The organism is Blautia sp. AM47-4 (assembly GCF_003479865.1).
GTDB classification, from domain to species: Bacteria; Bacillota; Clostridia; order Lachnospirales; family Lachnospiraceae; genus Fusicatenibacter; species Fusicatenibacter saccharivorans.
Genome location: NZ_QUHY01000014.1, coordinates 57672 through 102411, shown reverse-complemented (window position 1 = coordinate 102411; position 44740 = coordinate 57672). Strand labels below are relative to the sequence as shown.

General features: G+C 48.8%; 42 protein-coding genes, 1 tRNA gene and 1 pseudogene (1 of these 44 running past the window's edge). 32 read left to right on the top strand and 12 right to left on the bottom strand.

What is annotated here, in order from left to right:
* Nucleotides 1-99: 99 nt before the first annotated feature.
* The 12 genes from DW965_RS10920 (at nucleotide 100) to atpC (ending at nucleotide 11282) form a co-directional block, all read left to right on the top strand.
* The gene (locus tag DW965_RS10920) at nucleotides 100-585 is read left to right on the top strand and encodes a nitroreductase family protein (RefSeq protein ID WP_243036615.1); all 486 of its coding nucleotides are present in this window, start codon (nucleotides 100-102) and stop codon (nucleotides 583-585) included.
* A 412-nt stretch (nucleotides 586-997) separates the two neighbouring features.
* The gene (locus DW965_RS10915) at nucleotides 998-3595 is read left to right on the top strand and encodes an alpha-L-rhamnosidase (protein ID WP_117760916.1); all 2598 of its coding nucleotides are present in this window, start codon (nucleotides 998-1000) and stop codon (nucleotides 3593-3595) included.
* A 267-nt stretch (nucleotides 3596-3862) separates the two neighbouring features.
* Nucleotides 3863-4147, top strand: a complete 285-nt coding sequence (locus tag DW965_RS10910) for an AtpZ/AtpI family protein (protein ID WP_055220696.1) — start codon at nucleotides 3863-3865, stop codon at nucleotides 4145-4147.
* A gap of 104 nt (nucleotides 4148-4251) precedes the next feature.
* The gene (locus tag DW965_RS10905; RefSeq protein WP_055227959.1) at nucleotides 4252-4674 is read left to right on the top strand and encodes a hypothetical protein; all 423 of its coding nucleotides are present in this window, start codon (nucleotides 4252-4254) and stop codon (nucleotides 4672-4674) included.
* Between the two features lie 166 nt (nucleotides 4675-4840).
* Entirely contained in the window at nucleotides 4841-5602 is a 762-nt protein-coding gene (locus DW965_RS10900; RefSeq protein WP_022462450.1) for a F0F1 ATP synthase subunit A, read from the top strand.
* A gap of 50 nt (nucleotides 5603-5652) precedes the next feature.
* On the top strand, nucleotides 5653-5931 hold the full coding sequence (atpE, locus tag DW965_RS10895) for an ATP synthase F0 subunit C (RefSeq protein ID WP_022462449.1): 279 nt from the start codon (nucleotides 5653-5655) through the stop codon (nucleotides 5929-5931).
* A 37-nt stretch (nucleotides 5932-5968) separates the two neighbouring features.
* Entirely contained in the window at nucleotides 5969-6292 is a 324-nt protein-coding gene (locus DW965_RS20010) for an ATP synthase F0 subunit B (protein ID WP_243036614.1), read from the top strand.
* Between the two features lie 258 nt (nucleotides 6293-6550).
* On the top strand, nucleotides 6551-7006 hold the full coding sequence (gene atpH, locus DW965_RS10885) for an ATP synthase F1 subunit delta (RefSeq protein ID WP_330421126.1): 456 nt from the start codon (nucleotides 6551-6553) through the stop codon (nucleotides 7004-7006).
* Between the two features lie 9 nt (nucleotides 7007-7015).
* Nucleotides 7016-8545 (top strand): F0F1 ATP synthase subunit alpha, encoded by a 1530-nt coding sequence (gene atpA, locus DW965_RS10880; protein WP_055220549.1) that lies wholly within the window; start codon nucleotides 7016-7018, stop codon nucleotides 8543-8545.
* Nucleotides 8546-8563: 18 nt separating this feature from the next.
* Complete coding sequence (gene atpG / locus DW965_RS10875; RefSeq protein WP_055220552.1) at nucleotides 8564-9430, top strand: ATP synthase F1 subunit gamma; 867 nt, start codon at nucleotides 8564-8566, stop codon at nucleotides 9428-9430.
* Nucleotides 9431-9465: 35 nt separating this feature from the next.
* The gene (gene atpD, locus DW965_RS10870) at nucleotides 9466-10866 is read left to right on the top strand and encodes a F0F1 ATP synthase subunit beta (RefSeq protein WP_022462236.1); all 1401 of its coding nucleotides are present in this window, start codon (nucleotides 9466-9468) and stop codon (nucleotides 10864-10866) included.
* 14 nt (nucleotides 10867-10880) lie between these two features.
* Nucleotides 10881-11282 (top strand): ATP synthase F1 subunit epsilon, encoded by a 402-nt coding sequence (gene atpC / locus DW965_RS10865; protein ID WP_022462237.1) that lies wholly within the window; start codon nucleotides 10881-10883, stop codon nucleotides 11280-11282.
* A gap of 74 nt (nucleotides 11283-11356) precedes the next feature.
* On the opposite strand, the gene DW965_RS10860 is transcribed toward atpC, so the two are convergent.
* The 8 genes from DW965_RS10860 to DW965_RS10825 form a co-directional block, all read right to left on the bottom strand.
* On the bottom strand, nucleotides 11357-12754 hold the full coding sequence (locus DW965_RS10860) for a Na+/H+ antiporter NhaC family protein (protein ID WP_118659315.1): 1398 nt from the start codon (nucleotides 12752-12754) through the stop codon (nucleotides 11357-11359).
* Nucleotides 12755-12832: 78 nt separating this feature from the next.
* Nucleotides 12833-13711, bottom strand: coding sequence for an N-carbamoylputrescine amidase (gene aguB, locus DW965_RS10855; RefSeq protein WP_118659316.1), 879 nt, complete (start codon nucleotides 13709-13711; stop codon nucleotides 12833-12835).
* Nucleotides 13708-14838 (bottom strand): agmatine deiminase, encoded by a 1131-nt coding sequence (aguA, locus tag DW965_RS10850; RefSeq protein ID WP_118659317.1) that lies wholly within the window; start codon nucleotides 14836-14838, stop codon nucleotides 13708-13710. Before aguA ends, aguB begins: the two co-directional genes overlap by 4 nt.
* Nucleotides 14810-15943 (bottom strand): carboxynorspermidine decarboxylase, encoded by a 1134-nt coding sequence (gene nspC / locus DW965_RS10845; RefSeq protein WP_022462241.1) that lies wholly within the window; start codon nucleotides 15941-15943, stop codon nucleotides 14810-14812. Before nspC ends, aguA begins: the two co-directional genes overlap by 29 nt.
* 4 nt (nucleotides 15944-15947) lie before the next feature.
* A complete protein-coding gene (locus tag DW965_RS10840) occupies nucleotides 15948-17207 on the bottom strand; it encodes a saccharopine dehydrogenase family protein (RefSeq protein WP_022462242.1) in 1260 nt (419 codons plus the stop codon).
* A 469-nt stretch (nucleotides 17208-17676) separates the two neighbouring features.
* Nucleotides 17677-18078, bottom strand: a complete 402-nt coding sequence (locus tag DW965_RS10835) for a GNAT family N-acetyltransferase (RefSeq protein ID WP_119198386.1) — start codon at nucleotides 18076-18078, stop codon at nucleotides 17677-17679.
* 130 nt (nucleotides 18079-18208) lie between these two features.
* Nucleotides 18209-18727: a peptidylprolyl isomerase gene (locus DW965_RS10830; protein WP_055227969.1), complete on the bottom strand. Its 519-nt coding sequence runs from the start codon at nucleotides 18725-18727 to the stop codon at nucleotides 18209-18211.
* Nucleotides 18728-18874: 147 nt separating this feature from the next.
* Nucleotides 18875-20083, bottom strand: coding sequence for an aspartate kinase (locus DW965_RS10825; protein WP_022462245.1), 1209 nt, complete (start codon nucleotides 20081-20083; stop codon nucleotides 18875-18877).
* A 245-nt stretch (nucleotides 20084-20328) separates the two neighbouring features.
* Here DW965_RS10825 and tsaE point away from each other — a divergent pair, with 245 nt between their 5' ends.
* The 5 genes from tsaE to DW965_RS10800 all read left to right on the top strand — a co-directional run bounded on the left by tsaE (nucleotide 20329) and on the right by DW965_RS10800 (nucleotide 23609).
* Nucleotides 20329-20748: a tRNA (adenosine(37)-N6)-threonylcarbamoyltransferase complex ATPase subunit type 1 TsaE gene (tsaE, locus tag DW965_RS10820; protein ID WP_022462246.1), complete on the top strand. Its 420-nt coding sequence runs from the start codon at nucleotides 20329-20331 to the stop codon at nucleotides 20746-20748.
* Between the two features lie 119 nt (nucleotides 20749-20867).
* Nucleotides 20868-21620, top strand: a complete 753-nt coding sequence (tsaB, locus tag DW965_RS10815) for a tRNA (adenosine(37)-N6)-threonylcarbamoyltransferase complex dimerization subunit type 1 TsaB (RefSeq protein WP_118659319.1) — start codon at nucleotides 20868-20870, stop codon at nucleotides 21618-21620.
* Entirely contained in the window at nucleotides 21617-22072 is a 456-nt protein-coding gene (gene rimI, locus DW965_RS10810; protein WP_118659320.1) for a ribosomal protein S18-alanine N-acetyltransferase, read from the top strand. The genes tsaB and rimI overlap by 4 nt, the downstream gene beginning before the upstream one ends.
* Nucleotides 22073-22240: 168 nt before the next feature.
* Nucleotides 22241-22483: a hypothetical protein gene (locus tag DW965_RS10805; RefSeq protein WP_022462249.1), complete on the top strand. Its 243-nt coding sequence runs from the start codon at nucleotides 22241-22243 to the stop codon at nucleotides 22481-22483.
* A gap of 46 nt (nucleotides 22484-22529) precedes the next feature.
* Nucleotides 22530-23609, top strand: coding sequence for an alpha/beta fold hydrolase (locus DW965_RS10800; RefSeq protein ID WP_119198385.1), 1080 nt, complete (start codon nucleotides 22530-22532; stop codon nucleotides 23607-23609).
* Here DW965_RS10800 and DW965_RS10795 read toward each other — a convergent pair.
* A complete protein-coding gene (locus DW965_RS10795) occupies nucleotides 23602-24690 on the bottom strand; it encodes an MFS transporter (RefSeq protein WP_118659321.1) in 1089 nt (362 codons plus the stop codon). The genes DW965_RS10800 and DW965_RS10795 overlap by 8 nt on opposite strands.
* A gap of 354 nt (nucleotides 24691-25044) precedes the next feature.
* On the opposite strand from DW965_RS10795, the gene DW965_RS10790 reads away from it, so the two are divergent.
* The 11 genes and pseudogenes from DW965_RS10790 to DW965_RS10735 all read left to right on the top strand — a co-directional run bounded on the left by DW965_RS10790 (nucleotide 25045) and on the right by DW965_RS10735 (nucleotide 38707).
* The gene (locus DW965_RS10790) at nucleotides 25045-26181 is read left to right on the top strand and encodes an aldo/keto reductase (RefSeq protein WP_243036613.1); all 1137 of its coding nucleotides are present in this window, start codon (nucleotides 25045-25047) and stop codon (nucleotides 26179-26181) included.
* 388 nt (nucleotides 26182-26569) lie between these two features.
* Nucleotides 26570-27526: a substrate-binding domain-containing protein gene (locus DW965_RS10780; RefSeq protein WP_118595001.1), complete on the top strand. Its 957-nt coding sequence runs from the start codon at nucleotides 26570-26572 to the stop codon at nucleotides 27524-27526.
* Nucleotides 27527-27714: 188 nt separating this feature from the next.
* The gene (pstC, locus tag DW965_RS10775) at nucleotides 27715-28569 is read left to right on the top strand and encodes a phosphate ABC transporter permease subunit PstC (RefSeq protein WP_022462254.1); all 855 of its coding nucleotides are present in this window, start codon (nucleotides 27715-27717) and stop codon (nucleotides 28567-28569) included.
* Nucleotides 28559-29461 carry a phosphate ABC transporter permease PstA gene (pstA, locus tag DW965_RS10770; RefSeq protein WP_243036612.1) on the top strand — a complete coding sequence of 301 codons (903 nt, stop codon included), beginning with the start codon at nucleotides 28559-28561 and terminating at the stop codon, nucleotides 29459-29461. The genes pstC and pstA overlap by 11 nt, the downstream gene beginning before the upstream one ends.
* Nucleotides 29462-29481: 20 nt before the next feature.
* Nucleotides 29482-30234, top strand: coding sequence for a phosphate ABC transporter ATP-binding protein PstB (pstB, locus tag DW965_RS10765; protein ID WP_022462256.1), 753 nt, complete (start codon nucleotides 29482-29484; stop codon nucleotides 30232-30234).
* A 1-nt stretch (nucleotide 30235) separates the two neighbouring features.
* Nucleotides 30236-30880, top strand: a complete 645-nt coding sequence (gene phoU / locus DW965_RS10760; protein WP_022462257.1) for a phosphate signaling complex protein PhoU — start codon at nucleotides 30236-30238, stop codon at nucleotides 30878-30880.
* A gap of 3 nt (nucleotides 30881-30883) precedes the next feature.
* Nucleotides 30884-31555 carry a winged helix-turn-helix domain-containing protein gene (locus tag DW965_RS10755; protein ID WP_022462258.1) on the top strand — a complete coding sequence of 224 codons (672 nt, stop codon included), beginning with the start codon at nucleotides 30884-30886 and terminating at the stop codon, nucleotides 31553-31555.
* A 9-nt stretch (nucleotides 31556-31564) separates the two neighbouring features.
* Entirely contained in the window at nucleotides 31565-33223 is a 1659-nt protein-coding gene (locus tag DW965_RS10750) for a sensor histidine kinase (protein WP_118719240.1), read from the top strand.
* A gap of 437 nt (nucleotides 33224-33660) precedes the next feature.
* Complete coding sequence (malQ, locus tag DW965_RS10745; RefSeq protein ID WP_119198384.1) at nucleotides 33661-35142, top strand: 4-alpha-glucanotransferase; 1482 nt, start codon at nucleotides 33661-33663, stop codon at nucleotides 35140-35142.
* A gap of 98 nt (nucleotides 35143-35240) precedes the next feature.
* The gene (locus DW965_RS10740; protein WP_117802081.1) at nucleotides 35241-36275 is read left to right on the top strand and encodes a LacI family DNA-binding transcriptional regulator; all 1035 of its coding nucleotides are present in this window, start codon (nucleotides 35241-35243) and stop codon (nucleotides 36273-36275) included.
* 168 nt (nucleotides 36276-36443) lie between these two features.
* Nucleotides 36444-38707 (top strand): annotated as a pseudogene (locus DW965_RS10735) (glycogen/starch/alpha-glucan phosphorylase).
* A gap of 73 nt (nucleotides 38708-38780) precedes the next feature.
* Here the strand turns inward: DW965_RS10735 and DW965_RS10730 are convergent.
* From DW965_RS10730 to DW965_RS10720, 3 genes are read right to left on the bottom strand one after another with little or no spacing between them, the layout of a single operon-like run.
* Nucleotides 38781-39614, bottom strand: coding sequence for a hypothetical protein (locus tag DW965_RS10730; RefSeq protein ID WP_118741624.1), 834 nt, complete (start codon nucleotides 39612-39614; stop codon nucleotides 38781-38783).
* Nucleotides 39608-40306: an ATP-binding cassette domain-containing protein gene (locus tag DW965_RS10725; protein WP_055227982.1), complete on the bottom strand. Its 699-nt coding sequence runs from the start codon at nucleotides 40304-40306 to the stop codon at nucleotides 39608-39610. The genes DW965_RS10730 and DW965_RS10725 overlap by 7 nt, the downstream gene beginning before the upstream one ends.
* A complete protein-coding gene (locus DW965_RS10720; RefSeq protein ID WP_022462266.1) occupies nucleotides 40299-40676 on the bottom strand; it encodes a GntR family transcriptional regulator in 378 nt (125 codons plus the stop codon). Before DW965_RS10720 ends, DW965_RS10725 begins: the two co-directional genes overlap by 8 nt.
* A gap of 202 nt (nucleotides 40677-40878) precedes the next feature.
* Between DW965_RS10720 and pepF the strand changes: the two genes are divergently transcribed.
* From pepF to DW965_RS10700, 4 genes are all read left to right on the top strand, one after another.
* Nucleotides 40879-42687 carry an oligoendopeptidase F gene (gene pepF, locus DW965_RS10715; protein WP_226906295.1) on the top strand — a complete coding sequence of 603 codons (1809 nt, stop codon included), beginning with the start codon at nucleotides 40879-40881 and terminating at the stop codon, nucleotides 42685-42687.
* A gap of 339 nt (nucleotides 42688-43026) precedes the next feature.
* On the top strand, nucleotides 43027-43791 hold the full coding sequence (locus DW965_RS10710; RefSeq protein WP_022462268.1) for a nitroreductase family protein: 765 nt from the start codon (nucleotides 43027-43029) through the stop codon (nucleotides 43789-43791).
* A 580-nt stretch (nucleotides 43792-44371) separates the two neighbouring features.
* A tRNA-Gly gene (locus DW965_RS10705) sits at nucleotides 44372-44443 on the top strand.
* Nucleotides 44444-44627: 184 nt separating this feature from the next.
* Nucleotides 44628-44740 carry the start of a flavin reductase gene (locus DW965_RS10700; RefSeq protein ID WP_117509337.1) on the top strand. 415 nt of this gene lie beyond the right edge of the window, so 113 of the gene's 528 nt are visible here — the first part of the coding sequence; the start codon lies at nucleotides 44628-44630; the stop codon falls past the right edge of the window.

The window sequence follows — 44740 nt, the reverse complement described above, 5'->3', positions numbered from 1 at the left end:
GAAGAATGATGTTAAAGGATCTGGTATTAAAAAACAGGAGTTATCGTGGTTTGATGAGTCGGTGAGGATTTCGCGGGAGACGTTGGAAGGGTTTGTGGATTGCGCGCGGCTTTGTCCTCGAGTGTGAATAAGCAGCCGTTGAAGTATTTTCTGGCGTGGGAGCCGGACGAAGTGGAGAAGGTGCAGGGGCTGACGAAGTGGGCGCGGGCGCTGCCGGATATGGTACTGCCGCATCCGGGAAAACGGCCGACGGGTTTTGTTGTGATCTGCCAGGATAAGAGGATTGATGAGAATCTGAACCGGTATCAGAAGGATGTCGGGATTGTGGCGCAGACGATGCTGCTTGCGGCTGTGGAGCAGGGTCTTGGCGGCTGCATGATCGGGAATTTTCAGGCGGGCGAGGTGATGGAAGTGCTTGGACTGCCAGAGGAGATCCGGCCGCTTTTGATTGTGGCGTTTGGAAAACCGGCGGAGGAGATTCATCTGGTAGATGTGCCGGAGGATGGGAATACGAATTATTACCGGGATGAAAATGATGTGCACTATGTGCCGAAGAGAACGCTGGCGGATGAATTGCTGAACTGAAGATAGAAACTGAAGATAGAGCCGGAAAATTCCGGAAAAATGTCGGATGAACCGTCCTAAAAAGTTAGATCTAAAAAATCTGATTTCTTGGGGCGGTTCAAAGAATCCGGCATTTTTTTACTTTGCAGGAAACTTCGTTGAATTTTCCTGTAAAGTAAAAAGCCCTCCGGGCAGGATCGCACTGCGGCGGAGGGGAAAGGAAAGCACAGGCTCTTATTAGTTTCGGTGTAGCCCGAAAAAGGGAAAATGTCCCATACTTTCTGGCAATCCGGGGAGATGTCTGGTGGGCAGAAAATGGTGCAAATAAAGATGTTTTTTCCTGCAAAACAGAACCTTTTTTCTCGAAAGGGATCATGATAAAATGAGAAAAAATGGGGGAATTTTCAAAAATAAGATGGAGGAGGATATTGAAATGAAAATTTATCACGCACAGGTGAATCATCTGGAAAATCCAATGGGGTTCCGAATGGAGAGAACGGTCTTTTCCTGGAAAGTGAAAGACGCGGAAGGAAAAAAACAGAGCTATGCGAGAATCCGTGTAGCATCGGATGCAGCGATGGAGCATCTGCTGTTTGATTCCGGAGAGGATGATAAGGCGAGCAGTCTTTTCTATCCGGTGAAGCTGGATCTGGAGCCGAGAACGCGGTATTACTGGAACGTGGAAGCGGGCAGTGATGCCGGGGAGACGGCGGTGAGTGAAGTACAGTTTTTTGAGACCGGAAAACGGAATGAAGCATGGACAGGAAAATGGATTTCCTGTGACAGTAAGGAGAACCGTCATCCATATTTTGAAAAAGAAATTGTTCCGGCAAAAGAGGTAGCGAAGGCCAGGCTGTATGTCTGCGGACTTGGACTGTATGAGGTGTATGTGGATGAGAAGCGTGTCGGGGATGAGTACCTGACGCCGTACAGCAATGATTACAATGAATGGGTACAGTATCAGACGTATGATGTGACAGAGGAGGTTTCAAAACAGGGAATGCTCCGTGTGCTGCTTGGAAACGGCTGGTACAAGGCGCGGTTTGGATTCAGTGCGTTTGAGGACAAGGGATTTTACGGCAATGAGTGGAAGCTGATTGCGGAGCTGCATCTGACGTATGCGGACGGTTCGGAAGAGGTGATTGGCACGGATGAATCGTGGCAGGTGCGGCGCAGTAAAATTGCATTCTCGAATCTTTACGACGGTGAGCACCGGGACGACACGCTGTCGGAACTGCCATTGGAGAAGGCGGTTTTTTGTGAGGCACCAAAAGGAGAACTGACGGAACGCATGAGCCTTCCGGTGACGATTCATGAGACGTTTGAACCTAAAGAACTGCTTCATACTCCGGCCGGCGAGCTGGTCTTCGATATGGGGCAGGAGTTTACGGGAATTTTCAAGCTGCATGTCAACGTGCCGGCAGGAACCAAAATTCATGTTCAGACAGGTGAGATTTTGCAGCGCGGCAATTTCTACAATGACAATCTGCGGAGTGCAAAATCCGAATACATCTATATTTCCGATGGAACCGAAATGGATCTTGTGCCGCATTTTACGTTCTACGGCTACCGTTACGTGAAGATCGAAGGCATTCCGGATCTGAAAAAAGAGGATTTCACGGGTCTTTCTTATTACAGCAACATCACAGCGACAGGCTGGATGAAAACAGGAAGTGATTTGGTCAATCAGCTCATCAGCAATGTGCGCTGGGGCTTAAAGTGCAATTTTGTGGATGTTCCGACCGACTGCCCGCAGCGTGATGAGCGCATGGGATGGACGGGTGATGCGCAGGTGTTCTCGCCGACGGCGATGTATCTCGAAGATACGTATGCATTCTATGCAAAATACCTGTACGACATGGCAAAAGAGCAGAGCGTGCTCGGCGGAAAGGTGCCGCATGTGGTGCCATCGTGCGGCATCGAGGATGCAGCGTGTGTCTGGGGCGATGCGGCGTGTATCATTCCGTGGAATCTATATCTGTTTTATGGGGACAAGAGCATTCTGGAAGATCAGTTTGTGAGCATGAAATCGTGGGTGGACTACATCACGAAAGTGGATGGGGACAACCATGGCTGGAGATATGTATTCCACTTTGGCGACTGGCTGGCGCTTGACAATCCGGTGCAGGGCGCTGAGCAGGTCATGGGTGCAACGGACGAGGAGTTTATTGCAAACCTGTATTATGCGATCAGCGCAGGAATCGTGGCAAAAGCGGCCGGTGTGCTGGGATACCGCGAGGAGCAGGAGAAGTATCAGAAGCTGTCCGAGGAGCAGTTTGCTGTGGTACAGGAAGAATATTACAGCGCAACAGGCCGCTGCTGCATCAAAACACAGACGGCGCTGCTGCTGACGCTGAAATACCATTTGTCAAAGAACGAAGAGCTGACAAAACGGCAGCTTCTGAAGCTGTTTGAGCAGAGTAACCACAAACTGAAGACGGGATTTGTCGGAACACCATTGCTGAACAATGTGCTCACCGACAACGGCATGAATGATCTTGCCTACGAACTGTTGCTGAACGAGGAATTTCCGGGTTGGCTTTATGAGGTTAAGCTTGGTGCAACTACCGTCTGGGAACGCTGGAATTCCCTTCTTGCGGACGGTACGATTTCCGGCATCAGCATGAACAGTATGAACCATTATGCTTACGGCTCCATCCAGGAATGGATGTTCCGTCACGTTGCCGGCATCAACACGATGGAATCCCATCCGGGTGTCAGGACCGTACAGTTTGCACCGACGCTGAACTGGGATTTGAGGTATGCAGAGGCAAAATATGATTCTGCATCGGGAATGTACAGCATTCGCTGGGAGCTTTCCGACAAAGAGCACGTGACCATCACCATGGATGTTCCGTTCGACTGTACCGCAGAGGCCGTACTTCCAATGGTTGCCAAAAGTGAAAAAGAAGCGGTTGCAGAAGTGCTCGGATCAGAAGAAAACGGTAGATACCTGCTGGAGCCGGGACACTATGAGGTAAGCTATCAGCTTTCCGGTTGGAAAGAAAAAACGGCAGTATGTGTGGAATAAAACCGCAGTTTTTTTCAAAAAATAAGAAGCGAGGTGAACGCTGCAATTTTGCAATGGGACAAAATGAGAAAATTGTTCCAATTATTATGAAAAGAATATAAATAAAAACAAATAATTTGGAAAATATACAAATTCATTTGTCTTATGAAAACGTTTATGGTACAATCTGACTAAGCGGTTACAAAAATGAAAGTGTGTTTTGGAAAAAATGAAACAAGACACAGATCCGAGGGTCTGACAAAAAGAGGCGGCAGAAAGGGACAGGATATGAAGAAGTGGACGGGGATGATTACCAATCTCACAATGTTGACACAATTCGGACTGTCCCTTGTGACGCCTCTTTTTCTTTGTCTGGCACTTTGCTGGTGGCTTTGCGACCGCTTTTCGGTTGGAACATGGATTTATCTGATCGGCTTTTTCTTTGGGATCGGAGGCGGTGCCGTGACAGCCTGGAAATTCGGGCAGAGCGTTCTGCGGCATCAGAAACGCATCGAGACGGAGCCGGACGGAAAAAAGAAGAAAAAGCGGGTGTCTTTCAACCGACATATTTAGAACGTGTCTGAAAAAGTTTTCACAGTTGACGAAGATCAAGTGGCAGAGAAAAGATTTCAGACTGATTTTAAGGGGAAAATCCATTAGAAAGGAAACAAGGCGATATGAGCAATTTCGGAGACAAGGTCCAGCCGGCCGTAAAAAAGGAGACGAAAAATGTTGCCATCTATACTGTTGTCGGCGTGGTTGTGATGTGGGTCGGGTTTCTGATCCTGCACCTGATCTGGCCGGAAAAAATCCCATTTGACTATCGGGTGATCCTCGGGGGAATCGGAGGCGGTGCCGTTGCGGTGCTGAACTTTTTCCTGATGGGCATGGCAGTACAAAAAGCAGTGTCCGAGACAGACGAGGCGGGAGCAAAACGGCGGATGCAGGCAAGCTATTCGCAGAGAAACCTGATGCAGATGCTCTGGGCAATTCTGGCGATTGTGCTTCCATGCTTTCAGTTTGCCGCAGGAATCCTGCCGCTTTTAATTCCGGGAACGGCCATCAAGCTGAAGGGCATAAAAAACAGCATAAAGCGCTGAACCTGATCTTTGGCGAAAGCCGCAAAGACGGGACGGCGTTTTGAAACCGAAACAGCGAAGCAGCGATTCGGTTATGAGCAAGCAGCGAAGCGGATTGTGAAGATCCGCTTTGACAAAAGGTTCAAATTTTTTATTTTATCTCATACAGAGGAGGTGAGAAAAGAGAATGGAGGTTGATATCTCCGGTGCAAAAGTCTTTTTTACGATCCCGATCGATTTCCCGCTGTTCGGGAAAATTCAGATCAGCGAAACGCTGGTGGTAAGCTGGATTGTAATGGCACTCATTACCGGACTTTGCATCTGGCTCACAAGAGATTTGAAGATACGGAACATCTCCAAACGCCAGGCGGTGGCAGAAATGATTGTGGAGACCGCAAATAAATTCGTCATCGGCAACATGGGAGAAAAATTCCGGTATCTGATTCCTTTTGTGTCGGCGCTTTTCGCGACCAGCGTTGTCTCGAACCTGATCAGCCTGATCGGACTTCGAAGTCCGACAGCGGATCTTTCCACCGAGGCGGCCTGGGCTGTTGTGGTTTTCATCATGATCACCACACAGAAGATCAAAACCAACGGTTTTGGCGGATATCTGAAGGGCTTCACGACTCCGATTGCGGTTATGACACCGTTTAACGTTTTGTCGGAGCTCGCAACGCCGATCAGTATGGCGTGCCGTCACTTTGGAAACATTCTTTCCGGCGTTGTCATCAATGCCCTGATCTACGGATCGCTGGCACTGGCAAGCGGAAAGCTGCTGGGACTGCTTCCCGGCGTGCTCGGAAGAACCCTTTCACAGATCCCGATTCTGGACGTCGGTGTCCCGGCTGTTCTGTCGGTCTATTTTGACTGGTTCTCCGGCGTGATGCAGGCCTTTATTTTCTGTATGCTGACTGTCATGTACATTGCGAATGCAGCAGAGGAAGGCTAAAGAGATTAAAAAATGAGGTTTACAAAAAGAAAATACAGGAGGAAAACAAGATGGATTTTCAGATTTTAGCAAAAGGTATCGCTCTCGCAGGATGCGCAATCGGCGCAGGATGCTCCCTGATCGCAGGTATCGGACCTGGTATCGGTGAAGGTAACGCCGTAGCAAAGGCACTTGAGGCAATCGGACGTCAGCCGGAATGCAAAGGTGATGTAACAAGTACGATGCTTCTTGGCTGTGCGATCGCAGAGACCACAGGTATTTACGGTTTCGTAACCGGCCTGCTTCTGATCTTCGTAGCACCGGGAATGTTCATGAACTTCCTGAAATAGTTGCAAGGAGTAAATGATTGCTAGGAGGAAAGAAACTATGCAGGTTCAGGAACTGGTAGGAATTGTCCCCTGGACTTTTATCGCACAGATCTGCAACCTCTTCATCCAGATGTATCTGATCAAACGGTTCCTTTTCAAACCGATCAATGAGATGCTGGAAAAACGGCGTGCGGCAGCCGATGCGGAGATTACAGACGCAGAGGCGGCAAAAAAAGAAGCCAACGCCATCAAAGAGGAATATGAGCAGAATATGCAGGAGGCCAAGGCAAAGGCCAACGAGATTCTCGAAAGCGCCAGAAAGACAGCGACGCTGCAGAGCGAGAAAATCGTAAAAGAGGCTTCCGAACAGGCAGCTGCCTGAAAAACAAGGCAGAAAAAGAGATTGCCCAGGAGAAAAAGAAAGCGGTCAATGAAGTCAAAGGCGAGATCGGCGGCATTGCCATGGATATTGCCGGAAAGGTCATTGAACGTGAGATTAATGAAAAAGACCATGAGAAGCTGATAGATGAATTTATATCGAATGTAGGTGAAGCATCATGACAGAAACTGCCAGAGTATACGGTGGGAGCCTGTATGAGCTGGCCCAGGAGGAGCATCTCGAAGAGGAAATCCTTCTGAGATGAAGGAGATCCGAGCTCTGTTCCGGGAAAACCCGGAGTATCCGCGCCTTTTATCGGAGCCTTCGATTCCGCGAAAAGAGCGGATCGGGCTGATCGACGCGGCATTTGGCAGCCAGGCGGAACCGTATTTGGTCAATTTTATCAAACTGCTGTGTGAAAAAAATCTTCTCCGTGAATTCGGCGGATGCCAGGAAGCATTTCAGCGCAGATACTACGCAGCCCACAACATTGCCGAGGCAGTTGTGACGAGCGCAGCATCCCTGTCGAAGGAACAGGAAGAGCTTCTGAAGAAAAAACTGGAAACGATGAGTGGAAAAACGGTCGTGATGGAACTGAAAACCGATCCGTCCGTTCTGGCGGGTGTCCGCGTAGAACTCGACGGAAAGCTGTTTGACGGAACCGTAAAGGGACGTTTGGCCGAGCTTTCCAGAAGAATCAGCAATACAGTGGTGTAGGAGGAAAACATGCAACTGAAACCAGAAGAAATATCCAAGGTCATCCGCAGCCAGATCAAATATTATGAAAATGCGATCCGGCAGGATGAGACAGGCACCGTTCTGATGGTCGGAGACGGAATCGCAAGAGCCAGCGGTCTTTCGAACTGCATGGCAGGCGAGCTGCTGGAATTTGAGGATGGAAGCTATGGAATGGCACAGAACCTCGAGGAAAACAGCGTATCTGTCGTTTTATTCGGTTCCGGCGAGAACATCAGCGAGGGACAGCTTGTAAAAAGAACGGGAAAAGTTGTTTCGGTTCCGGTCGGAGAAGGCATGATCGGACGCGTTGTCAACGCGCTCGGCCAGCCAATCGACGGCGCAGGCCCGATTACGGCAGCAGAGTACCGTCCGATTGAAAGCCCGGCACCGGGCATCTGTGAGAGAAAAGGTGTTAATCAGCCGCTGCAGACCGGTATTAAAGCGATCGATTCCATGGTTCCGATCGGAAGAGGTCAGCGAGAGCTGATCATCGGAGACCGTCAGACCGGAAAGACAACGATCGCAACCGATACCATTCTGAACCAGAAAGGCAAGGATGTGATCTGTATCTACGTTGCCATCGGACAGAAACGTTCGACAGTAGCGTCCTTAGTAGAAAATCTTGAGAAGAACGGCGCAATGGCGTACACCATCGTCGTGGCAGCGACGGCATCCGAAGCGAGCCCGCTGCAGTATATCGTACCGTATTCCGGTTGTGCCATGGGCGAGTACTTTATGTATCAGGGAAAAGATGTGCTGATTATTTATGATGACTTAAGTAAGCACGCGGTTGCATACCGTGCACTCTCCCTGCTGATCCGCCGTCCACCGGGACGTGAGGCTTATCCGGGAGATGTTTTCTATCTCCATTCCAGACTTCTGGAGCGTGCCGCAAAGCTGGACGATGAACACGGCGGCGGATCCATGACGGCCCTGCCGATCATTGAGACCCAGGCAGGCGATATTTCCGCCTATATTCCGACGAACGTCATCTCCATCACAGACGGACAGATTTTCCTTGAGACAGAGCTGTTCCACTCGGGCGTTATGCCGGCGGTAAACCCTGGCGTATCCGTATCCCGTGTCGGTGGAAATGCGCAGATTAAGGCGATGAAGAAGGTAGCCGGAACTCTGAAACTGATCTATTCCCAGTACCGCGAGCTGGCAAGTTTTGCACAGTTCGGATCCGATCTGGATGCCGATACAAAGGCGCGTCTGGAGCAGGGTGTGCGTATCGTGGAAGTATTAAAACAGAACCAGAATGCACCGGTTCCGGTAGAAAAACAGGTGGCCATTCTTTATGCGGTAACGAAAGGAATTCTGTCAAAGGTTGCAGCTGAGGATGTCCGCGCCTATGAGGACGGACTGTATACCTGGCTTGATACCGACGCAGAGGGTGCTGCCGTGATGCAGGAGATTTCCGCAACCGGAAAACTCGAGGCAGATACCGAAGAGAAGCTGAAAAGTGCGCTCGAATCGTACACCGAAAACTTTATCAATACAAGACCTGCAAAATAAGGAAAGAAGGAGGAGCCTATGGCTGCAAACATGAAAGCCGTAAAGCTGCGGATCAAAAGTGTCGAAAGCACGATGCAGATTACCAAGGCGATGGAACTTGTAGCGTCCTCCAAGCTGCGAAAAGCGAAGGAGCGGGCTGATACCTGCCGTCCGTATTTTCAGGAGCTGTACCGCACTTTGCAGGATATTGCAAAAGGAAACACGGAATTTTATTCCATTTATGCAAAAGAGGCAAAAAACGAGAAATGCTGCTACGTGCTGGTTGCCGGAGACCGCGGCCTTGCGGGCGGATACAACGCGAATCTGTTCCGATGCTTTGAGGCAGATGCCAAAGGAAAAGAGATCTGTGTGGTTCCGGTCGGCAAAAAGGCAGTGGAGTATGCAAAATCCCGGAAGCTGGACATTCTGACGGACAGCTTTGCCGAGATCGCAAATCTTTCCGTGGCAGACAGCTTTGAGATCGCGCGCGCACTGTGCCGTGAGTTCCGGAAAGGGACCTTCGGACATGTGGAGCTTTGCTATACGAAATTCGTGTCGATGCTGTCGCAGATGCCGGTTTCCGTGCCGATCCTGCCTCTGATTGACATTGCAAAAGAGGACGGAGAGGATCCGGAAGCGAAAAAAATCCGGAATCTGATCCTGTATGAGCCAAACGGTGTCGAGGTATTCGAAGCGATTGTGCCGGAATACTTAGGCGGCCTGATCTACGGCGGTATCTGTGAGAGTGTGGCAAGTGAGCTTGCGGCACGCCGTACCGCAATGGAGGCGGCAACGGGAAATGCAGAGGAGATGATTGAACAGCTCAATCTGTATTACAACCGTGCCCGTCAGGCAAGCATTACGCAGGAGATCACGGAGATCGTCGGCGGTGCGGAAGGCGTGTAAGAGTGGAAACAAGAAAAGTGAGGAGAAGTCGTTAAATGAGTGAAAAACACATTGGCGAGGTTGTGCAGGTAACGGGTCCTGTTCTGGACATCCGTTTTCCGGAAGGAGAGCTGCCGGCACTTCTGAATGCCATCGAGATAGACAACCACGGCGAGAAGCTGGTTGTGGAAGTGGCGCAGCAGACGGGCGACAACATGGTTCGCTGCATTGCCATGAAGTCCACAGACGGACTTGTCCGCGGAACGAAAGCAGTCGACACGGGCGGCCCGATCGCCGTTCCGGTCGGAGAGGAGTGCTTAGGCCGCGTGTTCAACCTGCTCGGTGAGACCGTAGACAATAAGCCGGCACCGGAAACAGCAGAAAAATGGCCGATCCACCGCGATCCGCCGTCCTATGAGGAACAGGTTCCGGCAACGGAAATCCTCGAAACCGGAATCAAGGTCGTTGACCTGATCTGCCCGTATGCCAAGGGCGGAAAAATCGGTCTGTTCGGCGGTGCCGGCGTTGGAAAAACAGTCCTTATCATGGAGCTGATCCACAACGTGGCAACGGCGCACGGCGGACTTTCCGTTTTCACCGGTGTCGGAGAGCGTACCCGTGAAGGAAATGACCTTTACAACGAGATGAAAGAGAGCGGTGTTATCGATAAAACAGCACTGGTCTATGGACAGATGAACGAGCCGCCGGGAGCGCGTATGCGTGTCGGACTTTCCGGCCTTACCATGGCAGAATACTTCCGTGATGTGAAAAATCAGGATGTGCTGCTGTTCATCGATAATATTTTCCGATTTACGCAGGCAGGTTCCGAGGTTTCGGCTCTGCTTGGCCGTATGCCGTCCGCAGTAGGATACCAGCCGACGCTGGCAACCGAGATGGGCGCACTGCAGGAGCGTATTACGTCCACGAGAAAGGGTTCCATCACATCGGTACAGGCTGTTTATGTGCCGGCCGATGACCTGACCGACCCGGCTCCGGCAACGACATTTACCCATCTGGATGCCACGACGGTACTTTCCCGTGAAATTTCCAGCCAGGGTATTTATCCGGCCGTTGATCCGCTCGATTCTACCAGCCGTATTCTGACACCGGAAATCGTAGGCCATGAGCACTATGAGGTAGCGCGTGCCGTACAGCAGGTGCTGCAGAGATACAAAGAGCTGCAGGACATTATCGCCATCATGGGTATGGACGAGCTGTCCGAAGAGGATAAGCTGACGGTCAGCCGTGCCCGTAAGGTACAGCGTTTCCTGTCCCAGAGCTTCTCGGTAGCGGAACAGTTTACCGGTATGGAAGGAAAATACGTGCCGTTAAAAGAAACCCTGCGCGGATTCCGCATGATCCTCGATGGTGAGTGCGACGATCTTCCGGAGAGCTGCTTCCTGTTTGCAGGTACCATCGACGAGGTATTTGAAAAAGCAAAAGCACTGAATCAGTAAAGGAGGAATGACGTATGAGTACATTTCCTTTACGTGTCGGCACGCCGGACGGACTTCTCTATGAGGGTGACGTAGCGCGCGTTGTCTGCAGAACCATCAGCGGCGACCTGGCAATTCTGCCGGGGCACTGCAATTACTGCACTGCACTTGGTATGGGCGAGGCGCATATTGTGCTGGAGGACGGAACGAGAAGAAATGCCGCCTGCATCGGCGGAATGCTTTCCATGATGAACGGGGTCTGCCGTGTCCTGGCAACAACCTGGGAGTGGGAAGAGGATATTGATGCAGAGCGCGCCGAGGCTGCCAAACACAGGGCCGAGCAGGCGCTGGCAAACGGCGGTCTGACAGACAAAGAATACCGTATTGCCGAAGCCAAGCTGCAGCGTGCGCTGGTGCGGTTGAGTGTAAAAGAATAAAAAAACAAAAAAAGCCTTCGATGAATCTGGAAAAATCCGATCGTCGAAGACTTTTTTTATTTTAAGGGTGCTTTTTAAAGAGCAAAAATTCCGCAGATTAAGAATCCTGCTACGGCGAGAGCAGCACTGATCAGGACGTAAGGAAACTGCGACACGGCATGTGACATATTGTCAATCTCGCAGGTCGCGGAGGAAAGAACCGTTGCGTCGGAATAGAAGCATGCATGGCTTCCGAAAACACCGCCGGATACGACAGCGCCAAGCGCCAGAAGTACATTAGCATCAAGGGCGATGGCAAGCGGAACAACAATGGAAACGGCTACGGCCTCAATTCCCCAGAAAGAGCTGGTGACAAAGGTTAGAACTGCAATGACAACAAAAATAATAGCTGCCAGTGTTTTGGCATTCATATACGGAACACACAGGTTGATGACGTATTCCGAGAGTCCCATTTCGCCGCAGGCAGTCTTGATCATAAAGGATGCAAGAAGAATGGCGAGAACCGGAAGAATATCTGCAAAGCCGGCAAAGAACAGTTCCACGTACCGCGTAAAGGTCATTTTTTTCCGCGGAAGATAAAGAATCATACAGGAAGCAAGAGCAAGAATAATCGCCTGCATCATATCCTGTGTAGCTACTGTCACACCGATCAGAATACCGATGGGGATCAGAAAATCCAGTATATTTCCGGGATTGGTATTTTCGGGCGGGTAATCAACGCTCATTCCGGCCATGGCAATGTCAACGGAAGGGGCATTGTGCATTTTGGGATGCTCCGGTGTCTGCTCTTTCTTTTCCAGATCGGTATAGGCATCTTTCATTTTTCCGAGCTTTGGCATCAGTTTGCAGGCAAACAGAACCACAACCAGAAGTGCAGTCATCGGATAAAACATATAAGGAAGCACTTTTAAGTAAACACTCATACCGGTGGAAAAGCCCATATTGAGAATGTCCGGTTCCTGAATAAAAACACCGGAATAAAAAACTACCCAGGTGGAAAAGGGAATCAGTGCACAGACAGGTGCACCGGTTGAGTCAATGATATAGGCAAGGGCCTGGCGTGGGACTTTTCGTTTATCACAGACATCCTTCATACAGGTTCCAACGGTCATGATGTTAAGATAATCATCGACAAAAATAATGATTCCGAGAAATACCGACATCATCATGGTGATCCGTTCATTTTTACAGAAACGGCTTAACAGGTTGGAAAAACCAAGTGTTCCTTTTGCCTCGCGGAGCAGGAAGATGAAGCCTCCGAACAGTCCGCAGAGAAGAAGAATATACTGGTTATCTGCGTTGCTGATCTCCGAAAGCAGCAGATCGCACCAGGGTCCGATAAAAGCCGCTTTGTACATGATGAGATAGGCAACCAGGGTTCCGAAAATCAGAGCTTCGAAAGATTTTTTCGTTTTTAATGCAAAAATCAGCATCGCCGCAGGCGGCAGCAGACATAAAACTCCATATTGCATAGCGGTTCTCCTTTGTAGTTAGAATATGTGATGCAGCGCACCGCTGTAGGAAGAGTTACAACAGGAAGAGACAGAGCTTTACTGTTTCGTCATGATACGGTAAGTTTCCGGCCGCCGGTCACGGAAAAGCCCCCAGGAAAAACGTTCTTCGCGCAGGGCATCCAGATCGAAGAAGGCATACAGGATTTCCTCGGTATCTCTTCCGGCAGATGCCACAAGCTCACCGGTTGCATCGGCAATAAAGGAAGAACCGTAGAAAGTAAGAGAAGAGGACTGGCCGCCATTTTCTTCACAGGGCGTTACGGTTTCGGTACCAATCCGGTTTGCAGCAGCAACCGGAACAAGATTTGCGGCAGCATGTCCCTGCATGACGCGCCGCCAGTGCCCGCTGCTGTCTACATTCAGGATCGGCTCACTTCCGATCGCGGTAGGATAGAGCAGGATTTCAGCCCCCTGCACAGCCATACATCGTGCTGTTTCCGGAAACCACTGATCCCAGCAGATGCCGACGCCGACGGTTCCAAAACGTGTTTCAAAGACTTTGAATCCCGTATCTCCCGGAGTGAAATAGAATTTTTCCTGATAAAAATGATCGTCCGGGATATGGGTCTTGCGGTAAACGCCAAGAATGGATCCGTCTGCATCAATCATGGCAATGGAATTAAACAGGCGCTGAACATCCCTTTCATAAAAGCTGACCGGAATCACGACCCCAAGTTCTCCGGCAACGGCCTGAAAACGCCGGACAGCGGGATTTTCTGTCAAAGGCAGGGCATAATCATAATAATCGTATCGCTTTTCCTGACAAAAATACGGTCTTTCAAATAATTCAGGAAGAAGGATGAGATTGGCACCGTTGGAAGCGGCTTCACGGACCATGGTCTCTGCTTTGTCTATATTTTCCTGCACCTGGCTGCAGCATGAAAACTGCAGTGCGGCAATTTTTATATTTCTCATAATCTGTTTCCTCTTTTCTTTGCCGGAATCTGCTGGGTAATACAGTGAATGTTGCCTCCGCCGGTCAGAATGACGCGTGCATCGACAGGGAGGATCCGTCGATCCGGAAAGCATTTTCCGAGAATTTCTGCAGCCACGGTATCGTTTTCATCGCCGAAACGGGGAAGAAGGACACAGTGATTGGCAAGGTAAAAATTGATATAGCTGGCGGCAAGGCGTTCCCCGGCTTCCCGCTGATCTTCGCCATCCTCAAAATCATAGCCGAGAAGATCTTCTTCTGTAATACAGATGGGATGCTTTGGAATGGGCAGCTTGTGAATCACAAAGCTTCGGCCCTTCGCGTCAACGGTATGGGAGAGAAGATCAAAAGCGGCCCTGCTTCTGGCATACTGAGGATCGTTTTCGTCATCTGTCCAGGCAAGAAGAACTTCTCCGGGCTTTACAAAGCAGCACATATTATCGATATGGCCGTTGGTTTCATCGTTGTAAATACCAAAAGGCAGCCAGATGATTTTCTCGACCGAAAGATACTGACGCAGCTTTTCTTCAATTTCCGCTCTTGTAAGAGAAGGATTGCGCCCCGGACTCAGCAGACATTCTTCGGTCGTAAGCAGGGTTCCTTCCCCGTCAACATGGATGGAGCCGCCTTCCAGAACAAAGGGGCGGGCATTATAGAAGGAATCTCCGAGAAAATTGCAGATTCGTTCCGGAACCTCACGGTCATGTTCAAAGTGGGAGTACAGACCGTCATACTGACCGCCCCAGGCGTTGAATTCCCATTGAATGCCTCTTCGCCCGCCCTGATCGTTGACCACAAACGTAGCGCCGGTATCTCTTGCCCAGGCATCCTCTGTCGGGGCTTCGATCAGATGAATCCGGTCGGAGGAAAGCAGTTCCTGTGCCGATGCTTTATCCTGTGGCCGGACGAAAAGATAAACTTGCTCATAAGCGGCAATTGCTTCTGCAATTTCTGCAAATGCCGTTCTTGCCGCTTTTGCCCCGTAATTCCAGGAACCGGGACGCCACGGCCAGATCATCAGCGTGCCTTCGTGGGGCTCAAATTCGCCCGGCATGTAAAAGCCATCGGCTTTTGGGGTTCTAAGACAATCGGTTTTTGAAATCTTCATATCCAAACTCCTTTATCATTCGGCAGTTTCCAGCTTTGTCCATCACCGCGATGGAAGGGAGTGGGATTCCGTTAAAGGTATTGGTTTTTACCATCGAATAAATCGCCATATCTTCAAAATACAGTCTGTCACCGATCCGGATTTGGGAATCGAAGGAATATTCGCCGATTACGTCGCCCGCCAGGCAGGTATTGCAGGAAAGGCGGTAGGTATAAGGCTTTTCTCCGGGCAGTCCGCTGCCTTTGAGCGGAGGGCGGTACGGCATCTCAAGCACATCCGGCATATGGCAGGCAGCGGAAGTGTCAAGAATTAAAATTTTTCCGTTATTTTCAACAATATCGAGAACTTCCGTGACATTGTAGCCTGCGTTTAAGGCAACTGCTTCCCCGGGCTCCAGGTAAATCTGAAGACCATACGTTTCTTTCATATGGTTGATACAGGAAATCAGGCGTTCGATATCGTAATCCTCACGGGTGATATGATGTCCGCCTCCCATGTTAAGCCAGTTCATTTTAAAAAGCCACTTGCCGAATTTTTCTTCCACGGCGCGCAGTGTGGTTTCCAGATCATCCGAATTCTGTTCACAGAGGGTATGAAAATGAAGACCGTCCACAAGATCGGCCAGTTCGTCTGTAAAATCGCAGGCGCGGATGCCCATGCGGGAGCCGGGCGCACAGGGATCATAAATCGCATGGCCTTCCTGCGTGGAGCATTCCGGGTTGATGCGAAGTCCGGCTTTTGCGGTTCCGGAAGCCTTAAGTACAGGGAGGTACGTTCGGAGCTGCTTTTCTGAATTGAAAATAATGTGATCGCAGATCTGTGCGAGCTCTTCCATATCCTGCGGGCGGTAGGCCGGAGAATACACATGATTCTCCAGCCCCATTTCTTCCTTTCCAAGCCGCGCCTCATAGAGTCCGCTGGCAGTTGTTCCGCTGATATATTTTCCAATCAGCGGATATTCCGAAAAGCAGGAAAAGCATTTCTGAGCCAGCAGAATTTTTGCACCGGTGCGTTCTTCTACCTGGTGCAGGAGCTTTAAGTTTTCTTCCAGTTTGCCTTCATCAATGACAAAACAGGGAGTTGGCAGTTCGTTTATCTTATACATAGGCTTAATCTACTAAAACAGGATTTTCTACGACCTTCCACGGAAGACCCCACTTGTTGAGTGCTTCCATATACGGATCCGGATCGAATTCATCTGTGGTGTAGACACCCGGCTTGTTCCAGAGGCCGTTCACGACCATCATGGTTCCGATCATAGCCGGAACGCCGGTGGTGTAGGAGATTGCCTGAGACTCTACTTCCCGGTAGCATTCCTGGTGGTCACAGACATTGTAAATGTAAATGCTTCTTTCTTTTCCGTCCTTGATACCGGTAAAAATACAGCCGATGTTGGTTTTACCCACGGTGCGCGGACCAAGAGTGGAAGGATCCGGAAGAAGCTCTTTTAAAAACTGGATCGGTACAATCTGCTGTCCGTTGAAGGTAATCGGAGTGGTGGAGAGAAGTCCTACATTTTCCAGACATTTCATATGGGTCAGATAGCTCTGGCCGAAGGTCATGAAGAAGCGGATTCTTTTTACGCCCGGGATATTTTTTGCAAGAGCCTCAATTTCTTCATGGTGAAGAAGGTACATATCCTTCTCGCCTACCTCATCGAAGTTATATTCCCGTTTGATCGACATTGGCGGAATTTCTACCCAGTGGCCGTTTTCCCAGTAAGAGCCGGGAGCGGATACCTCGCGGAGGTTGATTTCCGGATTGAAGTTGGTTGCAAACGGATATCCGTGGTCGCCGCCGTTGCAGTCCAGAATATCAATCGTGTGAATTTCATCGAAATAGTGTTTCTGTGCATAGGCTGCAAAAACGCTGGTGACGCCCGGGTCAAAGCCGGTTCCGAGAAGACCGGTGATGCCGGCTTCCTTGAAACGGTCCATATAAGCCCACTGCCAGGAATAATCAAAGTAGGCGGAAAAGCCAAGCTCTTCGCATCTCTTTTCGTAGATTGCGCGCCATGCCGGATCATCTGTATTTTCTGCTTCGTAATTTGCAGTATCGATGTAAGGAACCTTACATGCGAGGCAGGCATCCATAATGGTAAGATCCTGATAAGGAAGAGCCAGATTTAATACGGCATCCGGCTGATACTGTTTGATTAAGGCGATTAATTCTTCTGTGCAGTCGGCATCCACCTTTGCTGTTGTGATAATGGTTTTTGTGGTCGGAGCCAGCTTTTCTTTTAAAGCATCGCACTTGGAAAGGGTGCGGCTTGCAATCATAATTTCAGAAAATACTTCACTGTTCTGGCAGCATTTGTGAATGGCTACGGATGCAACACCGCCGCATCCGATGATCATAACTTTTGACATTGTTTGGTTCTCCTTTTTCAGAAAATGGTGTTGGGTTCATCTTTGGCTATAAGCACGAAAAAGAACAGATGACGTGCATCATCTGTCTAAAAATCGAAATTTATACATGATCGTATTGTGCAAACTTCAGGGGATGGACAAAAATCCAGGCTTCTCCCTGTTTTCCTATGCAGAAATATATAGTCACGTACTCTTATTGACCGTTTCATAAGATGATGTGCTCGTCGTAGAGCATCGATTATAAAGTAATCAACTCATAAAATTTGCGCTTTTAACGCAATCAATAATGTGGCTCTTAACCACGCTCGGCAACTACCCCTGCCTGTCCGTCGGTTTTTTACCAGGGGCATATATTTTGCATAAGAACAGAATTGTTCGCTTGCAGTTCCAAATTATAAAGTGAAATGACATGGATGTCAAGAAAAATTTGTGAAACTATTCAGAGCTATGCGAAATGGAAGATTAAAAATCACAGGGTGAACCAGTAACGCTCCAGTGTTTTGTTTTCATCGGCACGATAAGCGGTGCCGTCGAACCGGCCGCCATTTTTCAGGATCGTTCTGCGGCTTCCCTCGTTGGTATCCAGGCAGCAGACCAGAATTTCGGAAAGGCCGAGGCTTTTGCAGTACGGCTGCACATTTTTCAGCATCCAGGAGGCATAGCCTTTTCTGCGTTCCGACGGGCGGACGGAGTAGCCGATATGGCCGCCAAAGGTGCGCAGAAAATCGTTCAGGTAGTGGCGCACCTGAATCATGCCGACAAGGCGGTTGTCTGATTTGCGGATGCACAGAAACTGTGTTGCGAGAACCATGCCCTCCGGCAGAGTCTCCTCTCTGGTATACCGCATGGTATCTTCAAGATACGCCTTCATATCATCAAACCGGCGAAGCGGTCCGCAGCGTCCATGGAATCGCTGTTTTCCAGAAAATCGTTCCGGTAGGCGGCGAGCTCGGCGAAGTATTCCTCCGACGGTTCAACTAACATCAGTTCATCGTTCATCCTTAGCATTTCTCCGGTTCCGGATACTCGACGCCGAAGGTCTCAACGGTAACGGTAGCCATTCTCTGCGGCTGCAGCGGTTTGTCGCTGTAGTCGGTGTTGACAGATGCGATTTTATCTACGACTTCCAGGCCTTCTGTTACTTTTCCGAAAGCAGCGTATGCGCCGTCCAGATGCGGAGCAGCTTTGTGCATGATGAAGAACTGGCTTCCTGCGCTGTCCGGGAACATGGTACGTGCCATGGAGAGAACGCCTGGGGTGTGTGCGAGGTTGTTCTCAAATCCGTTCTGGGAGAACTCACCCTTGATGCAGTAATCCGGGCCGCCGGCGCCTGTGCCTGCAGGATCTCCGCCCTGGATCATGAATCCCGGGATGACGCGGTGGAAGATCAGGCCGTCATAGAAGCCTTTTTTTACCAGACTGATGAAGTTGTTTACGGTGTTCGGGGCGATTTCCGGGTAAAGCTCTGCTTTCATCACATCGCCGTTTTCCATAGTAATTGTAACGATTGGGTTAGACATCATTGTTTTCCTCCTGATTTTTAAACGATTTCTTGATAAGACGTAAGCAGCCATTTTTCGAAGAAAAATGGGCGGATTACGAATGTTTTGATGATTGCTGGAGTGCAAAGCACGCAGCAATCTGGTATCAAAGGGGTCCCCCCTTTTTCAGACACGCTCCAGGAATGTCTCATGGATCGCACGCATTGCCTGATCTGCGTATGCTTCGTCGATCAGGGCAGTGATGCGGATTTCTGAGGTGGTAATCATCTCGGTATTGATTCCTGCATTGGCGAGCGCGCCGAACATTTTGGCAGCCACGCCCGAATGGGAGCGGACACCGGCTCCGATGACGGAAATCTTTGCCACGTTCTCATCATAATCCAGCTTTTTGATGCCGAGCGAATCCTTATTGTCGTTCAGCACATCGATCGTGCGCAGCATATCCGGCTTTGCAACGGTAAAGGAAACGGACTTTGTGCCGTCCTTTCCGAGTGACTGGATCATGACATCGATGTTCAGATTGTTCCGATCCAGTAAATTTAAGAGGCGGAACGTGCTCTCCGGATCGTTGCCAAGGCCTGCAACACGGATTTTTGCCACATTTTTGTCGGCAGCCACGCCGCTGATTAACATTTTTTCCATTTTGGTTTTCTCCCTTACCATCGTTCCGGAATTCCGGTTCAGACTGGAGCAGACCAGAAGTTCCACGCCGTATTTTTTTGCGATTTCCACGCATCTGCTGTGAAGGACTTTTGCGCCGAGCGAAGCCATCTCCAGCATTTCATCGTAAGTTACCTCTTCCATTTTGCGCGCATTCGGTACAATCCGCGGATCTGCGGTGTAGACGCCGTCTACATCCGTGTAGATTTCACAGACATCCGCGTGCAGCTCTGCAGCGAGGGCAACCGCAGTCGTATCGGAGCCGCCGCGTCCGAGCGTTGTGATATCATCGTATTTGTTGATCCCCTGAAAGCCGGTGACAATGACAATTTTGTTGTCATCCAGCTCTTTACGGATGCGCTCGGTGTCGATCCGTTTGAAGCGCGCGTTCTGATAATCGGAGGTCGTGTGCATCGGTACCTGCCAGGCATTTAAAGAAACAGCACTGACGCCCATCTGAATCATGGTTATGGCCATCAGGGAAACGGAAACCTGTTCACCGGTGGCAAGAAGCATATCCATCTCGCGGCGGGACGGTTTTTCCGTAATCTGTTTTGCGGTTGCAATCAGTCCGTCCGTCGTTTTTCCCATCGCGGAGAGAACGACAACGACCTGGCTTCCGGCCTGCTGTTTTTCGATGCAGCGCTGTGCTACATTGCGGATGTGCGCAAGATCTGCGACGGAGCTTCCGCCAAATTTCATTACAGTCAGCATAACAGTTTTGATCTCTTTCCTTTTTGATTTACGCGGACAAAAGCGCAGAGCGTGTTTTACCGCGTTTTCCGGGCCGAAAAAACAGGAGTGGGACGTTTTTGGGCCGCGAAACTCTGATACATAGTATAGCGAAAACAGATAGAAAAAGCAAGGAAAAGCACAAGGAAAAGCGGTTTCGTTCTGCGGTTGTATTACCTTTTTGTTTGTGTTAAAATGATAGGCAGAAAAAGAGGAGAAGAAAGCATATGATCATAGAAACAAATTCTGCGTCGGAGACGCTTGCCCTTGGCGAAAAGCTGGGAAAAGCGGCGAAGCCTGGCCAGATTTATACATTAAACGGAGACCTTGGTGTTGGAAAAACCGTTCTGACGCAGGGCTTTGCAAAAGGACTTGGCATCACAGAGGCAGTCAACAGTCCCACATTTACCATTATTCAGGAATATACGGAAGGACGTCTGCCATTTTATCATTTCGATGTTTACCGGATCGGTGATATAGAAGAAATGGAAGAAATCGGATACGATGATTATTTTTTCGGTGAGGGTGTCTGCCTGATCGAATGGGCAGAACTGATTGAAGAGCTGATCCCGGAGGGTGCGATTTCGATTACGATAGAAAAAGACCTCGAAAAAGGGTTTGATTACCGGAAAATTACGGTGGAATAAAAGAAAAAAAATCCTGAATGTGGTGGAAAAACAAAAGGAAATCGTAAAGATTCCTGTTTCCGGCAGACTGCCAAAATGAGTTGCACAGGAAGGAAATATCGGAAAGGAAATAAAAAACTATGAAAATACTTGCACTGGACAGCTCCGGCCTGGTGGCTTCGGTGGCTGTTGTTGAAAATGACACACTGCTTGCGGAATACACCGTAAATTATAAAAAAACACATTCCCAGACTCTGCTTCCGATGCTGGATGAAATCTCGAACATGACAGAGCTGGATCTTTCGACGATCGATGCGATTGCAGTTGCCGGAGGTCCGGGCTCGTTTACCGGTCTTCGCATCGGTTCTGCAACAGCCAAGGGACTTGGTCTGGCACTTGAAAAACCACTGATTTCCATTCCAACGACGGCGGCAATCGCGTACAATATCTGGGATACTGACAAATTTGTCTGCCCGATCATGGATGCGAGAAGAAACCAGGTCTATACCGGAGTTTACTGCTACACGGATCATCGTCTCGATACGGTCTGGGAACAGGATACGATGAGCATTGAGGCACTGGCTGAGGGCCTGAATTGTCTTGACCATGAGGTTATTTTCCTGGGGGACGGCGTTGCGGTTTACCGGGAAAAATTGCAGGAGCTTCTTACAATTCCGTTTTCGTTTGCACCGGCGCACGTGAACCGCCAGAGAGCGGCCGCAGTCGCAGCACTGGCTGAGGTTTATTATAAAGAAGGAAAGATTCAGACGGCCGAGGAGCATGAGCCGGAATACCTGAGAAAATCGCAGGCGGAGCGTGAAAGAGCGGAGCGGGAATCCATCAAACACGCCGATGTGCTGAAAAAACAGAAAAACGGAGAGAAGAGCGAATGATCACAATCCGGGAAATGCAGATCGACGATCTGGAGCAGGTGATGCCGATTGAGGAGGCAAATTTTTCGATTCCGTGGACAGAAACCGGATTTTTTACCTTTCTGATCCGTGACGACGCACTGTTTCTCGTTGCGGAGGAGGACGGCGAAATTTTAGGATATCTCGGAATTCTGATTTCGTTTGATGAGAGCGAGATTACGAATGTCTGCGTGGCAGAAAAGGCGAGACGGCGCGGAATCGGACGCGCGCTGATGGAGGAACTGTTCCATCGGATGCAGGAGAGAAAGGTGCGCGTGATTCATCTGGATGTGCGCCTTAGCAATACGCCGGCGCGGAATCTGTATGAGAGTCTTGGCTTTGTGCAGGACGGCCTCAGGAAGGGGTACTACGATCTTCCGAAGGAGGATGCGGTGCTGATGAGCCGGACGGATGAATCGGTTCCGAAGAGGTAGAGAGAAATTGTTATTGTATACGCATTTAACGCACAGGACTTTCCTTTCATTCCCAGTAGGAATGGCGGGAAAGATGTGTTACAATCGACAGGACACAGGAGAATCTGATTTCTGTTTTGTGTCAGGAACGAAGAAAGAAACGTTTTTTGATACACGGGAGGAAGAAAAATGCGGAAATACAACAAAAACACAAATGAGCTGGAAGCGGCGGTGTGTAACTGCTGCGGAAAAAGCATGAAAATACAGAATGGAATGCTGCTGGAGGGGATCTGCTCGGTCGACACGACGTGGGGGTACTTTTCCGGGAAGGACCTGGAAAAGCATGAGTTTGATCTGTGCGAGGAGTGCTACGATCGGATTACATTGTCGTTTGCGGTTCCACCGGAAATTTCGGAGGACACGGAGGTTTAGAATTTCGGGCAGTTCGGCATCGTTCTGGAAGAAAGGGGAAGGTGCAATGCAAAGAGGTTTTACGATTCAGTCGAAGGTGGATGGACTGATGCTTGACGGGCTTGTGGTGGAGCCGGAGGAGGGCGTACAGCGGACGGCGCTTCTGCAGCTCAGCCATGGAATGAGCGAATACAAGGAGCGGTATCTGCCGTTTATGGAGTTTATGGCGGAACACGGTGTAGTGTGTGTGATTCATGATCACCGCGGGCACGGAAAGAGTGTGAAGTCGGAGCAGGATCTCGGATTTATGTACGGCGCAGGCGGCGCAGGGCTTGTGGAGGATCTGTTTCAGGTTACGGTATGGGCAAAAAAAGAGTACCCGGATCTGCCGTTTATTCTGATGGGACACAGTATGGGATCCCTGGTTGTGCGCACGTATGCGAAGGAGCATGATAGGGAGCTGGATGCGTTGATTGTGTGTGGTTCACCGAGCAAGAATTATCTGCGGCCGCTGGGTGCGGCTGTAGGACACGCAGAAGCGGCGGTGCTCGGGGATGAGCATCGGAGCAATCTTCTGGAGGCGATGTCGTTTGGATCGTTTGCGGCGCGGTTTGCGGATGAGAAGAGCCGGTTCGCCTGGTGCTGTTCGGACCCGGAGGTGGTGCGGGAGTATGAAGAAAACCCACTCTGTGGCTTTACGTTTTCGGATGATGCTTTTTTTGCGCTGAATGACCTGCTGAAGGAGACGTATGGATTCCATGGATGGCATTGCACAAACCGGAAGCTGCCGGTGCTGTTTTTGTCCGGCGGGGATGATCCGTGTTATGTGAATGTGCGGCGCTTTAAAAAATCCATTGACCATATGCGGCTGATCGGGTACCGCAATGTCAGAGGAAAGCTGTATCCGGGAATGCGGCATGAAATACTGAATGAGAAAGAGAAGTACCGCGTGTATGGCGATGTCTGGAAGTGGTTGAAGAAAGAAAAAGTGGTGGGGAATGTGGAGGGGGAAGCACACCCCCGCAGACCCCGGACGGCGCTCTGGCAGGGAGCGGCGGTGTTTGATCATTTTTTGAAAAAAACGCTCATCAGCAAAAAACTGATGAGCGTTTTTTTCAATGTAAGTAAATTTTTGACGATCACATGATCCATCCAAATACGGTGGAAAGGACGATCATAATCATAGAAAAGACAAACGAGTTCACCGACATCAGCGTCGCCCGCTGCCTGGACGGGATCATGTCATTGAGCAGAATATCGGTCCGGACTTCAAGAAAATCATCGGAAAAGGATCCGATAAATCCGCCGAAGACCATAAGGGCCGGCAGTCCGGTAAAGCTCATAAGAAAGGCGAAAAGTACACCGATCGTGCCAAACAGCAGAATCGCGCGGTAGCGGTATTTGTGAAAGTATGCCGTCATCCGCGATCCCAGTGCCGCGCCGAGTCCCATCACGAAGAGGGCAGGTCCAAGCAGCGCGCTGTTCATGCCGGTGAGTGGCAGCTTCGCCTGTAAAAAGAAGAGAACCAGCGTAGAAACGGCACCGATGAGTGCGTTCACCAGCATAATATTTCTTGCTTTTTTCTCACAGACAAGAAACTGCCAGCTTTCCTGTACAACCGAAACGATTTCCTGTCCAACAGGATAATGGACTGGTGTTTCGTCCGTTTTTATTTCCACAAGGTGGAATGAAACGCCAAGCGCAATCAGCCCGAAGAAGAGATCAATCGCATATGCGCGTCGGTATCCCAGCCACAGGGCAAGACCTGCGCAGAGCGTTGCGGTGGAATTGGTGATACGGTACAGCATCATTTCAGTAGAAGAAAAACGGGCATAAAATCCTTCGTTCCCGTTCTGCTTCAGACTGTCATACGCAAGTGCCTCCCGTGTGCCGGATGCAAGGTTATAGCTGAGCGCACTGCATCCGAGAGCAAGCGCCGTTGTGGCAAAGCCGGTGGAAAAAATCATCAGCGTACCGGAAATCAGGGAGGCTATCTGACTTGCAATCAGCGTTTTCCGCCGCCCGAAGACATCGGCGACAATACCGGAGGGGAGTTCAAAGCAGAGGCTCACGATATGGAAAATACTTTCGAGCATCCCGATCTGCAACAGCGAAAATCCGCGGAGTGCGAGCAGTGCAATCCACGAAGCCGCCGCAATCTGAAAATAGCCGACCGTGGTCATAAGATATAAAGTTCGTATTTGTTTTCTGATAGTTTTCTCAGACATAAAAAAATCTCCTTGTCAAAATATAGTAAAATTTTGATTGGGAGATATGTGCGTTTTCTATAGAATTTTAAGAACTCAAAAAGTGAAGTTTACTTAAAAAAGAGCGCACTATCCCCATAAACAGCTGAAACATCGCCATTTGTGAGGTGAAGAAACTGGTTTTTCCAGATCATAGTGCTACTCCTTTTGTAATCATAATTTTTTATCAGAATACCACCGGAAACGGAAAAAGTCAAAGAAAAATTTTGACGAAAATAAAAAAAACTATTGACTTTCAAGTATACTTTAATGCTACAATTTTCTCAACAATACTGAGGAAACGAAGGTTTCCGCGGAAAGAAAGGGGATTTTATCATGAGTGTAGATGTAACAAAAATGCCGAAATTAGGATTTGGCATGATGCGCCTTCCGGAGAAGGACGGAAAACTGGATCTGGAGCAGATCTGTAAAATGGTCGATGCGTACCTTGCCTCCGGAATGAACTATTTTGACACCGCCTATATGTACTGCGGCGGAAAATCGGAGAGTATCGTGAAAAAAGCGCTGGTAGAGCGTCATCCGAGAGAAAGTTTTACTCTGACGACAAAACTCCCGCAGTGGATGATGGACGAGGGCATCGAAGGTCGTGACCGCATTTTCAACGATCAGCTCGCGCGCACCGGAGCAGGCTACTTTGATTATTACCTGCTGCATAGCGTAGAAGACGGCGCAAACTATGAAGGCTATGTGAAATACGACTGTTTCAACTGGGCCAAGAAGAAAAAAGAAGAGGGATTGATCAAACACTTTGGTTTCTCCTTCCACGGAACGCCGGAGCTGCTTGACAAGATTCTCTCCGAGCATCCGGAGGTCGAAATTGTCCAGATCCAGATGAACTATGCTGACTGGGACAATCCGCTGATCCAGTCCGGACGTCTGTATGAGGTGCTTCGGAAATACGATATGCCGTTCCTTGTTATGGAGCCGGTAAAGGGCGGTTCCCTTGCATCAGCAGGCAAAGAGATTGAAGCAGAGATGAAACGCGTTCATCCGGATGCATCAATTGCGTCCTGGGCACTCCGCTTTGCGGCTTCTCTCCCGGGTGTTGCAACCGTGCTCTCCGGTATGTCAAACGAGGAACAGATGGAGGATAATATCAAAACCTTCCGAAATTTTGTACCGTTAAATGAGGAAGAAAAAGCAGTGATCGCCAAAGCACAGGAAGCGCTGAAAAAGAGTCCGGCAGTTCCATGTACCGCCTGTCGTTACTGTTGCGACGGATGTCCGATGGGAATCGCGATTCCAGATGTATTCAAGGCATTGAATACCATCCGCCTGTATGGAGAAGAAGACCGCGCGAAAAATTATTATAAAAAGCTGCTGGAAACATCGGGAAAAGCAGAAGACTGCGTGCAGTGCGGTCAGTGTGAGAGTGTATGCCCGCAGCATCTGCCGATCATTGACCTGTTAAAAGAAGCGTCCGAAAAGCTTGACGTGCCGGTGACGGAATAAGAGGATTGCGAATATCCGCTTTTGCATATGCTTTAGAAAAAGGCTCCCCGATACTCTGAAAAAAGAGTATTCCGGGGAGCCTTTTTTTCTATGGGAAATCTTGTTGGAATTTCCTGCGGAGAAAAAGATCCTTTGGGCAGGATTGCACTGCGCGGAAAAAATGTGCCACTTGCGAGAGATGTGACGGAGCGGTTTACGACCGGAAAAATGGAATGTAAAAAAGAAAAAACTCATGTTTTACATAAACTTAACATCTCTGAGATTTTGCATTTTACACGCCGTTGTTATGATGAAACCTGTAAAAACGAAATGTAAAAAACGTCGGGATTGCGATTTTACAAAATAGAAATCACAAAAATCCCGTGTGAAAAGAGGAGAAAAGAATATTATGAAGAGAAAAGTAATTGCAATCACCTTAACCGCAATGATGGCTGCAGGAATGTTTGCAGGATGTGGAAGCAGCGACAGCAGCAGTTCTTCCACAGCAGACACTACAAAAGAGGCTTCTGCAGCAGAGACAGATGGCAGCACAGACGGTGACAGCACCGCAGCAGGCGGAGATTTCTCCGGACAGATCAGCGTGATCTCCCGTGAGGATGGTTCTGGTACCAGAGGTGCATTCATCGAGCTGTTCGGTGTAGAAGAGAAAAACGATGCAGGTGAGAAAGTAGACAACACCACCGTTGATGCACAGATCACCAACAATACTTCCGTTATGATGAGCACAGTGGCAGGTAACCAGTACGCAATCGGTTATATCTCTCTTGGATCCTTAAATGATGAAGTCAAAGCACTGAAAATCGACGGAGCAGAGGCAAGCGCAGAGAACGTAGAAAACGGTTCCTATAAAGTAAGCCGTCCGTTCAACATTGTAACAAAAGACGGTCTTTCCGCAGATGCGCAGGATTTCATGGACTACATCTTAAGCACCGACGGACAGCAGGTTGTTTCAGATGACGGATATATTGCAATCAAAGATACCAAAGCCTACGAAGGAAACTGCAGCGGTGAAAAGGTTGTGGTAGCAGGATCTTCCTCTGTAACACCACTGATGGAAAAATTAAAAGAGGCTTATACAAAAGTAAATTCAAACGCTAACATCGAAGTACAGCAGAGCGATTCCACAACAGGTATCACTTCCGCAAGCGACGGTCTCTGCGACATCGGTATGGCATCCCGTGACTTAAAGGATGAGGAGAAATCCTCAGGGCTTACCGCAACCGTAATCGCAACCGACGGTATTGCTGTCATTGTAAACAAAGAGAACCCGACCGACGGGCTGACCAGCGATCAGGTAAAGAGCATCTATGTTGGCGACACAACCGACTGGGCAGATGTAAAATAAAGAATGTATAAAGCAATGGAAAAAGAAGTAAGGGCGAACAATGGAAAATCGCTCTTACTTCCGTATCCGAAAATGTTCAGAAAAAGAAGCTGTCTTTCGGAACGTGCTTGAAAAAGCAGTTCGTAAGAAAAAACGAAAGTCTTTTTCAAACACGCTCCGCGAAACAATGAAAGGAAAGGATTTATCTTATGAAACTAAGAGAAACGATCATGAAACTTGTATTCCTGATTGCGGCATGCTGCTCCGTACTGGCTGTTGCACTGATCTGCATTTTCCTGTTCATGAATGGCGTTCCTGCCATTTTTAAAATCGGACCGCTGAAATTTTTGACCGGTACCGTGTGGAAACCGGGAAACAACATTTTCGGTATCCTGCCGATGATTGTCGGCAGTATCTGCGTGACCGGCCTTGCAATCCTGATGGGTGTGCCGGTTGCCATTCTTACTTCGGTGTTTCTTTCCCGTTACTGTCCGAAAAAGTTTTACGGCATCTGCAAATCAGGTATTAACCTGATGGCCGGTATTCCGTCTATCGTATATGGATTTTTCGGACTGGTTGTGATCGTCCCGTTGATGGCACAGCTGACAGGCAAAAACGGAAACACAATGCTGACGGCATCTATTCTTCTGGCCGTTATGATTCTTCCGACCGTGGTCGGTGTAACAGAATCCGCCATTACAAGCGTTCCGGAATCCTACTATGAAGCAAGCCTTGGCCTTGGTGCAACGCATTCCCAGAGCGTTTTCTTTGCAGTTGTCCCGGCGGCAAAATCCGGAATCCTGGCCGGCATCGTTCTTGGCATCGGACGCGCCATCGGAGAGACGATGGCAGTGATTATGATTGCCGGAAACCAACCTCGTATGCCAAAAGGAATCACAGAAGGCCTTCGTACCATGACAGCCAATATTGTACTGGAGATGGGATATGCATCCGGACTTCACCGGGAAGCGCTGATTGCAACGGGTGTTGTGCTGTTTGTCTTTATCCTGCTGATCAATTTATCGGTGTCTATGCTGAACCGGAGGGTACATTATGGTGATTAAAGGAAATGGAGCTGTAAATACAATGGAAGCTGTAAAAATAAATACAAAAGAAAAAGAAAGAACAAAGGTTACGTATCACAAAAGTGTTTTTTCCTCCGTGCTGACCGGAATTACCTGGGGAGCAGCTATTCTTGCACTTGCCGTTCTGGTTTTCCTGGTTGGATTCATTCTGATTCGTGGCGTGAAAAACCTGACACTGGAGCAGTTTGCCTGGACCTATAATACAGAGAATGTTACGATGCTTCCGGCGATCATCAACACTGTTACGATGACAGTACTTTCCCTGCTGCTTGCTGCGCCCCTCGGCATTTTCTCGGCGATTTATCTGGTTGAATATGCCAATAAACGCGGAAAACTGGTTGGCCTGATCCGGATTACGGCAGAGACCCTTTCCGGTATTCCGTCGATCGTTTACGGTTTGTTTGGTATGCTGTTTTTTACGAAAACCCTGAAAATGGGATACTCGATGATGTCCGGTGCCTGTACCCTTGCCATCATGATTCTTCCGCTGATTATGCGAACAGCAGAAGAAGCCTTAAAATCGGTTCCGGATTCTTATCGGGAAGCAAGCTTTGGATTGGGAGCCGGAAAGCTTCGTACGATTTTTAAAATTGTTCTTCCATCTGCCGTACCCGGCATTCTTTCCGGTGTCATTCTTGCGACAGGCCGTGTCGTAGGAGAGACGGCAGCACTTCTTTTCACAGCAGGAACGATTGCAAAGGTGGCAGGCCTTATGGATTCCGGCCGTACCCTTGCCGTTCATATGTATGCACTTTCCAGTGAAGGCCTCTATATGAATCAGATGTATGCAACCGGCGTCATCCTGATGCTGATCGTCCTTCTGATCAATGGCTGTTCCGGAATGATTGCGAAGAAAATTGTAAAGAAATAAAAGAGAGACGAGGAAAAAACATGAGTAAAATAGATGTATCCAATATGGATCTTTATTACGGAGACTTTCATGCCTTAAAAAATATCAATCTGAGCATTGATGCCAATGAGGTGACGGCTTTTATCGGACCTTCCGGCTGTGGTAAATCGACCCTGTTAAAATCCATCAACAGAATGAATGATCTCGTTCCGGGCTGCCGGATCACCGGTGAAATGTTGCTGGACGGAGAAAACATCTACGGCGGGAAAATGGATGTCAACGGACTCCGCAAACGGGTCGGTATGGTATTTCAGAAGCCAAATCCATTCCCGATGAGCATTTACGACAACATCGCCTACGGACCGAGAACTCATGGTGTCCGTTCCAAAGCGAAGCTGGATGACATTGTGGAACAGTCTCTTCGACAGGCAGCAATCTGGGATGAGGTGAAAGATCGTTTGAAGAAAAGCGCACTTGGCATGTCCGGCGGACAGCAGCAGCGTCTTTGCATTGCGCGTGCCCTTGCTGTACAGCCGGAGGTTCTTCTGATGGACGAACCAACCTCAGCACTGGATCCGATTTCTACTTCCAAAATCGAAGATCTTGCGGTAGAACTGAAAAAAGATTATACTATTGTCATGGTAACACACAATATGCAGCAGGCAGCCAGAATTTCCGACAAAACCGCATTTTTCCTGTTAGGCGAGGTAGTAGAATACGGAGAGACCGAACAGATCTTCTCCATGCCGAAGGATAAACGGACAGAGGATTACATTACAGGGAGGTTTGGCTGATATGAGGGAAAGATTTGAGCAGCAGATGGAAATTCTGCACACGGAGCTGATTGAGCTTGGCGCACTCTGCGAGCAGGCAATCGGACGGACATATGAGGTTCTGCTGGAGGGAAACCAGAGAGCGGCAGAAGAGATTATCAAAAAAGACCAGGTTGTCGATGCGAAAGAACGGGAGATCGAGGATCTCTGCTTCCGCATCATTTTACAGCAGCAGCCGGTAGCACGTGATCTGCGCCAGGTATCTGCGGCATTAAAAATGATTACCGATATGGAGCGGATCGGAGACCAGGCAGCGGATATTGCGGATATCGTAAAAGTAACGAGTCTTGGTGTGCCGGATGCAAGCATCCGTCTGAAGGATATGGCGAAAGCAACAGCTTCTATGGTAACAAAATGCATCGATGCATACGTTAAGCAGGATCTGAAGCTTGCACGGGAGGTTATCGATTTCGATGATATCGTGGATGATCTTTTTGATGAGGTCAAGGATGAAATTCTGCAGGGTATGCGAAAGGGAATTACCACAGATGTCCAGTCTCTGGACTATCTGATGATTGCAAAATATTATGAAAGAATCGGTGACCATGCAACAAACATTGCGGAATGGGTTGTGTACTCCATTAACGGTCACCATAAAGGGGAATAACAGATGATCTACTGCGTGGAAGATGAAAGAAATATACGGGAACTGATCGTATACACACTGGAATCGAGCGGTTTTACCGCAAGAGGCCTGGAAAGCGGAAAAGAGCTGAATGCAGCTATTGCAGAACAGCTTCCGGATCTGATTCTCCTGGATATCATGCTTCCGGGAGAGGATGGTCTTGAAATTCTTTCACGCCTCAAGGCATCGGAAGTAACAAAGGAAATTCCGGTCATTATGGTAACGGCAAAGGGCGCTGAGTATGATAAGGTCATGGGCCTTGACTGCGGAGCCGATGACTATATTACCAAGCCGTTCGGCATGATGGAATTTATCGCAAGGGTACGTGCCGTGCTGCGCCGTGCCGGAAAAGAAGAGAAGGAAAACGATGTGCTGGAGACCGGGGATCTGCAGATCCAGGTGAAACAGCATCAGGTTCTGGCCAAAGGGGAGAAGGTTACCCTGACCTTAAAAGAGTTTGAACTGCTGAAATTTTTAATGGAAAATAAAGGAATTGTCCTTACGAGAGACCGTCTGCTCGGCCATGTCTGGGGCTATGATTTTGACGGAGAAACCCGTACGGTAGACGTTCATGTGCGTACACTCCGCCAGAAGCTGGGCGAATGCGGCGAGCTGATCGAGACGGTCCGCGGCGTGGGATACCGGATAGGAGGCTGAGAAAGTAAGATGCGTAAAAAAGTCTTTCAACATGCGGGAGCGTTGATTATCGCTGCGATTATCCTGACTTTTTTCACCATGAGCTGGGCAATGTACAACAATACGGCGGAGCAGCTTCGTGTTTCGGTGAGAAATGAATGTGAGTATTACAGGTATTTTCTGGACAAGATGGGTGATGACAGTCTGGATAAACCGGCCGGCAAGATTACGGCAAGCCGGGTTACCCTGATTGACACGGACGGAACCGTTCTGTTTGATTCGGTCGAGGATGAGAACATGATGGGAAACCATTCCGGGCGGCCGGAGGTGATTGAGGCGGAAAAGACCGGGGAAAGCAATATTTCCCGTTATTCCGAGACCCTGCGGAGCAAAACATATTATACGGCATTGCGCCTGGACAATGGAAAAATCATCCGTGTTTCCCTGACAACAGACAGTGTGTTCGGTGTGATGCTGCGGAATATATGGCTTGTGGCTGTGCTGATTGCGGCAGTTCTTGTCGTGGAGCTGCTGATGGTCAGCCATATGACAAAGGCGCTTGTAAAGCCGATCAATGAGATTGATCTGAATCATCCGCTGGACAACAAAGCGTATGAGGAATTGAGTCCGCTGCTTGGAAGAATTCATCAGCAGCAGAAGCAGATTCAGCAGCAGATGGAGGAGCTCCGCCATAATCAGGAGGAGTATCTTGCCATCACGGAATATATGAAGGATGGTCTGATCGTGACAAACCAGTCGGTCGTACTTTCCATCAACCGTTCGGCACAGAATCTGTTTGATGTGACAGCGGAGGAGTGCATTAACCACAATATCGTGACAGTCAGCCGCAACGAGCAGCTGAAGGAGGCACTGGATCATGCGCTGGAGGGCAGTTCCGAGGAACGGATGCTGGAGATAAATGGAAGAGTCTATCAGCTTCTTGCAAATCCGGTGCGTGTGGACCGTGTTGTATCCGGTGCGGTCATCCTGGTGCTGGATGTGACAGAAAAACAGAAAGCGGAGGTGATGCGCCGTGAGTTTTCTGCCAATGTGTCACATGAGCTGAAAACACCACTGATGTCAATTTCCGGATATGCGGAGATCATAGAAAATAACATGGTGAAACCGGAGGATATTCCAAAATTTGCGGGAAGAATCCACAGTGAGGCGAGCAGGTTAAGCTCTCTTGTCGAGGATATTATCAAGCTGTCCAGACTGGACGAGAACGACCAGTCGATCCCGATGGAGGAAGTGGATCTGATGCAGATCTGCCGTGATGTCGAGGGACATCTTTCCATACGGGCAAAGGAGCAGCAGGTGAAGATGACACTGAGAGGAGAGAGCTGCCGGATCAAAGGTGCACGGCAGGTTCTTTATGAGATGATCTACAATCTCTGCGACAATGCGATCAAGTACAACCGCAGGGACGGTGAGGTCGAAGTGACGGTTTCCCGCGGAAGAAACGGACGGGCAGTGGTATCTGTGGCAGATACCGGAATCGGAATTGCAAAGGAAGATCAGGAGCGGATCTTTGAACGGTTCTATCGTGTAGATAAGAGTCATTCCCGTGAAACGGGAGGTACGGGACTTGGACTTTCCATTGTGAAGCATGGAGCGATTCTTCATGATGCGAAGATTAAAATTGAGAGTACGCTTGGAACCGGAACAAAGATAATTCTGGAGTTTTAAGTGAAAAACAGATAACGCAAAAGACAGCATGCGGGGACAGAACCTATATGGGAGGCTTGAAAAATTCATGATTTTTAAGTGCCCAAAGCGGTTCCGTCCCCGCATGCTGTCTTTTTATGTATGGCTTGTATCGTTATAAAAATGCAAATTCGTTGTTTTGAATAAACAGAGTATTCAATATTTGGTAAATATGATAAGGGGGTTGGGGGTTGTTTTTTGATGCAGAGTATGGTATTGTAAATATAACGAGTTCCGGAAACGTTACCGACACCGTTTCCGGAAATACAGACGAGATACCGACAGCCCTGTTTTACGAAACAAAATGAGCTGGCTATAGGGGTTGCATAAGTTAAAATTTGCTGCGTATCCGTGAACAGGAATTATGTATTTGTGGGGTCGGATGGATAGAAAAAACGACAAGGAGAAAGGGTTAAAAAATGAGAGCAAGTGGTATTTTACTTCCGGTAGCTTCGCTGCCGTCCCGATATGGAATCGGATGTTTTTCGAAAGAAGCATATGAATTTGTGGATCGCCTGGAGGAGGCCGGCCAGAGCTACTGGCAGATTCTTCCACTTGGACCGACGGGATATGGAGATTCGCCGTACCAGTCGTTCTCTACTTTTGCAGGAAATCCATATTTTATTGATCTGGAGACCCTGGTAAAAGAGGGACTTCTGACAGAAGAAGAGTGTGATGCGTGCGATTTCGGCGACAATGCAGAGTATATTGATTACGAAAAGATTTATCTGTCCCGTTTCAAAGTACTCAGAAAAGCATTTGAAAGATTTGCGGCAGATGACGTATATGATGCATTTGTATCGGAAAATGGTTACTGGCTGGAAGATTATGCGCTGTATATGGCGATTAAGGATGCACTCGGCGGAATCAGCTGGAGTGAGTGGCCGGCAGAATTAAAGGACAGAGAAGAAGCAGCACTGAATCAGAAACGGGAAGAACTTGCCGAGGAGATTGCATTTTACAAATTCCAGCAGTTTATATTCCTGAAACAGTGGAAAGCACTGAAGGCATACGCAAATGAAAAGGGTATCCGTATCATCGGTGATATTCCGATTTATGTTGCATTTGACAGTGCCGATACCTGGGCAAATCCGGTTCTGTTCCAGTTTGATGAGGACAACCAGCCAAAAGCAGTTGCCGGATGCCCGCCGGATGCGTTCTCCGCAACCGGACAGCTCTGGGGCAACCCGTTATACAAATGGGACTATCATAAGAGCACAGGTTATGCATGGTGGCTGTTACGTCTGGCTCACGTGTTTAAACTGTACGATACTGTCCGCATCGACCATTTCCGCGGATTTGATGAATATTATTCCATCCCGTTCGGTGATCAGACGGCAGAGCGCGGCCACTGGGAAAAAGGACCGGGCATGGATCTGTTCAACACCGTCAAAGAAAAGCTCGGCGATGTGGATGTCATCGCAGAAGACCTGGGATATCTTACCGAGAGCGTGATCGAAATGGTGAAAGAATCCGGCTATCCGGGTATGAAGGTGCTGCAGTTTGCTTTTGACTCCCGTGAGGAGAGTGATTATCTGCCGCACAATTACGAGAGAAACTGTGTTGTCTACACCGGAACACACGACAATGATACCATTCTTGGATGGTATTATGTCATGAGTGAGGAAGACCGCGAATTCTCCAAAGAGTATATGGGAAATGCAAAGAGTACCGACGAGGAACTCCCGTGGGATTTCATTCGCATGTCAATGGAGAGCGTGGCAAATCTGGCTGTCACTCCGATGCAGGAATTTTTAGGTCTTGGAACGGAGGCGAGAATTAACTATCCGTCTACACTTGGAAATAACTGGAAATGGCGCCTGCTTCCGGGACAGTTTACACCGGAGCTGGCCAAGAGAATTCATCGGCTGACACAGATTACAGCACGTATTACAAAATAAAAACACGCGCTGGAAAGAAAGCAAAACAGGCCGGGGAAACAAGCCGGAAGAGATTCCGGCAGAACAGGTACAGAGTTTAAAGGAGAGGCCTGCAGAATATGGAACAGGTAACAATCAGGGACATTGCCCGCAAATGTAAGGTAGGCGTGAGTACCGTATCGAGAGCGATGAACAATCATCCGGACATCAATCCGGAAACAAAAGAGATGATCTTAAAGGTGATTGCCGAATCGAATTACGTACCGAACAACAGTGCCAGAAACCTGAAGCGGTCGAATGCCAAAGCGATTGCCATTCTGGTAAAAGGCATGGACAACATGTTCTTCAACAACATGATCAGTGTGATTGAAGAGGTTGTGCGAAAAAAGAAATACGCCTGCATTATTGAGCGAGTAGAGGAAAAGGCAAATGAGGTAGACTCCGCGATCGAGATCGTCAAAGAAAAACGGCTGCGCGGCATCATTTTCCTCGGCGGAAACTTTACGCATCCGCATGAGAAAATGGCGCAGATCCCGGTTCCGTACGTGATCAGTACAATCGGGGCGGTTTCAGACGGAGGAAAACCGTGCGCGAGCGTATCGGTCGATGACTACAGGGAAAGCTATAAGATGGTAGATTATCTCTGTGGTCTCGGGCACCGGCGCATTGCCATCATTACCGCCTGCGAGGACGACATCAGTATCGGACGCCTCCGTCTGAATGCGTACCGCCAGGCTTTACTGGATCATGGGATACCTTATGACCCTGATCTGGTATTTCATATGACGAAGGACGACACGTATTCTTTCGCCACAGGGTACAAGATAACAAAAGAAATTCTGGAAAAAAAGACGGAGTTTTCCGCGCTGTATGCCACCGCGGATACGCTGGCAATCGGTGCGTGCCGTGCCTTAAAAGAGGCCGGGCTTACCGTGCCGGATGATATTTCCGTTGCCGGATTTGACGGAATTGATGCGGGAGAGTATTATATACCCAGTATCACAACGATCCGTCAGCCGGTGGAGCAGCTTGCCGCAGAGACGGCGAAGATGCTGTTTTCCTTAATTTCAGGAAAAGAAGAACCCTGCAGCAAAGTATACGATGGGGAACTCGTCGTAAGGGAATCTACGAAGTCGCGGATCGCGCAGCAGTAAAATATTTGCTGTTTCGCTGCCCCAAAAAGTGATTCAGAAGTGAACCGTCCCATTCAGGGAAAAGCTTTGAATGGAACTGTGAAAGCTGCCAATTGCAGGAAATCCGGAATGGCAGCGCAACTAAATGACACTGTGGGAATTTATCCACAGCAATACGAGGAGAAAAAAATGGAAGAAAGAATTCAGGCAATCTTAAAAGAGCGTTTTGGAAGAGATCTGGACAACTGCACAAAGAGCGAAATCTTTGAAGCCTGATGGTTATCACCAAACAGGAGATGGCAGGTCGCAAAAGAAACACCGGAAGTAAGAAGCTGTATTATATTTCAGCAGAGTTTCTGATCGGAAAACTGCTGTCCAATAACCTGATTAACCTTGGCATGTACGAGGAAGTTGAAAAAGCACTTGCAGCTCACGGAAGAGAGCTGACCGAGATCGAGGAGATGGAAATGGAGCCGTCCCTTGGAAACGGAGGTCTCGGCCGTCTGGCAGCATGCTTCCTTGATTCTATCGCAACGCTTGGCCTGCCGGGAGACGGTATCGGCCTTAATTATCACTTCGGTCTGTTCCGCCAGCTTCTGGTCGACCACAAACAGAAAGAAGTGAAAAATCCATGGATCACAAATGAGAGCTGGCTCGTCAGACAGCCGGTATCCTTTGCAGTTCCGTATAAAAACTTCACGATGCATTCTACCCTGTATGATATCGACGTACCGGGTTACAACAATGGCTGTAACCGTCTGCATCTGTTCGATGTAGATACGGTAGACGAGAGTATCGTTCCATCAGACAGCATCAACTTTGACAAGCATCAGATCCAGAAAAACCTGACACTGTTCCTCTACCCGGATGACAGCGACCGTGCCGGACAGCTGCTTCGTATCTACCAGCAGTATTTCATGGTCAGCAACGGCGCACAGTTCATCCTGATGGAGTGCGAGCAGAAGGGCTACGATCTGCATAAGCTGTATGATCACGTTGTGATCCAGATCAACGATACTCATCCGTCCATGGTCATTCCGGAGCTGATCCGTCTGCTGCAGGAGAGAGGCTTTACCATGCAGGAAGCCATCGATGTTGTAAGCAAGACCTGTGCTTACACCAACCACACCATCCTGGCAGAGGCACTGGAAAAATGGCCGATCGATTACCTCGAGGAGGTTGTTCCGCACCTGATGCCGATTATCCACGAGCTGGACGCACAGGCAAAGAAGAAATACAAAGATGAGAAAGTAGCGATCATCGACAAGGATCAGCGCGTCCACATGGCACACATGGATATCCACTACGGATTTTCTGTTAACGGCGTTGCAGCACTGCACACCGAGATCCTGAAAAACTCCGAGCTGAAACCGTTCTACGATATTTATCCGGAGAAATTCAACAACAAGACAAACGGAATCACTTTCCGCCGCTGGCTGCTGCACTGCAACCGTGAACTGGCACAGTATATCGAGAGCCTGATCGGACCGGGATTCAAAAAAGATGCCGACGAGCTGGAAAAACTGCTCAAATACAAAGACAACAAGAAGGTTCTTGCAAAACTTGAGGAGATCAAACACAACCGCAAACTGGATCTCAAACAGTTCCTGTATGAGACACAGAATATCGCGCTGGATGAAAATTCCATCATCGATGTACAGGTAAAACGTCTTCATGAGTACAAACGCCAGCAGATGAACGCCCTGTACGCTATTTACAAATACATGGATATCAAGAGCGGCAACAAGCCGAAAACCCCGATCACCATGGTATTCGGTGCAAAGGCTGCACCGGCTTATATCATCGCAAAAGATATCATCCATCTGATCCTGTGCCTGCAGGAGCTGATTGATAACGATCCTGAGGTAAGCCCGTACTTCAAAGTGATTATGCTTGAGAACTACAACGTATCAAAAGCTGCAAAGGTGATCCCGGCAGCAGATATCTCCGAGCAGATCTCCCTGGCATCCAAAGAGGCTTCCGGAACCGGAAACATGAAATTCATGCTGAACGGTGCCCTGACGCTTGGAACAGAAGACGGTGCAAACGTTGAGATTGGCGATCTTGTCGGAAAAGAGAACATCTACATCTTCGGAAAGAAACCGCAGGATGTCATCGACCTGTACGCAGATGCTGCTTACTGCTCAAAAGACATCTATGACGAAGATCCGGAGATTGCAAAGCTGGTTGATTTCATCGTCAGCGATGAGCTTCTTGCTATCGGCGACAAGGTTTGCCTGGAGAGACTCTACAAAGAGATCTTGAACAAAGACTGGTTCATGACGCTGCTCGACCTGAAAGAGTACATCAAGACAAAAGAAAGAGTATACAAAGACTACGAGAACAAAGATGCATGGAACAAGAAGTGCCTGATCAACATCGCAAAAGCAGGCTTCTTCTCCTCCGACCGTACCATTGCACAGTACAACGAGGATATCTGGCATCTGGCATAAGTGCAGAACATGCATACAAAACGCCGCCGCAGACGATTCGGTTCGTCCGCGGCGGCGCTTTTTAATGCAATTTTTATGAAAGATTCAGCCGTCTGCTTAAGATATAGCGGCAGATCAGGAACAGAACAACGCAGAGCACCACGGTGATGATAAGTGTGGAAACCGAGGATGTGGTAACCACAGCAGTCGGTGTGGAGTCCTGGAAAACACGGACGATGCTGATTCCGCCGAAGATCTGGATCACGGTAGTCATGCCGATGTAAGAGAGGACAGCCGTCAGAATTTTGTGGCTGGATACCAGGCTTCCGATGCTGATGGCGGCATAGAACAGAAGAATGCCAAAGAACAGCGAAGCGAAGAAGCCAACGATGGAAAACAGTGCCATACCGATGTGGTTCGTGATGCCGATCAGGGAAAAAGCAGCATCGGCAACACCGGTAATCTGTGCCCAGAGATAGGACAGAAAATCGGAAAAGGTCATGGCCTTGTTGTAAAAAAGCAGGGTGTTTGCGGTAAAATACCGGATTGCGGACGGCAGAAGCAAAAAAGCGAAGGAAGCGAGAACGGAAAGTGCGTTTAAGATGCTCCATGCGCCGAAAACCAGCATTTTGGAGAGAATATGATCCGTTGCCGATACCGGAAGGACGTTGGTCAGATACCCTTCGTCGGTAAAAAGATTTTTATAGTAGCGCTGGATCATCAGCACCTGTGTCATGACGGATGCGGCGATCACAATCAAAACGTACGCAAACAGATAGAGGACGATCAGCAGATCCGGCAGCTCAGAAATCTGGGAAAAGAGGAATCCGGAGCCTCCGAGAGCGCCCATGAAAATGGCGGCACCGTTCAGCAGCGCCATGTTTTTCCAGCATGCTTTCCACTCATGTTTCAGACATTTTTTTAACATTTGAATACCTCCCTGAAATAAGAATCAATCGATTCACCCTCCTGCATCCGGATATCCTCAACCGAGGCGTGCAGTTTTAACTGGCCCTCCTGGATAAAGATGACCTCATCGAGAATATTTTCGACATCGGAAATCAGATGTGTTGAGATGAGGATGGATGCGTCTGGTTCGTAGTTGTTTAAAATCGTAGATAAAATGTAATCGCGTGCTGCCGGATCGACGCCTGCAATCGGCTCGTCGAGGCAGTAGAGCTTTGCGCGGCGGCTCATCGTGAGGATGAGCTGGACTTTCTCTTTCGTTCCCTTCGACATCGTTTTCAAACGGTCCTTCGGGCTGATTTTTAAGGATTCCAGCATGGCATTGGCGCGGGACATGTCAAAGTCCTCAAAGAAATCGCTGTAATACGTTAAAAGATCCGAGACGCGCATCCAGCTGCCGAGATACATTTTATCCGGCAGATAGGAGACGATCCGTTTTGTCTCAATACCGGGATGATTTCCGGCGATGAGGACTTCACCCTCACTCGGGGTCAGCAGTCCGTTCAGCAGCTTTAAGAGCGTCGTCTTTCCGCTTCCGTTGGGCCCCAGCAGTCCGATAATTTTCCCGGAATCCAGGGAAAGGTTGAGATGATCGAGCGCGGTGTGGTTTCCGAAGCGCTTCGTCAGGTCTTTACACGTTACAAGTTCACTCATGATTTTCTTCCTCCTCAATCGTTTCGGCAAGTAGCTGCCGGATTTCCTCCGGGGTTATGCCGAGCTGTTTCATGTGGGCAACAAAAGCAGATACTTCTGCGGCGGCAAGTTCTTTTTTCATCTGATGAATCAACTCCTTATCTTCGGTAATAAAGCGTCCGCTGGTCCGCTGGGAATAGATCAGTCCGCTGCGTTCCAGTTCGGAAAGCGCTTTCTGCATTGTGTTCGGGTTGACGGCGGCCTCCTGCGCGAGATCGCGGACGGACGGAAGCTTATCGCCCGGCTGATAGCGCCCGGTGATGATGTCCATCTGTACCCGCTCGATGATCTGCAGATAGATCGGCCGCGAGGAATCAAGATTCCATGGCATATGGCATTCACTCCTTTTGTACTACTGTATTAATTTGATAGTACAATCATACAATCGGTTTATGGATTTGTCAAGAAAATTAAGAAAAAATTTTAGATTTAGAGGTTAAATTGTGGTAAACTAAGCGTAAGTGCGGCACATTAGTATTAGAAGAAAAACCGCAGAAATAGTTCCGTCTAAAAAGATGGATGAAGGGAGAAATATGGCAGAAATTAAACTGAAAAAAAGAGAAGAGATGGATCCGGCGTACTGCTGGGATCTTTCGAGTTTGTTTGGTAGTGATGAAGAATTTGAGAAAACAGAGCAGGAGCTTGCGAAGAAAATAGAAGCGTTCCGCGCAAAACAGGGAACAATGAAAGAGAGTGCAGAAGCGCTGTATGACGTTCTTTCCGGTCTGGATGACATCAGCCGCGTCTTTTCCAGCCTGTATGTCTATGCAAGCCAGAAATATCACCAGGATATGGGAAATCAGAAGTATCAGGGCTATGCCGGAAAGATGGACAGCATGATGGCTGTTCTTGCGGATGCCTCTTCTTTCGTAGAGCCGGAGATCCTGGAGCTTGACGAGGAGACGGTTACAGAATTTGAAAAAGCATATGAGCCGCTCCGTCTGTACGATCGCATATTAAAAGAAAACTTCCGCAAGAAAGAGCACATTCTCTCGCCGGAGATGGAGGCGGTTCTTGCAAAAGCCGGAGAGATGGCATCCAGCCCGGATCAGATTTTCTCGGCATTTTCGAACGCAGACCTCAGATTCCAGCCGGTCACGGATGAAGAGGAAAATCAGGTTCCACTGAGCCACGGCACCTTCGTCGGATTTTTACAGTCGAAGGACCGCCGGGTCAGAAAAGAAGCGTTTGAGAAGTATTATGCGGAGTATGAAAAACACAAAAACATGCTCGCCGCAACGTTCGGTGCCAATCTGAAACAGGCCGCATTCTTTGCAGATGTAAGAAAATATCCATCTGCACTGGCTGCATCGCTGGATGGCGGAAATATCCCGGTTTCGGTTTACGACAAGCTGCTCGAGGCGATTCATGCAAAAATGCCGGCGATGTACCGCTACGTGGCACTGCGTAAAAAGCTGCTCGGTGTGGATGAACTTCATATGTATGATGTTTACGTTTCTCTGACGAAAGAGTACGAGCAGAAATATACGTATGAGCAGGCGATCGAGATCGTGAAGAAAGCGCTTGCCGTGCTCGGGGATGATTATGTGGCACTGCTGGACAAGGGCTTTTCGGAGCGCTGGGTGGATGTTTATGAGAACGAAGGAAAAAAGAGCGGTGCTTACTCCTGGGGTTCTTACGATTCCCATCCGTATGTGCTGATGAGCTTTAACGGAAATATCGATTCGGTCTTCACACTGGCGCATGAGATGGGCCATTCGCTGCATTCCTGGTATTCGAACCATACACAGCCGTTTACGTATGCGGAGTACCGCCTCTTTGTCGCTGAGGTGGCATCAACCTGCAACGAGGCACTGCTGATCCGCTATCTGCTGAAGCATGCGAAAGAAAAAGAGGAGAAGATTTTCCTGCTGAATTATTTCCTGGATCAGTTTAAGGGAACGGTGTTCCGCCAGACGATGTTTGCGGAGTTTGAGAAGCGGATTCATGAGAAGATGGCAGAGGAAGGCACGCTGACGGCGGACGGTATTTCGGAGCTGTATCTGTCGATCAACAAGGAGTATTTCGGACCGGATATGATTTCGGATCCGCAGATCGCGCTGGAATGGGCGAGAATTCCGCATTTTTATACACCGTTCTATGTATATCAGTATGCAACGGGATTTTCGGCGGCGATTGCGATCAGCAGCAAGATCCTGGCAGGGGAGCCGGGTATCGTGGAGAAGTACAAACAGTTCTTAAGCGGCGGCTGCTCGATGGATCCGATTGACCTTTTGAAGATCTGCGGCGTCGATATGACGAAGCCGGAGCCGGTGGAAGAGGCGCTGGATGTGTTTGCTTCTTATGTGGAGGAGCTGGAGAAGCTGACCGCGGAAGCGTAAGCACAGGTTTTAAAGTTGCATAAATTTGATGGGAAATATGTGTGAAAAATATACAAAATTTGGCGCGTTTTTCCCTTGAAAAAGTTTTTGGATATGTTACAATATTATTACAGAGTAAAAATGGATGAGCTGGAAATTGAAAAATATTTGCGATTAAGAGGGAGAATTTCCGTATTTCTGTCGAATGCGGAAGATTAAACGTAAATTTTTCGGAATGCGGCTTTGCTCCTGTAAAAATGGGGAGCGGGCCGCGGCCGGCTATGAAAGAAATATTACTGTTCATTCAGCAGTGAACTGTAACAAAAACAGACGGATAGCAGATGAAGTAAGGGTGAGAGTATGAATTTATATGAGGCTATTTTTGTTAGAAAATCAGTAAGGAATTATTGTTTTGATACGCTTCCGCCGCAGACTTTGGATAAGATTTGGGAGCATTATAAGGAGATGCCGGCACTGTTTTCGGGCATCGGTGTGGATATGGCGATTCTGGACAACAGAAAAGGGCAGGAGAGAATGCTCAGTATGTTCAGTGTGAAGGCGCCGTATTATATGGCTTTTTATTCGGAGGAGTCAGAACGATATCTGATGAACGTGGGTTATATTATGGAACAGATGGTGCTGTATCTGTGCAGTATCGGACTGGGAACCTGCTTTATCGGAAGTAATCGTGTGAAAAAGGCGGAGCTTGAGAAGAACGGAAAGCGGCTGGTGGGGATCGTCGCTTTTGGTAAGAGTCATGGTTCGCATACGAGACGGCAAAGTGAAGCAAAGAGACTGCCGCTGGAGGATCTTTGTGTGTTCAAAGAGGTGCCGCGGCAGTGGATGACGCAGATGCTGGAAGCGGCGAGACTGTCGCCATCCAGTATGAACAGCCAGCCGTGGAGATTTGTGGTGTATGATAACAGGATTCATATTTTCTCGAAGAAGCACAGTGTGGAGAAGCTTCGGAAGTGGGATGAGGTGAATTTCGGGATTATGTTTGCAAATATGATGGTGGCAGCAGAGGAGCTGTGGCTGGATGTTGACCTGATCAGACTCGGGGATATTTCGCAGAAAAACTTCTCAAATAATCAGTATGTGCTGAGCGCGATTCTGAAGGCGTAGAGGTGAATACGGACGACCTCGGACAACCTCGCGTGGCTTCGTACCTGCGGTGCAGCGGGCGAGAAAAAGAGGGCGGAACTTGTGGCGCGGAAGGGGCCCGGAAAAATGAGAATCAACGCAATTCGTCAGGAAACCTGATGGTTTCCCGACTCAGTGCGTTTTGACCTCTGGTATTGTGCACCAGAGGTCATCCCATTTTTCCGGGCCCCTTCTGCGCTCACAGTTCTTGCCCTCTTTTTCTATGCCCGCTGCACCGCAGGTACGAAGCCACGCGAGGTCTGACGGTGGGGACGGGGGTAAAGCGTCTGGATCCGCCAGGAGGCGGATCGGCGTGAGCATGTGGGGTTGGGAGGACGGATGGAAAGGAGTCTGGATTCGTCAGGAGGGTGGTTCGGTGTGAATTTGTGGGGGGAAGACAGCTGTGCGGGTGTCTGATGGAGAGCGAAAATTGAGGGAATCGTAGATACTTTTGATTTTTTTTGAAAAAAATTGAAAATAGGTATTGACAAATGAGGGGAGTTCCTGTATAGTATCATTTGTAAGGTGCAGCGAGCACTTAGCAAGATAAAAATTAATAAATGCGCGAGTGGCTCAGGGGTGGAGTACAACCTTGCCAAGGTTGGGGTCGCGGGTTCGAATCCCGTCTCGCGCTCTACTGGAAACCGGAATGTGTAAGCATTCCGGTTTTTGCGTTGTGGAAAAATGAAATTTCTAAAATAAAAAAATTTCCTGTTTTTATAAAAACGTAGGACTTTGAAAAAAAGTTCTTGCCCGGTAGTTACTACCGTACGGTATGCTAAGGATAACAAAGCAAATCAGCGAAAGGGGAATGTAGTATGAACATTACGATGGAGAATTTTAAAACCGCAAAGTATGATGTGTTTTCTATTTTTGATGACCGCTGGGGTTTGTGTACTGCGGGTACGCCAAGGGAGTATAATACGATGAC

Excerpts from the sequence above, each read along its gene's own strand:
- DW965_RS10915 (WP_117760916.1), top strand. The coding sequence starts at position 998 with ATGAAAATTTATCACGCACAGGTGAATCATCTGGAAAATCCAATGGGG.
- DW965_RS10910 (WP_055220696.1), top strand. The coding sequence starts at position 3,863 with ATGAAGAAGTGGACGGGGATGATTACCAATCTCACAATGTTGACACAA.
- DW965_RS10905 (WP_055227959.1), top strand. The coding sequence starts at position 4,252 with ATGAGCAATTTCGGAGACAAGGTCCAGCCGGCCGTAAAAAAGGAGACG.
- DW965_RS10900 (WP_022462450.1), top strand. The coding sequence starts at position 4,841 with ATGGAGGTTGATATCTCCGGTGCAAAAGTCTTTTTTACGATCCCGATC.
- atpE (WP_022462449.1), top strand. The coding sequence starts at position 5,653 with ATGGATTTTCAGATTTTAGCAAAAGGTATCGCTCTCGCAGGATGCGCA.
- DW965_RS20010 (WP_243036614.1), top strand. The coding sequence starts at position 5,969 with ATGCAGGTTCAGGAACTGGTAGGAATTGTCCCCTGGACTTTTATCGCA.
- atpH (WP_330421126.1), top strand. The coding sequence starts at position 6,551 with ATGAAGGAGATCCGAGCTCTGTTCCGGGAAAACCCGGAGTATCCGCGC.
- atpA (WP_055220549.1), top strand. The coding sequence starts at position 7,016 with ATGCAACTGAAACCAGAAGAAATATCCAAGGTCATCCGCAGCCAGATC.
- atpG (WP_055220552.1), top strand. The coding sequence starts at position 8,564 with ATGGCTGCAAACATGAAAGCCGTAAAGCTGCGGATCAAAAGTGTCGAA.
- atpD (WP_022462236.1), top strand. The coding sequence starts at position 9,466 with ATGAGTGAAAAACACATTGGCGAGGTTGTGCAGGTAACGGGTCCTGTT.
- atpC (WP_022462237.1), top strand. The coding sequence starts at position 10,881 with ATGAGTACATTTCCTTTACGTGTCGGCACGCCGGACGGACTTCTCTAT.
- DW965_RS10860 (WP_118659315.1), bottom strand. The coding sequence starts at position 12,754 with ATGCAATATGGAGTTTTATGTCTGCTGCCGCCTGCGGCGATGCTGATT.
- aguB (WP_118659316.1), bottom strand. The coding sequence starts at position 13,711 with ATGAGAAATATAAAAATTGCCGCACTGCAGTTTTCATGCTGCAGCCAG.
- aguA (WP_118659317.1), bottom strand. The coding sequence starts at position 14,838 with ATGAAGATTTCAAAAACCGATTGTCTTAGAACCCCAAAAGCCGATGGC.
- nspC (WP_022462241.1), bottom strand. The coding sequence starts at position 15,943 with ATGTATAAGATAAACGAACTGCCAACTCCCTGTTTTGTCATTGATGAA.
- DW965_RS10840 (WP_022462242.1), bottom strand. The coding sequence starts at position 17,207 with ATGTCAAAAGTTATGATCATCGGATGCGGCGGTGTTGCATCCGTAGCC.
- DW965_RS10835 (WP_119198386.1), bottom strand. The coding sequence starts at position 18,078 with ATGAAGGCGTATCTTGAAGATACCATGCGGTATACCAGAGAGGAGACT.
- DW965_RS10830 (WP_055227969.1), bottom strand. The coding sequence starts at position 18,727 with ATGTCTAACCCAATCGTTACAATTACTATGGAAAACGGCGATGTGATG.
- DW965_RS10825 (WP_022462245.1), bottom strand. The coding sequence starts at position 20,083 with ATGCTGACTGTAATGAAATTTGGCGGAAGCTCCGTCGCAGATCTTGCG.
- tsaE (WP_022462246.1), top strand. The coding sequence starts at position 20,329 with ATGATCATAGAAACAAATTCTGCGTCGGAGACGCTTGCCCTTGGCGAA.
- tsaB (WP_118659319.1), top strand. The coding sequence starts at position 20,868 with ATGAAAATACTTGCACTGGACAGCTCCGGCCTGGTGGCTTCGGTGGCT.
- rimI (WP_118659320.1), top strand. The coding sequence starts at position 21,617 with ATGATCACAATCCGGGAAATGCAGATCGACGATCTGGAGCAGGTGATG.
- DW965_RS10805 (WP_022462249.1), top strand. The coding sequence starts at position 22,241 with ATGCGGAAATACAACAAAAACACAAATGAGCTGGAAGCGGCGGTGTGT.
- DW965_RS10800 (WP_119198385.1), top strand. The coding sequence starts at position 22,530 with ATGCAAAGAGGTTTTACGATTCAGTCGAAGGTGGATGGACTGATGCTT.
- DW965_RS10795 (WP_118659321.1), bottom strand. The coding sequence starts at position 24,690 with ATGTCTGAGAAAACTATCAGAAAACAAATACGAACTTTATATCTTATG.
- DW965_RS10790 (WP_243036613.1), top strand. The coding sequence starts at position 25,045 with ATGAGTGTAGATGTAACAAAAATGCCGAAATTAGGATTTGGCATGATG.
- DW965_RS10780 (WP_118595001.1), top strand. The coding sequence starts at position 26,570 with ATGAAGAGAAAAGTAATTGCAATCACCTTAACCGCAATGATGGCTGCA.
- pstC (WP_022462254.1), top strand. The coding sequence starts at position 27,715 with ATGAAACTAAGAGAAACGATCATGAAACTTGTATTCCTGATTGCGGCA.
- pstA (WP_243036612.1), top strand. The coding sequence starts at position 28,559 with ATGGTGATTAAAGGAAATGGAGCTGTAAATACAATGGAAGCTGTAAAA.
- pstB (WP_022462256.1), top strand. The coding sequence starts at position 29,482 with ATGAGTAAAATAGATGTATCCAATATGGATCTTTATTACGGAGACTTT.
- phoU (WP_022462257.1), top strand. The coding sequence starts at position 30,236 with ATGAGGGAAAGATTTGAGCAGCAGATGGAAATTCTGCACACGGAGCTG.
- DW965_RS10755 (WP_022462258.1), top strand. The coding sequence starts at position 30,884 with ATGATCTACTGCGTGGAAGATGAAAGAAATATACGGGAACTGATCGTA.
- DW965_RS10750 (WP_118719240.1), top strand. The coding sequence starts at position 31,565 with ATGCGTAAAAAAGTCTTTCAACATGCGGGAGCGTTGATTATCGCTGCG.
- malQ (WP_119198384.1), top strand. The coding sequence starts at position 33,661 with ATGAGAGCAAGTGGTATTTTACTTCCGGTAGCTTCGCTGCCGTCCCGA.
- DW965_RS10740 (WP_117802081.1), top strand. The coding sequence starts at position 35,241 with ATGGAACAGGTAACAATCAGGGACATTGCCCGCAAATGTAAGGTAGGC.
- DW965_RS10730 (WP_118741624.1), bottom strand. The coding sequence starts at position 39,614 with ATGTTAAAAAAATGTCTGAAACATGAGTGGAAAGCATGCTGGAAAAAC.
- DW965_RS10725 (WP_055227982.1), bottom strand. The coding sequence starts at position 40,306 with ATGAGTGAACTTGTAACGTGTAAAGACCTGACGAAGCGCTTCGGAAAC.
- DW965_RS10720 (WP_022462266.1), bottom strand. The coding sequence starts at position 40,676 with ATGCCATGGAATCTTGATTCCTCGCGGCCGATCTATCTGCAGATCATC.
- pepF (WP_226906295.1), top strand. The coding sequence starts at position 40,879 with ATGGCAGAAATTAAACTGAAAAAAAGAGAAGAGATGGATCCGGCGTAC.
- DW965_RS10710 (WP_022462268.1), top strand. The coding sequence starts at position 43,027 with ATGAATTTATATGAGGCTATTTTTGTTAGAAAATCAGTAAGGAATTAT.